A 57,671-nucleotide genomic window follows, 5' to 3' on the forward strand; every position below is an offset into this window, starting at 1 on the left:
TGGCGGAGTGGACGGGACTCGAACCCGCGACCCCCGGCGTGACAGGCCGGTATTCTAACCAACTGAACTACCACTCCACGAGTGTGTTACAGTTATTTCTTTTTCATATAAATGATTGGTGAAATTAACCAATAAGCTCTTAAATAATACTGTTGGCGGAGTGGACGGGACTCGAACCCGCGACCCCCGGCGTGACAGGCCGGTATTCTAACCAACTGAACTACCACTCCAGTAAAATCAACGTTACATAATATGCAACTCCGTTGAGGCGCAGATAATACGGAGTTGCAGGTACTGAGTCAATAACGAAAAACAAAAAAAACACAATATTTACAAGGTAAAAGGTCTAACTGCTCGTTTTATCGCCATAGCGTTTATTTTTTAGCTTCAGTTTCATCTATATCTAACGGTTTTAGTTGATCTAAAGAAAGAGTATTCAGTGCTAAGTCACCTTCTGAAAGTAGTTTCTTTTGTTTTCTTTTTAAAACAAAAAGTATTACCGCAATACTAATTGCGATTAAAAGTATCAGCGCTAATACAATTATCCATAAATATTGAAAATCGCTACTTGTTTCTTCTTCAATATTTTGTTCTACGAGTGTATCTGATGTTTGTTCTGTTGTCGGAGTTGCAACAGGTGTTGCAATCTCTTCAATAATCGGCTCGGGTTTCGCCAACTCAAAAGTATATTCTGGTAGGGTAAACTTAATTTCACGCCCGTCTGCAGTGTTAGCAAAAACAGTTCCTGAGAATTTATACGCAGTGTGTGGAAGCAGCACCTTTAAAGAAAGAGTATCGTGAGCGAGCGTTTCATCGGAAAAGTGTACTAACAGTTGAGTCTGTGTATTTAATTCCGTGTTATTAATATTACCTTCGACAATTACTGATTTCGGATCAATTTCTGATGAATCAACTTTAAAAACAAAATTAGCTTCATCGCTTTTTTGCTCATGTTGCTCAATCTGATAAGTCACCGGTTGTGGGAAAACCACTACATCAGCATTATAACCTCGTGTGAAAATGTTATTTTTAGTTTTGACGCTAAGTAAATAACGACCCGGTGCTAAATCCATAAAAATATGCGTCGTTAACTCTCCATCAAAGGGAAGCGAGTCATAATACTCCCCATTATCTTGATAAAGTGATAGTAAATCTTGCTCGTCATTTACTAAGGAAACGCTAAGTCGAGCACTGCGTAAAAAGTCTTTGTCAGTCATGACTTTATCTTCATTGACCAAAGAAGCATAGGTTGTTAGGTACTCTCTTTCGTAGACTTTTAACGGTAGTTTTTTAACTTTTAAGGTAACTGGACTTAATAATTGAATGCGGTTGTCACCATGCAGCGTGGCAATTGCTTGCCAAGGGCCCGGCATAGGGTTTTGGATTGTGATAATGTCCTGATTTCGATTATTTACCCAAGCAACTTGGCTTTCTGGGTTACGTTGTGCGTACCACTTACTTCCATCCGGTTTCACCAGTACTACCTTTTGAGGGTGAGCTGGATGATTCAAGATAATAGTTACTTGCTCTGTTTTGGGGTCTATTCTAAATCGGTTGTCTAATAACGATATATCATTAGGTGCATAAATGGTATGTGCTGAAGCATTGATTGATAACAATGCTAAAAAGATAAGTGCTATCCATTTACTATTGATTATCGCCATAAACAACTCCCTGATTTAGCTACTAAGTCTAATCTAGACTCATGTGCTGTTAATTCTTCTTGATTCGCATGAATGATAGGTAATGATGACTGCTGCTGACGCATGCGTCGTCCTGTATCATTACTACCTGATTCATTATTTGCTAAATTAAGATCCTTTTGACCACCTGACATTAGCAGGTAAACATCGGCTAAGATCTCTGCATCTAATAACGCGCCGTGTAATACTCGATGCTTATTATCGATACCATAACGATCACATAAAACGTCCAAGTTGTTTCGTTTTCCGGGAAACATTTTCTTAGCCATCTCTAAGGTATCGGTAATAGTTGATATTTCTGCAGTGGGTTGTGTTTTTTTATTTAAAAAACGAAACTCTTGGTCCATAAAGCCAACATCAAAGGGAGCATTGTGAATAACCAAATCAGCGCCTTTGATAAAGTCGATAAACTCATCTGCTATTTCTGCAAATCGTGGTTTGTCATATAAAAACTCATCGGTGATACCGTGTACGGCCATTGCCTCAGGGTCGATTAACATATCAGGTTGTATATACACATGATAATGGCGTCCTGTTAGGCGACGATTAATGACTTCAACACACCCGATTTCAATAATGCGATGACCTACATATATTTGTCCATCTTTGTTCATACCTGTGGTTTCTGTATCTAATACAACTTGTCGGGTGAGTTTACTTGTGTTCATGGTCATCTCTATTTATAGTTGTTGCGCAGTTTGCTCAGCTTAATTCGTAGAGCATTAATGTCCTAGTCTAACAAATTTATGTGATGGTAATAATGAAAAAAATCCAACTTTACACCGATGGCTCTTGTCTTGGTAATCCTGGTCCCGGTGGTTATGGTGCAATTTTAGTGTTTAATGAGCATCGTAAGGAGTTATCTGAAGGTTATGCAAAGACAACGAATAATAGAATGGAAATGTTGGCTTGTGTGAAAGGACTGGAGAGTTTAACTGAGGTATGTGAGGTAGATGTCACTACTGATAGTCAATATGTACGTCAAGGTATTACCCAATGGATTCATAATTGGAAAAAAAGAGGTTGGAAAACTGCAGCCAAAGCACCTGTTAAAAATGTAGATTTATGGAAAGCATTAGATGCTGCTCAAGAGAAGCATACAGTTCGCTGGCATTGGGTGAAAGGTCACTCAGGGCATCCTGAAAATGAGCGATGTGATGATTTAGCACGTGAAGCGGCAGAAGCAAATCCAACTCAAGTTGATTCTGGGTTTGATGGTTAGGGCAATAATTTAGAGTGGGTTTGTTTAGTCGCGACAGGGCGATTATTGATGATTGCTCTTTTAAACGTAATTCCTGTTTTTATACGCGTCATGGGCGTGCACTGTTTTTTCGCTACGATAAAGTAGATACTGCAAAATGTTGATAGGTATTGTCTGCCTATTTTCTCTATTAATGATGAAATAGCATTTTTAGGTTGTGGTGATATATAGTCAAAATGTTTTTTTTGCTTTATCTCAAAGCCGAGTAAATGTAACCAATCTATTACTCGATTAGGTGAAAACAAGCGTGCAGTATGTTCATTTTTTGAAGATAGCAGCGCCCGGCAGCCAAATAAACTATATGGATTAAAGCCACTAATAATTAATATACCATCTAACGTTAATACTCTATCTATCTCTCGTAACAACTGGTGTGGGTCGCTAGAAAAGTCGAGCTCATGAACTAAAATACACAGGTCTATAGTTGCGTCTTGAAAAGGTAAGTGATGTAGGTCACTTCTGAGGCCAATATCTTCTCCATCTTGAGCACAATTTATTTGATGACGAATAGGGCATTTATTGGTCTTCAATTGTGTGCTTAAATGACCTAGCTTTAAGAGATTATAACCAAAACAATGCGATATAGCCTCATCTACTAACTGTTGCGTTTGTGCATGTAAGTAACGTCCATTACTCAATTGTAACCAATCTGTTATGGGGGCTAAATTACGTGACGTTTTTGCTATTTTCATCTATTTTCACCTCCTAAACTGAAAAGTTGAGATAAATTATGTTTACCGTATTAACTATACCTGCTTTTAATGACAACTATATTTGGCTTATTAAAGATAGTCAAAGTCAACGCTGCGTTGTTGTTGATCCCGGTGATGCAGAGCCTGTATTAGCAACATTGGAAGCACAGCAACTGATTATTGAAGCTATTCTGATCACACATCACCACCACGATCATACTGGTGGTGTTGCTGCTTTAATAGCTGATAATCCTGAGATAAAAATATTTAGTAAAGCACCTCTTTTTGAGGGCGCGACATTAGTAGATGACAATGATCAGGTGTCATTACTGGATGGTCGTTTAAGTTTAAATGTATGGCAAGTCGCAGGTCATACATTAGATCATATCGCATTCTTTAATGAGCAAGTCTTGTTTTGTGGAGACACTTTATTTTCTGCTGGATGCGGACGCATTTTTGAAGGGACGCATCAACAGATGTATCAAGCTTTATTGCGATTAAAAACGTTAAATGAAAATACTAAAGTTTATTGTGCTCATGAATATACACAAAATAATTTAATCTTTGCATTGGCTGTTGATCCAACTAATCAAGATTTATTGGCATATACCAAACAAGTTAGTAAATTACGTCAACAGGGAGTACCAACGATCCCAACTACTATCGCTCAGGAAAAGCTAGTAAATCCTTTTTTACGATGTGAAGATCCTGGATTATTAGCTAATGTTCAGAATTTACTCGCACAACCAATAGTTGCTGGAGAGCCGTTATTCAAGGCTTTACGCACCCATAAAGATCATTTTTGATTCAATAGAGAAAAGCACATAGAATACACGGCCTACTTTTTTGAAAATGGCTCAACAATGAAATTGTTTTTCTCTATATTTTTTATCTTTCTTTTGAGTGCTTGTCAAAGCACTTCATTACAAACAACTGCTCCTGTTGAGTTATCTACCGAAAAAATTTCAGATATACCTCAAATAACTAGTAATAGTGGCGTTGTCAAACACGCTAGTATAACTAAAACTGTGGAAGTAGAAGTTCCTTTTGCCGAAAAACACTACGATAACTTGTGGTTAAAATTAGCAGAAGGTTTTCAATTTGAAGTACCGAATAACCCTCGCATAACTGCAGAGCGTGATTACTATTTGAAACATCCTGCCTACCTACAACGTGTTTCAAAACGTGCAGAGCCTTTCTTATGGTTGATTGTTGAGCAAATTGAAAATAATAAACTCCCTTTAGAACTTGCTTTATTACCAGTTGTAGAAAGTGCTTTTGATCCTTTTGCTTATTCACCAGCCGGGGCTTCAGGTTTATGGCAGTTTATGCCAACTTCTGGTCAACGCTTTGGTTTACAACAAGATTGGTGGTATGACGGTCGCAGGGACGTATATGCATCAACGCGTGGAGCATTAAATTATATGCAGGTGCTGCACAATTATTTAGGTAATGATTGGTTGTACGCCTTCGCAGCCTACAATTCTGGTGAAGGACGCGTAGAAAGAGCGATTAGAAAAAATAAGAAAGCGGGTAAGCCAACTGATTATTGGAGCTTATCTTTACCTAAAGAAACGCAAAAATATGTGCCTAAATTTTTAGCCTTAGTGGATATTTTACGTAACCATAAAGCTTACGGTATAGAGTTACCGCATATACCTAATACTCAAGCACTTACCTATGTTGATATTGGCTCTCAAATGGACTTAGCTTATGCTGCTGAATTAGCGGATTTGACGGTTTCTGAAATCCAATTATTGAATCCTGCATTTAACCATTGGGCGACTTCGCCTGAAGGGCCACATCGACTGTTATTGCCAACTGCAATAGCAGAGCAGTTCTCAAATAAACTCGCGAAGATAGATAAAAGCCAACGTATTCGTTGGGATCGTTATCTAGTAAAGTCAGGCGATAGCTTAAGCGTCATTGCTCAGAAAAAACAAACGACAACTCGTGTTTTAAAACAAATTAATGATTTAGATAGTTCATTTATTAAAGTCGGGCAGGCATTACTAATCCCTATTGCGAGTAAACAGCAGCAACAAAATTTATCTTCACAGGCGAAGGAATATGAAAAAATTGCTGCAGCAAGCGCAACAACCAATAAAAAGGTAATACATAAAGTGGTAGAGGGAGACACGCTTTGGGATATTAGTAAAGAATACAAAGTTACCTCTCAGCAAATTGCGAAGTGGAATGGTTTTAACGTTAAAAAAACGTTGCGTTTAGGTGAAAAATTAACGATTTGGAAGGCTGTACCGACTTTAGCTATTACACAAAATAAGAGTATTACCAGAAAAGTGACTTACCATGTACGATCTGGTGATTCCTTAGGTGGTATAGCGCAGAAGTTTAAAGTGAAAACTGCGGACTTAATTCGTTGGAATAAAATTAAAAATAGTAAGTTCATTAAGATAGGCCAAAAGCTGCAAGTATATGTTGATGTAACTAAATCTAACACTTAAAACTAGCTTTACTTTATTTCGTAACATGGTTAATTTAGCTAAGAGTTATGTGTTTATTTTACATATTCTTAGCTTTATTAATGCTGTTTTTTTCGTTAGAAAACCTTCGCGATAGGTAGAATGGCAATAGCGTAATTAAAGTTACTAGGCTTTATTTAGGCTATCAACAGTTTCAGATACATTATGAGCAGCAAGTTGAATGTCGCTCATTACCTGTTCTATATGGGTGATCTGTTCTCTGCCTTTTTCTGCAAATTCAGATACTGCATTGATACCTTGTTGCACATTTTGTGTAACTTCTTGGTTATTTGCGACTACATCTGATATCTCTTTAGTTGAATCAGTAGTACGTGAAGCTAATTGTCTAACTTCATCAGCTACTACAGCAAAACCTCTGCCTTGCTCACCCGCTCTGGCTGCCTCTATAGCTGCATTTAACGCTAACAAATTGGTTTGATCTGCTATGCTTTTAATCGTTGACACCATTGCTTGAATATTATTTGCTTGCTCACTTAATACGTCTATTTGCTCTGTTGTTTTAACCGTTCGACTAGAAATATCTGCTGAGGTTTGCACGGAAGAGGCCAGCATATCAGACGCTTTATTAATCATGCTGACTGTTTCTAATGAGGTTTCGTGTGCGATCAGTGATGCATTTTTCACTAAAGCTTCTCGTTCGACATTGTGTGTAATATTACTGGCAAATTTAATAACTTTAATAACCTTATTGTTTTGATCTACGATTGGGTTATAGGTAGCTTCAAGCCATAGGTCATTGCCATTTGCATCTTTTCTGAGGAACTGGCCAGTTTTAAATTGATGTCGTTGTAAGTCTTCCCAAAAAGTAGGATTCTTTTGATAAAAAGTATCATCACAAAATATTTTATGATGTTTACCTTGAATGCTGTGGAGTGGATACTGTACTGCATTTAAAAAATTTTCATTTGCAGTAATAATGTAGCCGTCAGGAGTAAATTCAATAATTGCTTGAGACTTATCTAATGCGTTAAATACCGCCTCCTTGGACATAGATGCTATTTTAGTTGAAGTAACATCTTTAGCTATTTTCATGATTTTAATTATTTGGCCGTCTTCGGTAATAGGGAAATAAGTTGCTTCTAGCCAGATGGTATCTCCATTTTTATGTTTACGCATAAAAGTACCTTTAATGGAGTCACCTTGCTTAAGTGAACGCCAAAACTGTTGGTAGTCATTACTTTTTACATAATCAGGGCAACACATATTTGAATGGTGTATACCAATAACTTCGGATTGATCATAGCCAGTAATCTTTAAGAAAAGGGAGTTTGCATCAAGGATTATACCGTCAGGTGTAAACTCTATTGTCGGTACGCTATTTTTAATAGAATTAACAATACAATCTGCTTCTTTAAGCATTGATTTATATTGTGTTAATTCATTCTTTAATTGTTTATTAAACATATTGGATCCAATATTGATGTTATTTATAGCATTGTTAGTACTATTTGTTTTTTAGTTACCCCTTATCACAGTTGATGCGTTATATCGACTTTTAGTATAAATACAAGTATGTCTAAAATAGCGTTATCAATGATAAATTTCCTTGTGTGCTGCATTCTTAAGCAGAGATGATTTATTGGTTTCAAATACACTTTTTTCAATAGGGAGAAGAACTCGTTAGTATAGTTTCTAAATTATTATTTTGTTCATTAAATAAACTATTTTATTCGTATATTTATATCACTTTAAAATATTTTTACAGCTGGTTTATTGATAGGCTTTTACTACTCCATATTAGATAATTCAAACTATATAGCGATAGTGTTTACTATCAAACATTGCATTTTTTTTATCTTGGAAGCTATAATTGATTTAGTTTAATAATCTCATACTTTTTTTTGATGTAATTGTTTGAATTTATTGTGAGTATGGATGGATAACAGAGAAGTGATAAATGGAATTTAGTTTCAATTTGATAGAAGGAAATTGGTTAAAAAGCTGTGTAGAAATAGCATTAGCAATGATTGTTCTTTTCAAAGTGCCTATTCTACGTATTAGAATCAGCTTATTTGCATGCGCTGTCATATCTGTTATTTGGCATAGTTCAGTGCCTGAATCTATTTCTGCTGCGTCTTTCTCATGGAGTTTTTTATTACTAGAATCACTCCGATATTTATCTTGGATCATCGCTTTACTTTATCTATTGATGCTCAGTAGGCAATCAAAACTACCTAATAGTTGGGCTTATAGTTTGTATGCCGCTATGACGGTTATATTAGTATTGTTCTTGTATAATATTGATAACGAAGCGTTATTCCCTTCACCCGTATTAGCATTGTATCTAAAAATTTTACTAGGGTTATTCGGCGTAGTTATTTGTGAGCAGTTGATTCGAGATGACCATTCAAGTCGTATGACCAAGTTAGTTGCGCTTGTTGCTTTTATTCTTTTTGCTTATGACATTATTGTTTTTTCTTTATTGTTATTAAGTAGTGATTTACATGTTTCTTTGTGGGAAGCTAGGACAGTTATAAGCTCTGTTACCTCATTAATATTGGCATTAAGTATCATATTTTATGCAGGGCAATTACAAGAACGTAGTCGTTTTAAATTATCTAATAGTGTCATTATTTTCAATACAAGTTTAACGGTCGTAGGCGGGTTTTTAATTGCAATAGCGCTACTAGCTTCTGCATTTGATTACTTTGAGATTAGTTGGTTAAGTGCATCAAAAGTGATTTTATATGTACTAGCTGTGTTTTTACTTATTGCTTTATCCTTGTCCGAAAAAATTAGAGATAGCTTTGTTGTCTGGACGAGTAAACATTTTTTTGCACATAAATATGATTATAAAAAGCAGTGGATTCAACTAGATGGCTTATTATCCAAACAGCATAAAAATCAAAATTGTTATGATATTTCACTTAATGCATTAAAGACTATCTTTCATTGTAATGCTGGTGGTATTTGGGTAAAAGGACAACAATTTTATACCTCTGTTGCAACACAGAATCTTAATTTTTCAGGTAGCGTTCCTATCGAGCCAAATCAAAGTGATTTAATAAAAAAGCTAGAAGAAGAGGAATGGATCTTTCAAGCACGCGAATACGCAAATAAATACGATGCGCAATATAACTCTTATTTACCAGAATGGGTCCCTAATATTGAGGGAATTTGGATAATACTACCTCTTAATAGTGCATCCGGTTTAATCGGTTTTGCTGTATTGTGTAAAAATAATCTGAATGAAAAAGAAAAGTTAACGTGGGAAGACTTGGATTTACTTAAATTAACAGGCCGTCAAATCGCTAGTTATATTAGTCAAGAGCAAGTATCTGAAAAACTAATTCAAAACCAACAATTTGATATGTTTAATAAAATATCAGCGTTTGCTATCCATGATATTAAAAACTTAATTGCGCAACAGGGGTTAGTGGTAAAAAACGCGGAAAAATATAAACATCATCCTGAGTTTATTGATGATGTTATTGCTACTATTGCAAACTCAGTAAATAAAATGGATCAGCTTCTTAAAAAAATAAAAGGGGAGGTTGAATCAAAAACCATTAATTTACATGAATTATTGAAACAAGCTGTGAAAATGAATGTAAATGGATTGCCAAGTCCTGTTTTTACTTCTGATTGTGATAGTGCTTTTATTAATGGTGACAGCGATAAGCTGTTAATGGCTATCAACCATTTAATCAAAAATGCTCAAGATGCAACTGCTGCTGATGGCTCGTTGACTTTACATCTTCGTAGTCATGATAATCAAATTTGGATAGATATTACAGATACTGGGATTGGGATGGATCAAGCATTTGTTAAAAATGAGCTATTTCAACCTTTTAATAGTACAAAAGAAAATGAAGGCATGGGTATTGGCGCATTTCAAATACGTGAAATCATCCATGGTTTAAATGGTGAATTAATCGTTGAAAGCACGCCTCGAAAAGGTAGTAAGTTTTCAATATATTTACCTATGTTAAGTTAGTTATTTTAAAACAGTTGTTATAGATGGAATGTTAAAGTGCGAAGGAGTAGCCATTACATTAATGTTTTACTCTAAATATGATGTTTATTAGTTAAATTTTAAAAGAGAGATGGATATGAAAAATTACCTTATAGCACTGTTTTGTGCCGTCATTATTTCTGGATGTGCAAAAACAGAAGTTTTGAACGAGGCTCCTTATGCTGACCGAGTGAAGTTTTCTGAATATAAAATAGGGAATAATGATCAGTTATTAGTTAGCGTATGGAAAAATACAGAGTTATCAATCAGCGTACCAGTTCGCCCTGATGGTAAAATTTCAATGCCTCTAGTAGGCGATGCGCAAGCACAAGGGTTAACACCTGAAGCATTAGCGGAAGAGCTAGCTGATAAGTTAAGTAAATATATTCGAGCGCCTAATGTTACTGTAGTTGTTCAAGCGGCTAACAGTGCGTCTTACTCAAGCCGAGTTCGTATTACAGGTGCAGTGAACGGGCCATTATCTATTCCTTATTACACGGATCTTAATGTATTAGATCTCGTGCTAGAAGCCGGTGGTTTAACTGAATTTGCTAATGCTGATGAATCAATCTTGTACAGAAAAACCCCTGATGGTATTAAACCTTACCATGTCAATGTTGAGGATATCTTGCATCGTGGCATTTTAGAAACCAACTACACATTACGTCCATCTGATATTTTAATTATTCCTGAGAGCGTGTTTTAACAATGGATATTACTGAGATCTTTAAATACGCTGCGGTTGTTTGGCGTGAAATATGTCAGCGAAAATTTAAGGTGGCTTTTGTTGTCACTTTGATTAGTTTTGCGATTATGTTTATCGGTATTTTACGCCCGCCAAGCTACTCTAGCTCTATTACTATTTTTGCAGATAATCAAAATATTATTAAACCTCTATTAGGGTCTAAAGCATCTGTTACGGAGCTTAAGCAAAACAGAAGTAACCAAGTGCGTGATATTATCTATTCTCCACGTATTTTGTCTCAAGTGGTTGATAGTGTTTATGGTAAAAATGCTTTTCCGACACCACTAGCGAAAGATATTAAAATTAGCCAAGTACGTAATAACCTTACCATTGAAGGACGATCTGGAAATTATATTCAAGTTTCTTATAAAGATGATAGTGCTGACAGAACCTTTGAAATATTAAACAAAGTCGTGTCTGTATTTATTGAAGACAGTGCAGATACCAAACGTGAAGAGAGTCGAAGTGCTTTTAACTTTATTGATCAGCAAGCTGCATCATATAAATCATTACTATTAAACGCAGAAGAAAAGCTTAAAAGTTTTCAATCGAATAACTTTGATGGTACTGAAGATGAAGTAAACAATCGTATTGCTAGCTTACGTGCTTCTATTGAAGAGATGAATATTCAAATTCAAGAAAGCAATACACGTGTTGGTAGTCTCAAAAGACAGCTTTCTAGAGAGAGCAAGTATGCTGATAATAATTATGAAAGTGCGGTCTACAACAGCCAGTTAAGAGAGTTAAAAAAACAAAAAGCAGCGCTACAGGTTAACTATGAAGACAGTTACCCTGCGATTGTCGATATTAACTATCAAATTAACGATTTAGAAAAAGTGATTTCTGAAATCGGGACTAAAAAAAGCACTGAAAGCTCAGTAAGTGCGGACTTTAACCCTTTATATGAAGAACTAAGAAGTTTATTGTCTGCAGCACAAGTCGAGAATCGTACGCTATTAAATCGCTTAAAAGCTTTTAATCGTTTATTGGACGAGTCATATGAGCGTCGTAAACGTATTGCAAACAATAAGGCTGAGTTGTCAGAGTTAACACGTGATTACAGTGTTTTCCAAGAGCAATATGAAGAGATGCTGACTAAAAAAGAGAAAGCTCGTATTTCAATGGTACTTGATATTCAAGGTCAGGGAGTAAACTACAAGCTTCAAGAAGCCGCTACTTATCCAAATACGCCAATTGGTGCTCGTTTCATTCATTTCTTTATTGCGGGCCCAATTGTAGCTTTATTGGTTATTATCGGTATTTTTGTTGCGAAAATTTTAGTGGATTCAAAAATTAGATTTTCTTCTGAAATAAAAAATATCGAAGGGACTGTGCTGTTAGCTAGTATCCCTCATGCTACTTGTCATTCGGAAAGTAAAACTCGTCGTCTACATAACACCTTTTTATTACTTTACTATATTGTCTGTATGTCTGGTTATGTTGCGATTGCGCTTGCCTTCAAATATGGCGCATCGTTAGACAACATCGTTAGATTAGGAGCATTTTAATATGTCTGTATCTGAAACTACTTCAACAAATACAACCGCATTGAAAAATAATGATGCTCTAATGCCTGATTCGGTTAATACCAATCAGATCAAAGAGATGGCTGAAGCGCCTTTGTTATCAGCAAAAGAACTCGATGAATTAAAAATTATTTATCCTGGTTTAGATGATTATAAAACCCTGAATGCTTATCGAGAGTTACGCACCAATTTATTCAATAAAATGCAGCACAATAACTTTATTTGTATGGTGACAGGTATATCTCAACAATCCGGGACGAGTCACGTCAGTATGAACTTGGCGACTAGTATTGCCTTAGATCAAGGTAAGACTGCCTTAGTGATTGATTGTAATATTTATAAGCCACGCATTGCTTCTTACCTTAAGGAGAAGCCAACTTTGGGCTTAACTAACTTCTTGGCAAGAGATACTGATGCTATTACGGATATCATTTATCCATCAGGTATTCCTAGGGTTCGAGTTATTCCTGTCGGTAATAATACGATTCATGCGGCAGAGCTTTTTTCATCGAATAAAATGCAAAATTTTATTAACTCAATTAAAAACCGTTATCCAGACCGGTTTATTATTATCGATACGCCACCTATTGGTTTATATGCAGAAACACAGATATTAGCGTCCATTTGTGATACTGCTTTATTGGTCGTTGGATATGGACAATCTAATTCATCACAAGTCGAGGCAGGGATTGATGCGTTAGGAAAAGATAAATTAGCAGGAGTCGTTCTTAACAATCAGTAATACTTATTTGAAATGTTTATGAAGCTTAAATAAATAAAGTAAAGCATGACATAGACGGCAGTAATACGTTTCTTTAAATATTAAATTATTAAGTGCAACGTGTTTATTTATCTGCATTACAAAAATAAGTCATTATCAGATTTAATATAGGCAGTGTGTGAATATGAAACTAAAAAAACGCTATCAGAGGTTACTCGAAATAGGATGTTTGGTGCTATTACCAAGTATCGCGTTAGCAAATGATTTACCTGGCTCTGTCAGTGAGAGTTATGTGTCATTTGGTTTATCACACACTCAAAGTGACAATATCACTCAATCCACCAATAATAAACAATCAGGATATGAGCAGCAAGCCGATCTTGGTGTTGGTTATTTTAATCAAACCGCAACTAACCGTACCGCATTAGATTATTCTGCATATTACACAACCTATAGTGAAGATAGCATAGACAATGAAGGTGATGTGTCTGGTAGCTTAAGTATAAGTCAGGAGCTTTTTAGTAAAAACCTAACCCTTAATTTAACGCACTTTAGACGCTCTTATTTGCTAGATGAAGCCGGACTTGATGTTCCTGAAAATACAGGGGATAGAGACGTATTTACTATTAACCCTGTTTGGGTTCTACCATACTCATCAAGAGCAGGTGTGGAGCTTGATTATGATTTTACTGCCACTCGCTACACCGATGATGATGACCAAGATACCAATCGCAATGGGGTAGGGGTAACTTGGTATAATGAATTATCATCTAAAGCTCGCCTAGAAGTTGCTACAGATATTAATAAAGTAGAGTACCTTTCTTCTAATTTTGATTACACACAAACTGACGTGAATGCCTCTGTTGAGGGCAAACTGCGTGAAGGATCTTACCTCGTGCAAGTTGGTTATAGTAATGTCACTTCAGATCAAGGCGATGAAGGAGGGGCTGTTTTTAAATTATCTTATAGCTACCAATTTAGTCGACAAAGTCTTTCACTAACTGCACAACGAGAATTAAGTGACTCATCACTGGGATCCGGTGATGATGTACTAGATAACAGTGATGAAAGTGTCAGTGATGATGCTGAAATTCAGTGGATAGATAGGGTTGACCTACAACACCAGTTTTTCATTACAAACCGCTTAAGTAATAGTAATACTCTGTACTATCAGAAAGATACTGAAATCATTGGCGATGATGTAGATCCTCGTTGGGGAGGAAGTACATATTTCAGCTTACAAGCGACTAAAAAAATAAATACGTTTTTATCATTTGGTTATAGTGAATCAACGATAAATACTGATTTTGATAAACAAGCGACTAACGCAACCCTTGGCAGCAGTTATGCCTTCCACCCTCATTTAAGTTTTTCTTTACAGGCTAATTATTATAAACAGTCTATAGAGGACGAATCCGATAGCTATGATGAGATGCAATACACCGCGAGTGTCGAGTTTAAATATTAAGGATTGAAGATTGAAAAATAATAAAGCAGATGCATTATTAATTGTTGAAGATGATTTGGGCCTGCAAACTCAGTTGAAGTGGCACTTTGCTGACTACAATGTCATTACTGCAGCTAATCAGAAAGAAGCCATTTCTGCAATACGGCTGCATGAGCCAAAAGTCATGATTCAAGACCTAGGATTGCCACCAGATGAGGATGGTGTAACGGAAGGGTTTGAGTTACTGCAACAAGCATTACATTTAAGCCCACACATGAAGATTATCGTGATGACAGGGAATGAAGGGAATGAACATGCAATGCAAGCAGTTAAGTTAGGTTCATATGACTTTTATGCTAAACCTGTTGACCCTGATACCTTGGATTTAATCGTTCAGCGTGCGTTTCATATCTATCATCTTGAAGAGAAAAATAGGCAACTAAACAATCAACAGGAATCAATGCTGAATGGTTTGATTGCTAGTGATACTAAGATGTTAAAAATCTGCAATATGGTGGAAAAAATAGCACCAACCGACGCGTCTTGCTTATTAATCGGTGAAAGTGGGACTGGTAAAGAGGTTATTGCTAATTCATTACATCAATTAAGTTTGCGCAAAGATAACAAGATGGTCGCGATTAACTGTGCCGCTATTCCTGAAAATCTTATTGAAAGTGAATTATTTGGTTATGAAAAAGGGGCATTTACTGGTGCAGTAAAAAGTACTGTCGGTAAAATAGAACTAGCCCATAAAGGCACACTATTTTTAGATGAAATTGGTGATATGCCACTTCATTTACAAGCTAAGTTATTGCGCTTTCTACAAGAGCGAGTGATTGAGCGAGTTGGTGGTAGAAAGCAAATAGATATCGATACTCGAATTATTTGTGCAACCCATAAAGACCTAGACAAGTTAGTCGAAACAGGTGAATTCAGGGAAGATCTTTATTATCGTATTGCTGAAATACAAATTGATATTCCGCCTTTAAGAGAGCGTGGTTCAGATAAATTATTATTAGCGAAATACCTATTAAATAAATATGTAAAAAAACAAAAACTGCAAATTATTGGATTTTCGGAAGACGCTGTTAATGGTATTGAAAACCATACTTGGCCGGGTAATGTACGCGAAATGGAAAATAAAATTAAGCGTGCTGCAATAATGTGTGACTTGAAATATATCAGCGCATTAGATCTAGGGCTCGTTAATGAAGAAGTCGCACCATTAAATCTGAAAGAGATTCGCCGCAACGCAGAAGTTAATGCACTGAAACAAGCATTAATTGCTTCTGATCATAATATCAGTGCTGCTGCTAAATCTTTAGGTATTACAAGGCCTACCTTGTATGACCTAATGAAAAAATACGATATGCAATAATTATTAACGCTATTTTAGTTACCTTGTATAAGGGAAGAAAATGAAAAAATCATCTACCGTCATGTTTAGCTCGTTAGTACTAGCCAGTAGTTTATTTATTACTGCATGTAATGATGACTCCAATGCTGAAAATGTTGCTGAGTTGGCTCAATATACTCAGCAAGGTAAAACTTACTTAGAGCAAAGCCAATTTAAAGCAGCAATTAATTCAGCAAGTAATGCAATTATTCTTTATCCTGATCAACAAGATGGTTATGTTATTTTAGCAAAAGTTTACAATAAACTTGGTCAATCCAATCAAGCACTTGATGTATTGAATCGTTATCAAGGACAAAAAGATGCTGATTTCTATTTATTATTACTAGAGTCTTACCAGCGTACTAAGAAAGTTATTTCAGCAAATAAACTGATTGAACAGCAATCTGATTTGTTGTCGTCAAAAGGAGATGACTTTAAGCTGTTAAAAGCTAAGTTATTACTATTAGAAAATAAACCTGAACAAGCACTTTCAATTTTTGCTGATCTGCAACAGCAAGCCGGTTTTGAAAGTGATGGATTTATCGGGGAAGCAAGAATTACTGCGAGTAATGATAAAGATGCTGCACTCGCTTTGTTAGATAAGGCCATGGTAAGTGAGCCTAAGAATACAGAAGCCTTAATGTTGAAAGGTTTTTTATTACTTGAAAAAGGCCAGATAGAGCAAGCTGAAAGTACACTTTCTTTTGCATTAAGTGAATTACCCTCATCGGATATATTTACCCCAGAGAGAATTAATATTCTTAAGGCGTTAACATCTATTTTAACTTCGCAAGGCCGCAGCTCTGAGGCGTTACTATATTCTCGTATCTTAAGTGATGAATTCCCTACCGCGACAACTGTCAATGAATATTATATCTCAGCTCAAGAGTATTACAAAAGAAAGCAGTTAGGTGAGGCAAAAGAAGCTTTACAAAAAATACTAGAAATAGATCCTAACAATAAAAAAGCATCCACTATGCTTGGCGTGATTTTATATACAGAAGGTGATATCAATGGTGCGGAAAAATACTTATCAGGCATGATTGATCCTGAGGTAAATACGCCTCAATTAACACAAATCTATGCAATGACCCAGCTTAAGCTGAATCAAAGTAATGATGTATTAGATATTTTGGATGACGTGATTGAATATGAAGAACGTTTAGATACATTAACGTTATATGCGATTGCGGCGATTGCTGAAAAGCAATTCGATAAAGCAGATATAGCGATTGACCGTATCAAAAAGCTATTTCCAGATTCGCCTAAATTGACTTTAATAGAAAGTAGTTATTTAAATGAGAAGTCTCCAGAAAAAGAACAAGAAGTCCTCGATTTATTAGCCGCTGGTTTAGCTAAAAATAGCGCCGATCTTTCGTTACAAACGGTTTATTTAAAAAAACTAATTGCCATGCAGCGTCTTGATGAAGCAGATCGTTTTATTGGTAACGAAGTAAATAAAGCTGGCGTGTCAGTAGGGACTCGTTTATTGATTGCTAATTATTATTTATACCGAAATCAATATGCTTTAGCGGAGCAATCTTTTAATCAAATCCTTAAGGTTTCTGATGATAATCTTCAGTCATACTATGGATTAGCGCAAAGTAAACAGTTACAACAAGACTGGTCGTCTGCATTTAGTTATTACAACCAAATTATAGACTTATATCCTGAGCAGATTAAGGCTTATTACGGTGCCGTTATCAGTACTCAAGAGCAAAGAAAAGAGCTACTTAATATTGAGGATAGCTTATCAAGTAAACATAATCCAAGCATATTAGCGCTTGTTTTAGCTGATTATCAGTATCAGAATAAACAATTCTCTGAGGCTGATAAAACGATTAAGAAAGCGATTAATCTCCCTGTGGACTTAGTCGATAAAAGCGATACATTACAACAGCAAATTAGTAACCAAAGAATTATTGCAGCGATTCGAGCTAAGGATTATACCAGCGCAAGAGAGTTAACTCTGGCACAGTTACAATTGACGCCTACTCAGTCAATTTTCTTAATGAGATTAGCTGCAATTGAAACCTTATCAGGGCAATATGCTGAAGCGGATAAAGTGCTGAAGCAAATAGAAGTAATTCTGCCTGAGAATCCTCAGGTTGCTGTATTAAAAGCTCAGTTAGCTATAGCTCAGAAAGATGATACCAAGGCAGCACAGATATTATCTGATGAGTGGAATAAAAATAATAACGACGAAATTGCCGTTGAGCTTTATAAGATTTATCAGCAATCCGATAAAAACAAAGCGGAAGCATTTTTAACTAAATGGTTAATTGCTGCGCCTTCTAGTTTATATGCGAACTTAAATAGTGGTATGTCGTTACAGCTTAAGGGAGAAAATGAAGCTGCGATTCAGGCTTATGAGAAGGTATTGAGTGTCTCACCTAATGAACTAACGAGCCTAAATAATGCTGCTTGGTTATATTCATTAGAGAAAGACCCCAAAGCAGAAGTGTTAGCAGCTAAAGCTTATGAGATTGCGCCAAATAACCCTGCTGTTCTTGATACCTATGGTTGGATATTACATCAGTCAGGAAAAACTGCTGAAGCTAAGCCATTAATTAAGAAAGCGTTAACGTTATTACCCGATAATGTTGAAATACAAAAGCATTGGCAGGAAGTGGCAGAGTAAGCGTTATCTAAGTAGGTTAATTGTAGTATTTAGACCAGTGTTTATTAGCTAAACACTGGTTTTTTAATTCTACTTTATCAATTCTGTATTGTATTTGGCATTAAGTGTCTAAAATTTTGAAAGGTTTTACATTGAAGTTGTGGGTTGTTATTCAGAAATTGATCTAGTTTAGTTAATGAGTAAGGGGCAAGACTCTTGGGGTGACCCATAATATTAAAAATGCCATTGGTATTTTTCTTATCGTGAGACTTTAATGCTTTTTCTAATTGTCCCGCCTTTGCACCATCTATCATTACTGGCCCATAGGTTGTTTTGGTGAGCCTTTCAATATAATACTGCTTGTTAGCTACCATCGCTTGGCCATTACCAAAGCTTTTAAACTTTTTACCTGAAATCTTCTTATGAAAAGCAAGTTTCCAAAAGAATAGAGGGGATGTTTTGAAAGCACTAATAGGTATTTCTACAAACTGCCCTTGGTTATCTACTTTTAATGGGTCTGTTGAGAAAGTCCAATAAGGTTGTTGCGGCATATCGGTGAAATTAAAGTAACGCGTAGGATCCGATGAGTAACCATGATTAAATAAGGTGCTGTCTAGCCAAATACCATTGTCTGATAAGGCTTTAGATAGTGTCTCAAAGGGTTGCAGACACCAGCCACCAGCGCGATATGCAAATATGGGTTGTAAAGTACAAGTGGTTAGCTCTGCTTTGTAACTACGCACAATCTCGTTAATTTCTGAATTAGAGAAGTCATGTAACCGATACCTGCTGGTATCGATATGCCAGCCATCTTGGTCGTAAGTAGTATCTACCCAATGGGGGTGGATATGAAGTTGTATATCATGCCCAGCTTTGGAGAGTGTTAGTAATTGTTGCTTAATATCACGGTATTGTTTTGCTAATTCAGGGAAACTATCCGCATATTCTTTTAATTTAACTAGAAAACCGGCATCTACAAAAAGACAAACTCGACTATTATATTTATTTAATATGGTAATTAGTTTATTTGTAGGAGTAATCATACAGTCTTCTACGGAGCCAGTATTTTTTCCAAAAAAAAGTTCATAATCTAAGCTTATTAAATAATCTGTTTTTGTCATTTACTCTGTCCTTGAAAGTGCTAAAAATACCTATTAAGGCTATGTTTTTACGGTTTTTTTTGAAAAAAATGAGTTAAAAATATTGGAATATTTACAATACAAAAAACTACTGTTATGTTTGTCCGATTAAGTCATTATATAAGCTAAGGAGTGGCTAAATGAATGCAGAAAAGTCACCTTTAAAAAAACCTACCGAACGTTATCAAGTTAAACAAGCAACCGTTACTATGTTTGGCATTAATATTCATCCAATGGGGATGTCTCAAACATTAGATGTTGTTCATGAATGTATCACTTCTAAACAATCATTACACGTTGGTATGCTTAATGCCGCCAAAGTAGTGAATATGAAAAGAAATCCTGCATTAGGTGAAGATGTTACTTCATCTAACTTAATTTTAGCCGATGGTTGTGCTGTTGTATTAGCTAGTAAAATACTTAAGAAAAAACTGCCTGAACGTGTAGCAGGTATTGATCTAATGCATGGCATTTTAGAACGTGGTAATACCAAAGGATATCGTGTGTATTGCCTTGGTGCTACAGAAGAGGTTTCCGAAGAAATCGAACGGCAGATAAATAAGCATTACCCAGGTGTGATCATTGCTGGACGTCAAAATGGCTACTTTTCAGAAGACCAGCAACAACAAGTAGCTGAAAATATTGTGAAAGCTAATGCCGATGTTCTCTTTGTTGCCATTACTTCTCCGAAAAAAGAGCAGTTTATGGCTAAATGGGGAGATGTAATGAGGGTGCCAGTAGTGCATGGTGTTGGTGGTTCATTCGATGTGTTTGCCGGAAAAGTAAAGCGTGCACCTTTAATTTGGCAGAAAATGGGAATGGAGTGGCTATACAGAGTACTGCAAGAGCCGGGACGCTTATGGAAGCGTTATTTAATTACCAATACTCTATTTATTGGCATGCTTATTAAAGAGTTAGTCAAACCAATTAAATCATCATAAAGAAATAATATGACTCATAAAAAACAAAAATTAGTTTACCTTGCCGCTGCCAGTCATTCGGGGTCAACCATGACTGCTATGTTGCTAGGCGCTCACCCAGATCTTTGCAGTGTCGGTGAATTAAAGGCCATTAACTTAGGTGATAAAAATAGTTATTTATGTTCATGTAAAAAATTAGTTGGTGAGTGTGAGTTTTGGGAAGGTGTCGCTGAAAAAATGGCTACTAAAGGTCATGACTTTTGTATTTCAGATGCAAAAACAGATATTCGAACCGGTGCGACACCTTATATGTTAAAGCTGTTGGGGCCGTTGGTTAGGTCTCCATTGATGGAATTCATTAGAGATAGTTTGTTAACGCTATCGCCAGTGTGGCGAAAGCAATTACCTTTCTTACAAAAGCGAAATGCAGATTATGCTCGTTCAATTGCAGAGCAAGCCAAGGTTGATACCGTTGTAGATTCTTCAAAAATAGGTATTCGTTTGAAATATCTATTAAAAAACCCTGAATTGGATATCAAAGTGATCTGGGTTGTTCGTGATGGGCGAGGTGTTTCCTTAGCCTATAAAAATCCATCAGAATTTGCCGATGCTAAAAACCCTAAGTTACGTGGTGGTGGTGCAGGAAAAACACAAGAGCAAGGCCGAGGAATTGAAATTGGCGCTCATGAATGGGTGCGTTGTAATCAAGAAACTGAAGCGGTGTTAGCGACCATGTCGAAAAATAATTGGATCAGAGTACATTACGAAGATATTTGTAATAACACTGAACAAACGTTGGATACTTTGTTTAATTTTATCGGTGTAGATCCAGCTAAAAAACGTTTAGATTTTAAAACCGTTGAGCATCATGTAGTCGGTAACGGCATGCGTTTGGATGACTCTGAAGTGATTCAGTTGGATGACCGCTGGAAAATTTTATTAAGTGAAGATGAGTTACAAACTTATTACCAAGTTACCGGTAATTACCATGGTCACCTTGGTTATGCGAAATAGAATTTCATGATAGATAAAAAGGAACAGAAAAAGCCTGATTTAACAGGTCAAGATCGCTTTGCTTGGAACCTAATGGTGAGTTGGGCTAGTCAGCTTGTGTTGATTTTTTCTGGTTTTATTATGCCACGTTTGGTGGATGATAAAGTAGGGCAAGCAGCTCTAGGTATATGGGATTTTGGCTGGTCTTTTGTTAGTTATTTAAGTTTGGTTGGCTTAGGTATGGGAGCTTGCTTTAATCGTTATGTAGCCAAACACCGAGGGGCTGGTGAACTGACTTTGCTTAATTATGTTGCCAATTCAGCATTATTTGTACAATTGATATTCGCTGCTGTAGCAATGTTGGGCACCGTTTTATTTTACCTATTACTACCGCCTTATTTTGGCGAAAACCTTGCAGAAAATACTCATACGGCCCAGTTAGTGATTCTTTTTTTAGGGGCTGGTGTTGCTTTTCAAATGGCTTCTGGTTCAGCAAGTGGCTTATTAACTGGTTATCATCGTTGGGATATACATAATGCATTACATGCTGGTGATAGCATATTATCGATAATTTTAATGGTGTTAGCTCTTTATTTTACTAACTTAAGTGTTGCTGGAATGGCAATTGGTTATTTGATTTCAACTATTATTTTCCAATCTCTTCGATTTGTATTTGTTAATAAAATCTGTACTGAGTTTAAATTTAATTTAAAGATGGCAAACTGGAAAACAACTAAAATGTTATTGAAGTTTGGCATTAAGAGTATGTTATCTAATATCCCTCCTATCATTTTGTTACAGACAATAAGTGTGATGTTAGTGAGCTCTATTGGCCCCGCTGCGCTTGCTATTTTTGCTCGTCCAATGGCGTTGACTAAGCAAATTAAAACATTCATGACTAAGTTTACTTTGATGTTAACTCCTACAACCGGTTCGATGCAGGGCGCTGGAGATATACAAGCAATTCAAGCATTATTCATTAACACCACGAAATTAAGCTTTGCTTTTGCGTTACCTACCTTAGGTTTGTTATTAATCTATGGGGATGTTGTTTTACATTATTGGATGGGACCCGAATATGCTCTTTGGTCATTGGTGATGATTTTAGCTATTGGTCAATTATTACCTATGGGGCAAGATACATCGCTTCGAATATTAATGGGTTTGAATCAACATGGCCGTATTTCTCTTTTTGCTTTTGTTGCAATTTTTGTATTATTTGGAATAGAGCTTTTGTTTACAGGCATTGAACAATGGGAGTTAACAACAGCAGCCCTATTATTTGTTATTCCAATGAATATTGTTTACGGAATTATTGTCCCGATTTATACCTGTCGACAACTTAAATTATCTTGGTTTAGTTATGTACTTAATAGCTTTATTAAACCTGTTTTTTATATCTGTCCTTTTTTAGTCTGCCTTGCTTTATCTCGTTATGAATATAATCAAGGTGAATGGTTAAGTGCTTCTGCACTTATTGGCATTGCAAGTATAATTACTTTGTTCATTTATTTTCGTTATCTAGTCCCATTCAAACTACAACAGAAGTGCCTATCTCGATTTAAGTTGCAATCATCATGAAGAAAAAAAATACGGTTAGCCTACGAAAATATCCATATCCTTATCAAGCAATGCTTGCTATCTGTAGTGATCTCGATGAAACGCCTAACAAAGAAATTTATTTTGAGACGGCAAAGTATTTAAATACAACAGAACAAACATCTTTAGGGAAAGGAGTTGGTTTAGAGGTTGGAAATACTGTCTATTTTGATATGCCTAGTCATAATTTTTCATATACAAATACAGATGACGAAGGAAGAGATAAAATTCATCGTTTGATTGAATCTGGTCATATTGATTGTTTACATTCATTTGGTGATTTTGTTAATGATAGAGCATCAATTGAAAAATATTGGAATACCATTCAATCAGGAAAACGTAAAATTGAAGTGTGGGTTGACCATGCGCAAGCGCCAACAAATTTAGACAATGACATTATGCAAGGAAGTGGTGCTGAACAAGGTACTACAGCTTATCATAGTGACCTTACTGTGAAGTCTGGTGGTTTGCCTTTTATTTGGAAAGGTAGGGTGACGAGTTGCGTTGCACAAAACGCAAAACGCAGTTATCAAAGTTTGTTTAACAAGCATAAAATTAAAGCATCGCTTAAAACTATTGCATTAGAATTTATTAAAGCCTGGCTTGCTCGCCTCGGAAATCAAAAATATGCGATGCATAAAGCCAACAAAGTCCTACGTAAAACAACCTTAATAGACGGTTCTGAAGTTATTGAGTTTATGCGTTGTAACCCTGCATGGGGTGGTGTCTCCTGCTTTGATCAAGCACGTGGTATTCATAATGTATTAACTAAAGCGATGTTAGATACCTTGGTGCAGAATGAAGGTTGTAGTGTTCTATATAGTCATTTAGGTAAAGTGCATTCCATCGAAGAACCGTTTACTGAGGAAACAAGGCAAGCCTTTGAGTTATTAGCTGAGTATCAAGATAATAAAAAAATATTAACAACCACGACTCGTCGTTTGCTAGGTTATAACCGCACGATTGAAGAATTGGATTTCTCTGTGAAGTACATGGGGGAGGAAACTCATATCTACCTCTCTACGGACTACAATGGAGATGACATTCAAGGCCTTACTTGGTATGTAGAAAATCCTAAACTAACCATTTTATATATTAATGGCGTAAAGTGTTCTTATATAGCCCTTAATGATAAGGATTATTCTGGAAGAGCTAGTATTTCAATTGGATGGGATAGATTAACCTTTCCTAAAATAGGTAATTAAAAATGATTGATAAGGAGATTAGTGTTTTTCAGCACTGTTATCGATGTTTGTTAAGGGGGATGCTTATTATTCATTATTTGTTATTAAAACTATTTAAGTTAATACCTCATCAACCTAAAAAAACGAAGCAACTCACTATATTAGCAACAGGTACCTTTTATTCGGATCACTGGTTAATCACTCATTTACGTCCTATGGCTAATGCCGATACCTGTAAGCATTTAACCATGGTAGCATCTACTTCTGTACCTAATATGAATAAGGTTTCTGGTGAATATGCACCTAAATGGCTAAGTAAAGTATTCGGACAGGTAGTTGCTCGCTTAATTTATTTCACATGGTTAGCAATCACTCAAAGACCAGATGTTTTAGTAGGGTTTCACCTTTTACTTAATGGTTTACTTGTAGTTGTCTTAGCGAAATTAATTGGAGCTAAATCTGTGTATATTTGTGGAGGTGGACCCAGAGAAGTTGATGGCGGAGGGTTCAATACAGAAAGTAGGATCTTTAATCGTATTGGTAAAGCAGATTCATTTATTGAAAAAATGTTGATTAAGTCGGTTAATGAAATGGATTTAGTTATTTCTATGGGCACATCAGCTATTCGTTATTTTAAAGATAAAGGTGTTAAGACAATCTTTGAAATTGTACCTGGCGGGTTCGATGATTCTGTATTTTGTCCAAGGCCTGAAGTAAAAAAACAATATGATTTAATTTTGGTAGGTCGTTTATCAGAAGTAAAAAGAGTTGACCGGTTTTTGAAGTCGATACAAATTTCGAAAAAACAACTTCCTCATTTAAATGCGGTAATTGTCGGTGATGGCCCAGATAAAGAAAAGTTACAAAAGCTAGCTATCGAGTTAGGTATTGCTGATGATGTATATTTTGCAGGATGGCAAAATAATGTCGAGTATTGGCTTCAGCAATCTCGCTGTTTTGTATTGACTTCAGATTCTGAAGGCTTATCACAAGCTCTTATTCAGGCAATGATGTGTGGAGCTCCAGCCATTACTTCTAAAGTCGGCGATCTAGGCGATTTGATCGAAGAAGGGGTAAATGGTTACCTCAGCGATTTTTTAACTGAACATGAGTTTGCAACTGGTTATATTAATATTTTTTCATGCAAAAATAAATTAGATACGTTCTCAGAGGCCGCGTATCAAAGTACAGAAAAGTTTTCTATTTCAGAGGTCTCGCAACATTGGCATAAAATATATGCAACATTTTCTAATTAAACTTTAAAGTTAATTACTTATGATTCGAATTACATTATTGACCTTACTCATCGCTTATTTAAGTGTTTACGCCTGGAAAGATTGGTTTCGAGGAGCTTGCTGGTTAGTACTTTTAATTTCTATCTTTCAGCATCCTGATATGCCTAAAGCTGTTGGTGGGGTACCTGGTTTAAATCATTGGAACTTTTTATTTTTAAATGTCGTTTTATCTTGGCTTTCTGATAGAAGAAAGCAGAAGTTACTCTGGGAAATGCCCCGTAAAATTAATTTTTTGCTATTTATATATGGTTTTTTCATTGTCCTTAGCGTCATCCGATATATGTCAGATCGAAGTGGTGTGTTTGAATGGTATGAAGTGGTCAATAGTTCTCCACCTGGAGCTATTTCTGCAATTAATGAATTCTTGATTAATTGTTTTAAGTGGGTATTTCCTAGCATGATTATTTTTGATGGTTGTCGTAATAGAAAACAATATAATTTTGCAATGGGCTCTTTAGCTCTGATGTTTATCTTATTAGCCTTCCAAGTCGTTAAAGCAATGAAATTAGGCTCATTAACACTAGGTGGTGATGTGTTACAACACAAAGCGCTAAAGATTATTTCTGCAAGTGTTGGGTTCCATCGAGTTAATATTTCGATGATGATGAGTGGCGCTTTTTGGCTAGTTTTTTGTTTAAAAGAATTAGTAAGTAAAAAGTATTATTGGTTGGTTATATTGCCCTGTTGCCTGATCATATTTATCGCTATGGCTTTAACTGGAGGGCGAACAGGTTATGGAACATGGGCTGTATTAGGTTTACTTTATTGTTTATTTAAGTGGAAGAAGTACATTTTATTAGCCCCATTAATATACATAGCTGTAATTATGTTTGCACCATCTTCAGTTGAGCGACTTAGCTTTGGTTTTAATTCAGATGAAAGTTCATACACCCAAGAGACTAACTTTGAAGAAGATGGAGTTGATTTGTATGAAGTTACTTCTGGTAGGAATTTAGCTTGGCCATTAGTGTGGGATTCCATCATTGAAGCTCCATTTTTTGGCTATGGTAGGGATGCTATGGTAAATATAGGGCTTACGCTGAAAATGAGGGAGTTATATGGTGAATTTGATAGTTTCCCTCATCCGCATAACTCTTATCTACAATGGATTCAAGACAATGGTTTTATAGGTGCCTTACCTGTTTTTTTATTGTATCTACTTCTTCTAAAGTACTCTTGGAGCCTTTTTCGTGACAGTTCTAACAATTTATATGTAGTTACTGGCGGTGCAGCCTTTGCATTAATAGGTGCCTTTTTAATTGCCTCTATAGGTAGTCAGACTTTCTATCCTAGAGAAGGAGCTGTTGGTATGTGGGTTGCGATTGGGTTGTTATTGCGTGTGCATATTGAACGAAAGAAAAAGCAGTCAGGTAAAAAAAGTACTCTCATTGATGACTAAAATCAGATTTTTTAATATTTCTTATGACATTAAAAACTGATCTCATTAACCACATCTTAATAAGTGCATTCTTTAATTTTGTATAGGAAAAATTAAAGAATGCACTCACATAGTAATAATATGATGGATATTTAGTGATTATATTAATAGGGTAAGAGCAATTACTGTAATAGTTTTTATAAACCTTAATTTGAAATCTGCATGTTTATTAAAAGAATAAATTTAGGTCGTTGTACTAGAGTTCGATTAATTAAAAGGAGCATTTGTGGAAGAGAAGAAATATACAGTTCAAAAATCACGCTTAATTGATTCACAGAAGAATACACTTTTCAAGCAACTTTTATCAAGGTTTTTAATCTACCAAATTATAAGAGTGTCGAGTTTAATTACGATTTTATTTTCATATAAAAGTAAGAAAGCTGATGAAAGTTTTAATAAAAAAAAGTTTGTTTTTATGGGGCGTTTTGAATCTAATAACTGGATCGCCGCACATATCAAACCGTTAGCTGAATCGAATGTTTGCGAACATATTTGGATTGTTGCAGATAAGAAAATGCTGGAAATAGAAAATGTAACTTATGTTACGCCTTCTCCAATCATTCAAAAAATATTTGGTAATACTTTTGCGAGAACTTATACGGCTTACAAAGTTACAAAAAAAAACAAGGTAGACTATGTTGGTGGCTTTCACTTGTTGTTAAACGGTATTTTTGCAAATGTTATTGCTAGGATGAATGCAACTAAATCTATTTATTTCTGTGTCGGTGGTTGGTCTGAAATTGTCGGTGGTGGAGTATATAGTGGCACTCCTATTTTCAAAGACTCCGGTAAGCATGATTGCGTTTTGGAAAAGCGGTTAATTAATTATATTAAAACAATAGATCTTGTCGTAACAATGGGCAATAAAGCCAAGTCATATTTAGAAAATAAGCAGGTTGAAAATGTAGTTGTTAACCCTGGAGGAATAGATAAGTCCGTATTCCAAAATTTTTCAAAGGAGAAAAATAATGATTTGATCCTTGTTGCTAGATTAGACCCTGTAAAAAGAGTTGATCGTTTTTTAACAATTGTAGAAAAATTAAAACTAAAATTACCCAATATTTCAGCCTTGGTTGTTGGTGGTGGTAATCGACTTAAAGAGTATGAGTTATTATCTCAGCAATTGGGGCTTAATAAAAATGTCACGTTTACTGGGGCAACTGTAGATGTAACATCATATTTGGTAGATTCGCGTGTTTTTGTGCTTACATCAGACTCCGAAGGTTTACCTTTATCATGTATGGAGGCAGCAACCCTAGGCTTACCAATTGTAGCATCAGACATAGGTGATTTATCTGACCTTGTTGAGTCAGGAAAAACAGGCTATTTAATTAATAAAGAAGATATCTCTGAATTTGTTGATAAGTTACATTTGTTAATAACAAATAAAAAACTAGCGGAACAAGTTTCATTAGATGCATTACATAAATCAGAGAAGTTTACACTTCAGGCTGCTTCAACAATCTGGGAAAAAGCCATAAATTAATCAAGGTTAGCATCATCATGAGTATCCTAAGTAGTAATTGGACGATAAAGTTAGCGGACTATGCTTCAAAATCACCTAAATCAAGAATGTTATTTTTAGGAGATATCGCTCTAGCGAGGGGAGTAGGAGGAAAAATAGATCAATATGGAAATGATTATAATTTTATGCATGTAAAGGAGATTTTTGAAGAGAAATCTGCTGTCATTTTTAATTTGGAATGTTGCCTAACAGAAAGAGGCGAACCTTGGGAGCCTAAACCTGTCCTTATGAATGGAATTGAAGGCTATTTGAATATTTTTCCTCAGAATGTCAATTATGTGGCAAATGTAGCAAATAATCACTTCTTAGACTTAGGTGTTTTCGGAGCTCAAGATACCATTGATGCTGTATACAAAAAAGGAATGGGATGTTTTGGAGCTACGGGTAGCTACTCTGAAAGTTTTGAGCATAAAGTTAATTTGCCAAGTGCAAATGTTTCATTAATTGCTTACTCACCTGCCGCGCATCCTTTTCCAGCTAATACTGAGATAAATGTTTCTTACAAGTCTGTCTGCGAAATGGTAACTGATGTTAAAAAATTGAGAATGACTACAGATTTATTACTTGTGTCTTTGCATCAAGGTGTTGAGTTTTGTCGTTATACTGATAAGGTTTCAAGAAAAAGAGCGCAGGCATTAATTGATGCCGGAGCTGATTGTGTTATTTGTCACCATACTCATGTAATACAAGGTATTGAAAGATATAAAGGCAAAGTTATATTTTATGGTATTGGTAATTTTTTAATTGATATTGATACTAAAGCAATGCCTAATACCAAATATAGTTTAAGCCTTGATTTCGTTATTCAGGACAAGGAAATAAAGGAAATTAAAGTTATTCCTTTTTTTATCAATAGCGAGCTACAAGTAGAGTATTTACAAGGTAAAGATAAGGATAGGCTTGAACAGGAAATCAATTGGTTGTCTTCATTTTTTTCTAGTGCTTTTTTTGTTCAAATAAATTATGTATTAGCACGGGCCCTTTGGGTAAAATTACACCTAAAATCAGTCGCGAATATGTGCCAAAGAAAAGGAGTAGTAGCAACGATCCGTTACTATTTTTCCCGAGTTTTTATAAAGTTGCTAAATAAATGATTATAGTTTTTAAGCTATTATCTATCCTTTCAACCACTCGAAAAGTATTCGTTTAATGCAAGCCCATCATCAAACACATTGATTTTAGTGGGTAAAAAATAGTGGGCGTTTTTATTTCGGAAAATTAATATGAAGAAAGCATTTTCAAAGAAAAATATATGGGAGGCAATGCCTCCTGCTTTTAAGAGATTGGTTGGCCTTACACTTTCAGTTGTTCCTTTAGAGTACTTAATTGGTAGAAAATTTCGAGAAACAACAAAGCTTATTTTATCTGCTGATAGATGGACAAAAGCTGAAATTGACGCTTACCACCTTAAACAATTAAAACAGCAAGTTAATATTGCTTATGAAAAATGCCCTGCTTATAGAAAGCTATATGATGAAGCTAATATCGATATTTTGGCTTTTAATACGCTAAATGATTTTAATAAGTTCCCCTTGATTGATAAAGATTTTATTAATAATAATACTGAAGATTTACTTTTAGTCGATAAAGATAACTCTGATGTTGATTATGTTACAACAGGTGGGACAAGTGGTATCCCTCTTTCTTTTTACATTAATGCAAGTCGGTCACAGATTGAGTATGCTTACTTAGTTGATGGCTGGAGAAAAGCTGGGTTTAAACTTGGAGATATAAAAGCCGTATTAAGAGGGCGCGTTACGGGTTCAAAAAAAGGGGAGAACCAAAGTTACGATCCTATTTTTAAGGAACATTATTATAGTAATTTTCACATGAATGACAAAGATATGAGTCACTATATTTCTCATATTAAAACACTTAAGGATTGCTTTCTTCATGTGTATCCATCATCAGTGTATCAATTAGCCCGATTCGCTAAAAAAGAGAATATAACATTTAACAATATTAAAGCGATTTTAGCTGAATCCGAAAATGTTTATCCTGAGCAACGTAGTTTTGTTGAATCAGTCTTTAACTGCCGGTATTACTCTTCTTATGGGCATAGTGAAAAGCTTGTCGCGGCAGGTGAATGTGAAAACTCAGACGATTATCATGTATGGCCGACTTATGGTTATTTTGAATTGTTGGATAAAAATGGCAATGTGATTACAGAAAAGGGTCAAGTTGGTGAAATAGTCGGAACTGGTTTTATAAATACAGTAATGCCATTTATACGTTATAAAACGGGTGACTTTGCTGAGTATGTTGGAAATTATTGTGATAAATGCAAACGCAATCATCTTATAGTAAGAAATATTATGGGGCATAATATCCAAGAACATTTAGTGGCAGTAGATAATAGCTTAATACCTTGGTCTGCTATAAATATGCATGATGATACTTTTGATGATGTACTGCAATATCAATTTTATCAGGATACCCCTGGTGTAGCAGTGATAAAAATAAAAACAAGACAAGATTTTTCCGAGGAAAGTAAACAACGTATACTTAATAATATCAATAATAAATTACAGAAGCGTATAGAGGTTTCTGTAATGCAAGTTGATCATATTCCATTAACGAAACGTGGTAAGTCAGTCTTTGTTGATCAACAGATCAATATTCAAAATTAGTTTAATATATTATTACATTAAAAACGTTTAATAGAAAACTTGAATAAATTATATATCTTTTTATTATGTTTTCTATTGTTCACAAACCCCTTGGGTAATAAAATTGAAAGTAAGTAGATGAACTTAATCAAATACGACATTTTATTTTTTAATAAAATGTCGTGCTCATCAGAACCTTTACGCAATGTTGTTTTAACCTTTTTCTAAAAACTATTTATCAATGATTAATTATTTTTATGAAAAAGGCTCAAGTATTTTTTAAGTCAATCTTCAGTTAGTATATTGTTGTCGTTACTTCGGTCTCGTTTGGTAGTTGAATTATTTTTAACTCTCCTGGTTTTGTAGGAATAGTGGGGATTTGTTTAGCACCATATTGTTCAAATGGGCCTATATCAATTGAATTCCCAAGACTGCGTTGCTCATCAAAAATGTCTAAATTTATCCCGCTGGTATCAGAGAATTGCGATTTAAACTGGGTTATTAAAATATTATTTACATTGGTACCCGCATCTTTAAGTGTTGTAAACCCCATGCCGTCAATACTTAAACCATCCATTATTTGACCAATATCGTTTTGTGTAATAATGTTTGTACCTTGAACATTTCCACTAGCGCCATTTTTAGAATTTAAAGATAATACTGTTTCATGTATTTTATTAGATACGCCTTCTTTTACCCGCACATACATGCCGTCTCCAAAATAATTATTTTCTATAAATGCTTGTTCATTAAGAGCTAAGTATTCAAGCATAATATGATATCCAGTGGGTTCATTAACGTGCGCTGCCGTTACATCTAGCAAAATATTATTTTTTATCCAAGTTGTAGTATCTCGATTAGATACATCAATCCCATTAGGAGCATCAAATATTAAGTTGTTGAAAATATATTGTTCATCTGAGCTTGCTATGTGAATAGCAGCTGATTGCCATGATGAAGTGGTTTCAATAGGGCCGATATTCGAGTTTTCTTGCACAGGTTCAATCCCATGAATAACATTACCAATAATGTAGATTTTTTTATCCCATGTGGTTGCAGATGTAGAAGCAATCCTTATTCCGTATTCAACACCACTGATACGATTGTTGATCATCCACAACTCATCGGGTTGATACTGTGCTCCAAGCCCTTTAGATGGAGACCAAGACGTACTAACTAAATCGTGGACATAATTACTTGAAAATACTACATTAGATCCTGCTTTAACCCATAGGCCAGCTTGTCTTACGTTATAAACTTCATTACGTCCTGCGTAGATATTATTTGTCGAACCTCTGTTATTAAGGTCTCCAAGAACTTGAAGCCCTGACCCAGATGCTGTGTGAAAAATATTATCTAATAACCATACATTGGAAACATATTTTCCAATCGATATTACGTGAAAATCATCATCCGTTGGAGAGTTTACATCGCCCAAATTATGTACTGTAGTATTGTATATTACGACATTTGAAACCGGAGCCGTTGAATCTGCTGATATAGATATACCGCCACCATTTAAATCTAAGTTTTTGGCCACTACATTTGTTGCTTGTCGCCCTTCACTAGGTGATCCAATTTTAAGGTTTGCTCCGTTAATAAAGTCCAAATCGGAGATGTATATGTTTGCTCCCATCACCAGAAACCCTACTTTACTAATTGCCCCATCAGTATCCTTTGCTTCAGTAACCCAAACTGGACCAGCTTCTCCTGCACTCCAATTCTCATCAGTACCATTGAGTACATATATTCGATCACCATAAGTTTTAAAACCTTGATCGTACTCACCTGCTATTTCAATATATGAACCAGCAGGTGCAGGGCTAGGGAACGATTTACGTGGTACGTCAGGTGTTCCGTAAGTTTGTTTATCGCTACCTGTTTGATAATTTATGTAATAGTAACCTGGTTTTTCAGTATTCCAGTCATTAGGCCTTGAGGGCATTTCTTGTTGAAAGTCTAAAGTAGTGTTAGGTATCCCTACAGGCATTGTATAAGCTGAAATGCTAGTACTTATGGATAATAACAATACAATAAATGAGTGTTTCATATACCTCATTGTTTTCATTAGCTGAACCATTTTTAGCTCCTTTTCAAATCTTTCTATAAAACATGCCTTGGAGTATAGTTTCTTTTAGTTTGTATGCCATTAATCTTTATTCAAAATTAATTTAAATCTGTTTTCCGACAACATAGGTTTAAAGAGAAAAGTAAAAAATAGAATTATTAACTATTTTTAACAAGACTTTACTTATTTAAGTCGCTTTTTTTAATCTATTTTGTACTTCTAAAAATTCAATTTCCCAGCTATTTCGGTACGTTAAACCTAAAGTAATTATTTGTTGATATGCGACATCAACATTTAGGGAATTATATGTATAATCTAGATGTGCAGAGAATATATTTTCTTTATTTAAATATTATTAAAGGCTACTGGAATTGAAAAAGGAAATAAATATAGTCCATTATTGGGGGGGGGTCCCTATTATAGCGACCTCAAAGTGGCTAAGTACTTTGAGGTTAGTTCAGAAATGTGCCGAAAATAATTGGAATAATTGGCTAGTTTTATCAAAGCAACCTGATGATCTTTCTTTAGTAACACCTTTTATAGAAATCGGTTGTAAAGTAATTTATCAACCTCGATCCAAAGGAAATTTTGATTTAAAAAGTATTACTCGTAATTATAAGCTTATGCGATTAACTAAGTGTGATATTTTACATTGCTATAATGACCATACAAGCCCGTTAATTGCAGCGATGCTCGCAAGGACCCCAGTTAAAGTTTGGTCCAAATTGTCTATGTCTTCATATTATGAAAAAGGGGTGAAACCTCAAGGTTTAAAAAAGTTAATGCCAAGTACACGTCTTACCTGTTTGCTTGCAAATCGTATTCTAGCAATCAGTGATGCAGCAAGAAAAGAAATATGCAACCAAGTCGGTTTTGATAATAAGATTCATATCATCGATGTACCAGTGCAACTTGAGCGCTTTACTTGTTCAGAAAAGGTAGATGAAATTAGAGAATCCTTTCATATACATAAATCAGATTTTCTTATTACTGCTGTGGGACATTTTATCGAAGTTAAAGGATGGGACATTGCAGTTCCTGCTTTTGCTAAAGTTTGTAAAAGTATTCCTAATGCAAGATTATTGTTAGTTGGGAAAAAAACGTCGGATTCTTTTTATCAAAAAATAGTAGAACAAATTAACTTTTTTAATTTAAAAGACAAAATTATTTTTGCTGGTAATCGTAGTGATATTCCTGAAATTCTTAAAGTAAGCGACTTATTTATATTACCATCTCGTTCAGAAGGTACTCCAGCTGCGTTAATCGAAGCAATGGCATCAGGGCTACCATGTATTGCTACAAATGCTGGAGGAATGCCAGAAGTCATTACAAATGGTGATAATGGTTACCTGTTTGAAAAAGAGAACATTGAAGAGTTGGCTGATAAAATTAAAAGTATAGCCTTAAGCCCTGAGCTAGAAGCACAGTTTATCATTAATGCTAAAAAAGGCTTACAAAGGTTTAGTATTGAAAGATACGTAGATACTACATTTAATCATTATGAAGATTTACTTGCTCATCGAAAGTAGCTTTACCGTCCCTTTGTTCATTAATGAGATAGATAACTATGGCCGTTAAAGCTTTTATTAAGAATATACTTTTAAAGATTTTGTTTCAAAGTGGGTTGTTAAAATTTCTCCACCATAAAAACCGTTATAAAATTTGTGTGCTAATGGTGCATGGTGTCATGGATATTGATACCAAAACTGTTTGGTCTCCACTTCGTAAGCAACTTCCTGTTAAAGAGTTCGACCGAACTCTAGGCATGCTTGCTCAATACTATCATTTTATTACTGTACAACAGTCTATCGACATCTTAAGCGGTAAAGTTCCTCCTATCGATAATGCTTTATTGATTACATTTGATGATGGCTATCGTAATAATATTGATTATGCGCTTCCTATTTGTGAGAAATATAATATAAAGCCGGTTTTATTTGTAGCTACTAACCATGTTGATTCAGGGCTTCCTTTTTGGTTTGACCGTCTTGATTATGCCTTGCAACAGAATATGGGAGAGATTCTTTCATTGCACTATAAAAACGAAGTTTATAGTTTTGATGCAACAAACTATATTGCTTTAGCTTCTAGCTATAAAAAATTTCGTGATATTTGTAAGAATAAATTTAACGATGATATTGAGCTAAATAATCTATTTAATTACTTGTGTGAAACTTTAGAAAATCGTTCGTCGGCTGCTTTAAAAGATATTTGTCATGAAGATGATTGGTCTGCGGTTGTTTCCTGGAATACTTTAAAGCAACTAATATCTGAAAACCGTATTGATGTTGCTAGTCATACACAAGATCACTTACGTCTAGACTGCCTTGAAGAAAGCAAAATATTGTCACAATTAAAACAATCAAAAGTCTGTATTGAAAAGGAATTAGCAGTCAAATGCGATTATTTTTGTTATCCTAATGGCAATTATAATAAGCTTTCTAAGCAACTGTTAAAAGAGGTTGGTTATAAAGCTGCTTTTTCAACGGATGTTGGATTATGTCAGTCAGAGGATGATTTAATGGCATTAAAGCGCTTTAATTTTCCCGCGCATAAAACAATTCCTGAACTGTTATTTCTGTTAAATACGAAATAGTAGCTATTTCTTTTTATCTTTTTATTGCTAGGGTTGTAAATTATCATGCTAAATATTTGTCTTGTTGCTCATTTTGCATATGGAGCTGTTACTGGTGGAAGTCACGGTTCAATTGGTGGTGTAGAAAGACAAACAAGTTTGATGGCAAAGTGGTTAGTTTCAAGAGGGCATAAAGTGTCTTTATTAACTTGGTCTGAAGGTGTTGAGAGCGACGAAGTTATTGATGGTATCAATGTTATTAAAATATGTCGTCAAGATGCAGGTTTAAAAGGAATTCGTTTCTTTCATCCTCGTTGGACTGGTTTAAATAGTGCAATGAAGCGTGCTGATGCTGATGTTTATTATCAAAACTGTGGGGAATACATTACAGGACAAGTTGCTATGTGGTGTAAACGACACAATAAGAAGTTTTTATATTCTTTGGCAAATGATTCTGACGCTGATTATAAATTGCCGGTAATGGACACCTATCGGGAAAGAATTTTATATCGTTATGGCCTTCTCAACGCAGATTATATTTTATCGCAAACTAAAAAACAAATGAACTCTTTGAAGTCTGGTTTTAAGCTTAACTCTGAAATAATGCCTATGCCATGCCCTGGACCTAGTCGTGAGGAGTATAAAAAAATAGTTTTAAATCAACAAACACCTTCTATTCTATGGGCGGCTAGAATTCATGAAAGCAAGCGTTTAGAGTTATTCTTAGACGTTGCCAAAAGTTTACCTGAATATCAATTTATTGTTGGTGGAAGCCCTCAACAAGAGGATTCGTATTTTAAAAGTGTATTAAACACTATGAATAATCTCAATAACGTTACCTATTTAGGTATGGTTGCTCGTGCAGATATGCCTGACTTGTACCGTAGCGCGAGTGTGTTTTGTTGTTCATCCGTTTACGAAGGTTTTCCTAATACTTTTTTAGAAGCATGGAGCCAAGGTTTACCCATTGTTTCTACTTTTGACCCAGATCACCTGATCAGGGATCGTCAATTAGGTTTTGATGCTGTCACAAAAGAGGATTTGATATCTGGCATTAAAAACCTATGTTCTAATCCAGAGTTATGGCAGCAATATTCAAATAATGCACGTGAATACTACGCAAATAATCATTCCGTAGACCAGGTGATGGAACGTTTTGAAGCCATTTTTACTGAACTTTCAGAATAAGGGGGGCAAATGCAAATTAAATTAGCGTTTGTTACTCAATTTCCCATTGAAATAGGAAGACCACATGGTGGAGTCGAGGCGGTTAGTGTTAACTTAGTACCCGCGTTAGCTACTTATTCTGAATTTGATCTACATATAATAACTTTGTGCCCTGATACTTCGGTCGAATCTATTGAAAAACTTGAAAATATAACTATTCACCGAATTCCTAAGCCTTCGGGAAGTGAGTTAATAAACGCATTAACGACAGGTAAAAGGTTAATCGAAAACAAGATTAAAGAAATATCTCCTGATTTAATTCATGCCCATGATACTTACGGGATCATGGTTAAAGATCTAACTATTCCTAAAGTATTTACCATTCATGGCTTTATTTACGGGGATACACTATTAGCAAATGGTAAATTTAAGAACATACGCTCTAAAATATGGGAGCTTATCGAAAAATCGAGTTGGCGCAAACAACCTAATATCATCTCCATTAGCCCTTATGTTAGAGAGCGTTTAACTGGCGTAAGTAATGCGCATATATTTGATATTGATAACCCCATTTCAGAACATTTTTTTGATTTAACAAGACAATCAAGTAAGAACATCATATTTACTTCAGCAGTTATCGCCCCTCGCAAAAATGTAATACAGCTAGTTAAAGCAGTAAAAATCCTTATTGATAAAGGCCTTGATGTCGAGTTAAGAGTTGCTGGTGGTATTGTTGATCAAGATTATGCAGCGCAATTAATGGAATTTATTGCGTTAAATAACTTAGAACAAAGAGTCATACTATTAGGGCGAATCTCAACACAAGAGGTGCAGACTGAACTATGTAATGCTTCTCTATATGCTTTAGTTTCTTTAGAAGAAAACTCCCCTATGGGAATTGAAGAGGCAATGGCTGTTGGTGTTCCTGTCGTAACTTCAAATCGTTGTGGTATGCCATATATGGTTAAACATGGTGAAACTGGATACTTGGTTAACCCTTTCGATGAATACAACATTGCTAATAAATGTGAGTTAATTTTAAATAATCCTGATCTTGCTAATAAAATGCAACTTAAAGCCAAACAATTATCAAGTGAGCTATATCATGTCGAAAAAGTCGCTGAGAGAACGATCGCTGTTTATTATGAGGTACTAGCATGATGCTTTCGGTTTGGTTATATCAAGCTTTCATAGGAGCTTATTTTGCTTAAAAAAATTTCAGTACATAGCTTGTTTATCGCCTCTTTACTTATATTGTTTGTGGTTAACGCGCCTGTTTTACTCACTATTTTCGACGAATGGAACAGTGATGGCCCCTATAGTCATGGTTTTTTGGGGATTATTGTTGTCGTCTACGTTTTTTATCTACAACGGCATCATTTGCAGGCTAACACTTTATCTAAAAGCCATTACGCGTTTGCTTTAGTTTGTTTGATTTCAAGTTTATCCGTTTCTTTAGTTGCTCTGTTATCTAGTATCCAACAACTACAGCAATTAGCATTTTTCAGCATCCTCGTTTCTTTGTTATTTTGTTTTTATGGTTGGCAAGCTCTTCGCTCTTTTTTCACTCCTTTATTGATGCTATTACTGATTTTACCTGTTTGGAATATGCTGCAGTTTCCTTTACGTGAGCTGTCAACTCAGGCTGGGGTATGGGGACCTGAGTTACTAGGTATTGCGGTAGATCGTGACCATTATCGACTCTCTACAGCGGGCGGTATGTTCGATGTTGATCCCGCTTGTTCTGGTTTAGGTTTCTTTATGGTGGCAGCTTTGCTTACATTTTGTGTGAGTTACTTTAATAAGCTTTCTACCAAAAGAACCTTAACATTTTTACTTATCAGTCTAGCGGTCGCTATTATTGCCAATTGGTTAAGGGTGATGATTATCATCATAGTGGGCACTTACACTGAGATGAACCATTTTATAGTGCATGACCATCTTGCTTTTGGTTGGATTGTGTTTGCTATATGTTTAATTCCACTTATTTATATTGCTCGTACCTATTTTGAAGAAAGGTCTGAAGATGAGACTGCTGAGACTGCTGAGACTGCTGAGACTGTTAAGCCAGTAGCTAGTGATGATTTCTCTTTAAATAAAACACAGATATGCGTGACTTTGATTGTTTTCGCTTCTTTTGTTGCAGCCTCTTATTGGATTCCTTCTCGCTATGATAAAAATTATACGTTCGTTGAACCAAGTTTAGAAAGCTATCAAATAGTTAGTCGTGACAAAGCTTACAGTCCAAGTTGGAAGCCTTACTCACAAGGGGCAACTAAAGAGCGGTTCTCTTATTACATTGAGAAGTCATTAGGCTTTCAGGTTTATTTGGCAGATTACTATAAACAAGAACAAGCCAAAGAGATGATTTTTGTAGAAAATTACTTATTTGATGAAGATTTTTGGATGGAAGTGGCAGATAAAAAGCTGTCTCTTTCGGAAGCAGCTGTATTGGATCAAGCTAATTTATTCGTATTAAAAAAATCTGCTCATCGGTATCGATTAATTGCTTCTTGGTATGTCATTAATGGGATTATGACTAGTGATAAAAAAATTGCCAAATTAGCTGAGGTCAAAGCTGCATTATTGGGTCGACCTGGGGCAACGTTAGTTGCAGTTAGTTTTGATTTTGATGGTGATGACCAAGCCAGCGCTGAACAACAATTAAGTAAGTTTATTACAGCTTATCTTAATCCAAATAAATCATAATTTAAGGGATTAAATCCGATGCAATCTATAACTTGGTACATTAAACGTATTCAGATGATGAGTTTAAGCGAAATAACTTGGCGAATTATCTCGCTTTCAGCTGCTTGGGTTGAGCGTATAAGAGTCCAGTTTAACTGGGTGCCTAAAGTACAGTTTGTAAAAGGTTATCAGGTTAGCTCAGATTTCACGCCTGGTTTTAGTGTTTTTAAAGGGCAATTAGGAGAGCATAAGCCTGAGTGGAAAATCCCTTTATTAGCAAAAGCCGATATGGTGATTGAACATAGATTAAGCTACTTTGATTTGCAGGATAAGCATCTAGAGACTCCGATTAATTGGCATAAAGATCATAGTGCGAATATCTATTCAAATACTGGTCATATCTTAGATGTTAACTATCGCGACTTTAAGGTTAATGGTGACTGTAAGCTTGTTTGGGAGCCAAATCGCCACCATCAAATGGTCGTACTAGCCAGAGCCTATCAAGTCACAGGAGACATTAAGTATGCACAAGCAGTTGTTGAGCAAATAACTGACTGGCTAGATCAAAATCCTTACGGTAAAGGTATGAATTGGCGTAGTCCTCTAGAGCTAGCAATTCGCCTAATCAATTGGGTTTGGACAATTGATCTGATTAAAGATAGTGGATTATTTGTAGGGGACTTTAAAGCGCGTCTATTAGAAAGTGTTTTTCTACATTGTCGTGATGTTAGTAGTAAATTCTCTCAAGGTACTTCTGCTAACAATCATTTGGTAGGAGAAGCGGCTGGTGTTTATATTGCGGCCAGTTATTTCTCAATGTTACAAGATGCTGCTATTTGGAAAAATAATAGTAAACGGGTACTGGAAAGAGAGATAGTAGCGCAAAGCTTTGCTGATGGTTGTACTAAAGAGCACGCCTTTAGCTATCAGTTTTTTGTACTGCAGTTTTATCTTTTCACAGGATTAGCTGGTAAGTGGGCCGGTGACGATTTTTCTGAGAGTTATTGGGAAACGTTAAAACGCTTATCGGAATTTGTTGTTCGTATTGCTGAAGGTGGCGAGTATTACCCTATGCTAGGCGACCAAGATGATGGCTATGTATTAGATCTTGGAGATCACGTACATGACATTAATGCGCTTACTGATGTAGTTGGCTATTTTTATGATGATTCGATTTTCGCATCTACTCAAGCTTGTGAGTCTAGTTTTTGGTTATTTAATAATAGACAAGAAAAAATTAATCAAGGCGTATTAGCTGACTCTGGTTTAAGTTCTGCAGCTTTTGAAGATTCAGGCTACTATTTACTACAAGGTGGTAAGGCCAGCGAGAACAACCAAGCTAGTATTTTAATGGATGTCGCAGAGTTAGGTTATACGGCGATTGCAGCTCATGGTCATGCTGATGCTTTAAGCTGTGTTGTACGTATTAATCAGCATGATTTATTCGTTGATACAGGTACCTATGATTATTTCAGTTTTCCTGAATGGCGTAATCATTTCCGCAAAACACAGGCACATAACACATTAGAAATTGATGGATTAGATCAATCAGTCATGACAGGGCCTTTTATGTGGGAATCGCATGCACAGGCATCTTGTATTGAATGGTCCCCAACAGATAGTGGGGGAACAATTGTTGCTGCTCATGATGGTTATCAACGTTTAGCATCACCTGTTACTCATCAACGTGATGTTGAACTAGATATCACACAACAACAGATAATCATTACTGACCATGTTAAAGCACAAGCACATCATCAAGTTGCCATCTATTTTCACTTCTCTGAATGTTGTCAGGATATACGTATTGAAGAGGGGATTTGTTATTTAACACTAGGTGATAATGAGATAGTGATTACATTACCTGAACAAGTTAAAGCAACTCTAGTACAAGGCGTGCCTAATGATGATGCTCAAATTCCTTCAATAGGTTGGTTGAGTCGTGGCTACCACCAAAAAGTACCTATTACGACTTTAGTACTTAATGCTGGTATTAATCGAGATAGTGAATTTGTCACCAGTATTGTCTGGAAATAAATTGTTAACGAGTTGGTTTTAAATATTTCCCCGTTGGCCAAATAGTTAAAAAGTTAAAGAGTGTATTTTTTATCTTATTTGGCCAAATAAGTAGGTGTTGGCCATTACGCTGCTTAGCTAGCCAGCGTCTTTTATGATTCGTATATTGCCCTAGAAAATCATAATCCGTTAACCCCTCTTCAATACACTTTTTCATAACATGGTAACGTAATACTTGGCCTGTGCCTTTTTGAAAATCTGGGTTAAATCCTTCTTGTAGAGCAAAAAATTGCCCTTGATATACATAGCCAATCTGTACTGCTTGGGTTTCATTATCACAAGTTAACTCCGCTAATCTTAACCAACCTTTTTGCAGAGCTTTTTGTGCAAAGTCTTGATAAAAACTAGCCATTTCTGGTCGTCGCTGAAACGAGCCTTTTAGCCCTGCTTGTTGCCAACGTAAATTGTGTAATTCAAATAATCTTGTTAAAGATTTATCAAGCGATTTAGCGTCTTCACAATAGCTGACTTGCCAACTACCTTGTTTTGTTAAATAACGTTGTGTTTGTTTGATATTAGTACGTAAGCTTTTTGATAGAGAAGGTAGAAGGTTGTCTGGTAGATCGCATAAATTGGTATTTGCAAAATCAACACTGCGCGCCGCTACATGTAATTTGGGAGATTGTTCAAGTGATTTTAATAAGCTTTCACCGCCTGTTGTCCAAGTTGCAACATTGGTGTACCAAATAAGATCCCAGTTAATGTTAGTAGAGGCTGAAAGTAGAGTCTTCCAAAGCTGTTGTTTTAATTGAAGCGTATCTTTTTTTCTGACGATAAAGTTAGAGTATTCTGACCCAATACCTTGATCACCTGCAAAACGTAATACTTGATAAGTTAATGTATTTAGAAGGCGGTAAGGCTGAATATAAAAAGGAGCAATAGCAATAAGCTCATTATCTTCTTTAAGTATAATAAAAAATAACCGAGTGTGAGGTTGGCAAGTTTTCTTCCAACTTTCCATCCATTCCCACGTAAGAAAAATATTATTGGCGTCTGACTGGCTTAATAACGTATTCCAATCTGATTGTAACGTTTCAATTTCAGACCATGAGGTCATCATATGGGAAGTAATTACTGGCATATTGTCATAAAGACCTTATCTAAATAAGTGGAGTAAAACCTAACAATTAAGAAAGATTATGTTTTATTGTAAAAGAAAATAGATAAATACGTGTATTAATTTAATTTAATCCGTATTTATTTCACGTCTGTAGCTTAATCGCATGATCTATTATTTTGCTATGCTATTATATTTTCACTATTAATTGTCTATGAGAGCAAAATGACTACGCAAAAAAATGAAAATATCCACATTGAATCAGAAACTGTTTTAATTACACCTGCAGAGCTTAAAGCGTCTTTGCCCGCTTCTGATAGTGTGTATCAATTCATTAATGAATCTCGTCAAACTATTTCTAATATCGTTCATAAAACTGACCCGCGCTTTTTAGTTATTTGTGGTCCATGTTCGATTCATAATATTGAAGCTGCAAAAGACTATGCAGCCCGTTTGAAAGAGTTACATGAACAATATAAAGACACTTTATATATTGTGATGCGCGTTTATTTTGAAAAGCCACGTACAACAGTTGGTTGGAAAGGTCTTATTAACGACCCTCATATGGATGACTCATTTGATATTGAAACCGGTCTGAAAAAAGCACGTGAGTTGTTATTATGGATTTCTGAGTTAGGTTTACCGATTGCAACAGAAGCATTGGATCCAATTAGCCCACAATACATCGGCGATCTATTTAGTTGGGCAGCTATTGGTGCGCGTACTACAGAATCTCAAACGCATCGTGAAATGGCGAGTGGCTTATCGATGCCTGTTGGTTTTAAAAACGGAACTGATGGCAGCCTTTCTACTGCTGTTAATGCAATGCAATCAGCTTCTTCTCCGCATCGTTTTATGGGAATTAACCAAGCTGGACAAAGCGCTTTGTTACAAACAGCAGGTAATAAAGACGGTCATGTGATTTTACGTGGTGGCGGTGGTAAACCAAACTACGATTCAATTAATGTAGCACTAGCTGAGCAAGCGTTGACTAAAGCCAATATGGAAGAAATTCTTATCGTGGATTGTAGCCATGAAAATTCTAGCAAGAATCATGAATTACAACCACTAGTTGCTAAAGATGTATTCCAACAAGTTGTTGCTGGGAATACTTCAATCATTGGTATTATGTTGGAAAGTAATATTAATGCCGGTAATCAACCGACTAAATTACCAGTTGAAGATCTTAAATACGGTGTATCGGTAACAGATGCTTGTATTGACTGGGCAACTACCTGTGAGTTATTAGAACAAGCGGCTGTGTCATTAAAAGATACTGTCCTGAACAAATAAGAAGTCAATTATGCCTTTAACAAAATTAAGAGATCAAATAGATGCTGTTGACCAGCAAATAATTGATCTATTGGCTGAGCGCTTGCGCCTGGTTGGTGAAGTTGGTGAAGTGAAAACTAAGCACGGCTTACCTATCTATGTTCCTGAGCGTGAGGCTGCAATGCTAGCTAAACGTCGTGAAGAAGCTGAAAAAAAAGGGGTTCCAGCTAACCTTATCGAAGATATTTTACGTCGTACTATGCGTGAATCTTATGCTAGTGAGAATGAAACAGGTTTTAAAACGGTTAACCCTGAAATGAAACGTATTGTTATCATTGGCGGTAATGGGTTGTTAGGTCAGCGTTTTGTAGAGATGTTTACGCTCTCTGGTTACGATGTTGACGTACTAGGTCGTTCTAACTGGGATCAAGCTGAAGAAATCTGCAGTAAAGCTGGTCTAGTGATTGTTGGTTCGCCGATTGATGTAACAACTGATGTAATTAAACAATTAGATTTCTTACCTGAAGATTGCATTTTAGCAGATATTACTAGTGTTAAAGATGAACCATTAACTGAAATGTTAGCGGTTCATAAAGGTCCTGTAGTTGGCTTGCACCCGATGTTTGGTCCAGATATTTCTAGTTTTGCAAAACAAGTGATTGTTTACTGCGATGGCCGTGATTCTGATAAGTATCAATGGTTAATTGAGCAGATGAAAATATGGGGTGCACACCTATACCCAGTAGCTGCACCTACGCACGATGAGTCTATGACATTAATTCAAGCATTACGCCATTTTACTAGTTTTGTATATGGGGTACATCTGCAAGAAGTAGATGCAGATCTTGAACAGTTACTTGATTTAAGCTCACCTATCTATCGTCTAGAATTAGCGATGGTAGGGCGTTTATTTGCACAAGAGCCGGCTTTATACGCTGATATTATCCTGTCGCAAAAAAATAATTTAACTATGATCAAGCGTTATCATAAGCACTTTTCTGACGCTATTGAGTTATTAGAAAATAATAACCGTGAAGAGTTTATTGAGCGTTTTAAATCTGTTACTCATTGGATGGGAGATTACTCCTCGTTATTCTTAGATGAAAGTCGTGTAATGCTGCAGCAGGCGCATGATAATCGTCATTATGAGAATAAATAATTATAAGCAGTAACCGTTATACTTAAGGAGGCATTAGCCTCCTTTTTTATTAGCTGCTATTTCTAAATAAAACATTTCATCAATGATATGAAAACCCATTATGCGTTTAATAAAAAGGCATAAAGAAGTAATACCAATTGCATTAAATAAGTGATCTAAGTTTTGCGCAGGAAAAATGACTTAGTTTAAGGCGTAACTTAAGCCTTTCGACGATTAACTTCGTTAATAGTCTATCGGAGAATTAACCAAAAGATGTTAATTCTTTAATAGTTGTTCTATTTACGAAAGTTACAACGAAGAAATAAGTTATTTTAACAAGTAAAATAGATCAGTTACTTAGTGTGATTGGTATAAATCATAAGATCAAAAAAGGAGGCTATGTGCCTCCTTAATATTTTTATAATGACTTATTATTTAAAAAGTCTTTATGCAGCAAATTCTTTATTCATTTTGATTTCAGCATCTGATTCAATTTCAACCTCTGGCTCTTCTATCGGCTCGCCTGAAATTTCACCGTTACGACATAACTCTTTACCGTTATTTTTCGCTCGGTTTGCTTCGTCTTTATGAATATGTTTGTTTAACTGACGCTCAATTTTTTGGAATAATTGCGTAATCGCAACATATAAGTCGTCATGCTCTGCATGAGCAAATATTTTACCGTTTGGAACTCCAATGGTGCCTTCAATTTTGACGCCTTTAGGTTCTTTGGTAATGATGAAGTGTGGTTTAATTAGTGAAACTTGTAGTTTCTGTAACTTTTCGAAGCGTTCCTCTACTTTTGCGCGCATTGTGTCTGTGATAGTCATTTGTTTGCTAGTAATTTCAATTCTCATATAGGACACCTTTTAGTTATACACTTATTGTGTTCAGTAATAGATTAGGCTTTTCAATTTAATTTAAATGTGATTTTAGTCACATAAAATAAGCCTTCTCGATAAACCAATTTAATCTTTGATCTAAGCGTATTTTTTAAAAAAAACTGCAATTTTTACTTGCTGAATCGCGATACTTAGTTTGAACAAATCATAAATGAGTTTTATTTGTTTATTTCAGTTTTAAACTCCTCTTTTTGTGGTTAAAAATCTTTCATTAACTTAATCATTTGATATCTTAAAGACTCTTGTGCAATCACTTTATTAGAGTCATTCTGTTTTATGAATAAGATTAAGCATATACACAGTTACATATTTTGCACCCTTTTTACAATGAGTTTTTTTACTCATGGTGCATCTTGGAATAACACTATTAGTATGTATGGGGACATAAAATACGATTTCAAGTTTCAATATTTTGATTATGTAAACCCTGATGCGCCCAAGGGAGGTACTTTTAAGCAGGCGTCGATAGGTAGCTTCGATTCACTTAACCCATATATTGTAAAAGGGAATGCTGCGGCTGGTATTTCTTATATCTACGATACGCTATTACAACAGTCTAGTGATGAACCTTTTAGTTTATATCCGTTAGTAGCAGAAAAAGTGAAGGTGGCAGATGATTTTAGCTCAGTAAGCTTTTTAATTAATTCTCACGCCAAATTTCAGGATGGAAAATCAATTACCGCACAGGATGTTAAATTTAGTTTTGATACTTTAACAACAAAAGGAGCGCCACATTATAGCGCTTATTATGCGGGGGTTGATAAGGTCATTGTGGATGATAAGTTACAAGTTACTTTTCAATTCAAAGAGTCAGGAAACCGTGAGTTACCTTTAATCATTGGGCAGATACCTATTTTACCTGCGCATTTTTGGCAAGGTAAAGAATTCGCGAAAAGCGGCCTTATAATTCCTGTTGGTTCGGGGCCTTATCGTATTGCGCGTTTTGATGCAGGAAAGCAAGTTGTGTATCAGCGTAATAAGGATTACTGGGCAAAAGATTTACCGGTCAATAAAGGGCGTTATAATTTTGATCAACTCATTTTTGATTATTATCGTGATGATGCAGTCGCTTTTGAAGCATTTAAGTCTGGGGCTTTCGATTATCGTTTGGAAAGTTCCTCAAAGCGTTGGGCAACTGGTTACGTTGGCGAACAATTCGATAGTGGAAAAATTAAACGGGAACAGATCCCTGATAAAAATCCTCAGGGAATGCAGGGTTTTTGGTTTAACTTACGTCAAGATAAATTTAAAGATCCTAACGTGCGTAAAGCCATTTCATTATTATTCGACTTCGAGTGGGCTAATAAAACCCTCTTCTATAATGCTTATACGCGTATAGACAGTTTTTATTCAGGATCTGAACTTGCGACACAAGCAATCATTAGCGATGCTGAGAAAGCCATTTTAACCCCTTACCAAGATCAACTACCTAGTTCTGTTTTTGATCCTTTAATAAAAAAACAAACGCAAGGTGATGGCAATGTAAGAAAGCAAATGCGTGAGGCCGTTGCTTTACTTGCAGAAGCCGGATACATCTTAAAAGATAGCAAAATGCAAAATCAGCAAGGTGAGCAGCTGAGTTTTGAGTTCTTACTGTATAGCAAAGACTTTGAACGTATTATTCATCCTTTCCGCCGTAACCTTCAAAGAATAGGCATTAAAACCAATATTCGTTTGGTGGATATTTCTCAATTTATTAATCGTTTAAACAACTTTCAGTTTGATCTTGTTTCGTTACGTAAGGGGCAATCTATTTCGCCGGGTAATGAACAAGTAAGCTTCTGGGGATGTGAGAGTGCGAACCAAGTAGGTACATCAAATTGGGCTGGTATATGTTCACCTGTGATTGATGCCCTAACAAAGCAACTGATTACCGCTACTACTCGAAAAGAATTAGTCGATACGACTAAGGCATTAGATCGCGTCTTACTTTCACAGGATATGGTTATTCCTCAATGGTATTTACCAGCTTCACGCATTGCTTATTGGGATAAGTTTGAGCACCCTAATGTGGCACCTGATTATGAGCTTGGTTTAGATACTTGGTGGTCAAAACAAGTGGCGCCACCTGAGAATGAGAAGGGGCAGTAGATGCAGCAGTATATTTTAAAAAGGTTACTGTTAATTATCCCTACTTTATTAGGCATCATGACATTAAATTTTTTTATTGTACAAGTCGCTCCTGGAGGACCAGTAGAGCAGGCTATTGCTAAGTATCAAGGTATCGATTCGAATGCCAGTTCTCGCCTTACTGCAAGTACTGAAAGTGAGATAAAACAGGGAGCAAATCAACAAAGCCAGTATCGAGGTGCACAGGGAGTTGATCCTGAGTATATCGCTGCCTTAGAAAAGTTATATGGCTTTGATAAGCCCTTACATGAACGTTATTTTTCAATGTTATGGCGTTATATTAACTTTGATTTTGGAGATAGTTTTTACCGCGATAAAAGCGTTATTGATTTAATTTATGAAAAGATGCCGGTATCCATTTCACTTGGATTATGGACCACTTTATTAGCTTACTTTATCTCGATTCCTTTAGGGATTAAAAAGGCAACTAGTCATGGTAGTCGTTTTGATGTGTGGACCAGTACTGCTGTTACTGTTGGCTATGCTATCCCTGCCTTTATTTTTGCAATTATTTTAGTAGTGCTTTTTGCTGGTGGATCTTATTTTAGCTGGTTTCCATTGCGTGGTTTAACTTCTGATAACTTTGATCAACTCTCTTGGTTTGGCCAAATTAAAGATTATTTCTGGCATCTAGCCTTACCCATTTTAGCTAGCGTCTTAGCCAGTTTTGCCACTTTAACTATGCTCACTAAAAACTCTTTCTTAGATGAGGTTAATAAACAATATGTAATCACTGCTAGGGCGAAGGGCTGCTCTCAAAATAGAGTGTTATATGGGCACATTTTTAGAAATGCCATGTTGTTAGTATTAGCCGGATTACCAGCTGCGTTAATTGGTATTTTCTTTACAGGTTCAATGTTAATTGAAGTGATTTTTTCTTTAGACGGATTAGGTTTATTAAGCTTTGAATCAGTTATTTCTCGAGATTACCCGATTATTTTTGGTTCTTTATATATTTTTACGTTGGTGGGGTTAGTTTTGAAATTGATTAGCGACATTACTTATACCTTGATTGACCCTCGTATTACCTTTGAGGGGCAATAATGTCATTATTATTAACCTGGCAGCGCATGCGGAAAAACCCAAGTAATCATCAACGTTGGGCACAATTTAAGGCTAATAAGCGTGGTTATTATTCATTATGGATATTTAGTGTCTTGTTCTTTTTCAGCTTGATTGCCGAAGTGTGGGTAAATGATAAACCTATTATGGTTTCCTATCAGTCTAACTGGTATTTTCCTGTGATAGAAGATGTTCCTGAATACGTTTTGGGAGGTGATTTTGATATTACCACCGATTATCGTGACCCTTATATGGCGAATAAAATTAACCAAGAGGGTTGGATGGTTTGGCCATTAATCCCTTTTTATTATGATTCTATTAATTACGAGCTAACTTCTGCAGCGCCTTCTTCCCCTGATGCTGTGAATTGGTTAGGTACTGATGATCAAGGGCGAGATGTAGTGGCTCGTTTAATTTATGGTTTCCGTATTTCAGTGGTATTTGCATTAACGTTAACTGTAGCCAGTTCTGTAATCGGTGTGATTGTTGGAGCAATACAAGGTTATTACGGCGGCAAAATAGATTTGATTGGGCAGCGTTTTCTGGAGATTTGGGAGGGGTTGCCAATGTTATTCATGCTAATTATTTTAGCCAGCTTCGTTGAGCCAACATTTACGTGGTTATTAGGATTAATGATTATATTCAGTTGGCCAAGTTTAGTCAGTGTGGTACGAGCTGAGTTTTTGCGTGGACGCCATTTAGACTATGTAAAAGCAGCCAAAGCATTAGGAGTTAAAGACAGTAAAATTATGTTTAAACATATTTTACCGAATGCGATGATTGCGACACTCACCTTTATGCCTTATCTATTTACAGGTGCATTAACTACCTTAACGTCATTAGATTTTCTTGGTTTTGGCTTACCGTTAGGCTCTGCTTCTCTCGGGGAAATGATCTCACAAGGTAAAGATAATATGCATGCTCCTTGGTTAGCGATTACCGCTTTTGTTTCACTCTCTAGTATTTTAGTACTATTGGTCTTTATTGGTGAAGCGGCACGTGATGCTTTTGATCCAAGGAAAAAATTATGATTAAGCAAGCACCATTATTAGCTGTTGAAAATCTCGCTGTTAGCTTTGCTGAACAACCTATTTTATCGGGTGTTAATTTTACTTTAGAGCAAGGAAAAACATTAGCGATAGTGGGAGAGAGTGGTTCAGGAAAATCTCTCACTGCATTGTCTATTCTACAACTATTGCCGTACCCACATGCACATCACCCTGCAGGTAGTATCTATTTTCAGGGACAACCATTAATGGGAAAAGCTGAAAAGGTTTTAGAAGCAATTCGTGGTAATCAAATAAGCATGATTTTTCAAGAGCCAATGACCTCTTTAAATCCTTTGCATAGTATTGAGAAGCAAATCGCGGAAACGCTTTTATTACATAAAGGGTTAACCGGAAGGGCGGCTCAGTTACGGACAATAGAACTATTAGAATTAGTGGGAATTGAGCGTCCCAAAGAACGTTTAAAAGCTTATCCACATGAGTTGTCAGGCGGGCAAAGGCAACGGGTGATGATAGCAATGGCGTTGGCAAATGAACCTAATCTATTAATTGCTGACGAACCTACAACAGCATTAGATGCAACGATTCAAAAACAAATATTAACTTTATTAAAATCGTTGCAACAGAAACTGAATATGGGCATTTTACTCATTACCCATGATTTAAATATTGTTCGGCAGTTTGCAGATGATGTATTGGTCATGTGTAAAGGGCAACAGGTTGAGTATCAAGCTACACAACGCGTGTTTACTCGACCTCAGCATGAATATACTAAAACGTTATTAAACGCAGTACCTACTGGAACAATGCCGGCACTGGTTGATCCTAAGGTGATTTTAACTGCGTACAAGATGAGTGTTAGCTTCCCTATTAAAAAGAATTTTTGGGGGAAAGTGGTTAAATCATCGCATGTAGTGAAAGCCGTTTCTTTAACCATTCATAAAGGTGAAACATTAGCCATTGTTGGTGAAAGTGGCTCAGGAAAGAGCACATTAGCACAGGCAATATTACAGTTAAATAAACATACTGGAGAGGTGGTTTATTTAGGAGAGACGCTTGATAAGTTGGACAAAAATAACTTACAGCGAATGCGTCAACAATTACAAATTGTGTTTCAAGATCCTTACGCAAGTTTGAGTCCAAGAATGTCTGTAAGAGATATTGTAGCGGAAGGGTTACAAGTGTTTAAAGTACATAATCATCTTAGTGAACGAGCTATAGATGAGCAGGTCAAGGAAGTTTTATTAAAAGTTGGTTTGGATAGTGGTGCTGAAAATCGTTACCCTCACCAATTTTCTGGAGGGCAGCGGCAACGTATTGCTATTGCAAGGGCATTGATTTTAAAGCCTAAACTAATCGTATTAGATGAGCCTACATCTGCGTTAGATAGAAGTATTCAGAAGCAAATAATTGAATTATTAAAGTCTTTACAGCAAGAGTTTGAGTTAAGTTATTTGTTTATTAGTCATGATTTATCTGTAGTAAGAGCAATTAGTCACCGAGTATTGGTACTCAAATCTGGAAAAGTAGTAGAGCAAGGCTCGACTTCTGAAATATTTGAAAATGCTATGCATAGTTATACTCAAAAGTTGCTATCATCTGTCGTTTTGTGAAATGATGTTTTAATTAGTTATTATTTATGTTGGGGTATTATGAAAAGATTAATTTTAGGATGTTTGTTATTTTCAACAACAAGCTTCGCGAGTGCATTAAGTTTAGATGCACAACGAGAGGTTTTTGCTGAAACCTTAGCATTACAAGAAAAGGAAGAGTGGCAACAGGCCAATCAAAATATTCAAAAAATTTCTGAATACCCAATCACTTACCTTGCTGAGTATTATTATTTAAAAGCTAATATGGACACGGCAAGTGACCAAGCAATTTTAGACTTTATTGCAAAAAATAAAGGCAAGGTTGCAGCTGATGATCTGCAGCGTAGTTATCTATTCCATTTATCAAAAGAAAAGGATTGGGCACAATTTATGACTGCCTATCCAAGAATGCCTAATAATCGAATCTTAAAATGTCATTATTTAGAAGCTGCAATTGCGACAGGCAATAGTAAAAAAGCTTGGCCTGATGCTCAAAAATATTGGTTATCTAGTACCTCTTTGCCAAACGCATGTGACGATGTATATGTTTTTTATCAAGATGCTAAGCAGTTAACTCAAGATGATGTATGGCAACGTTTTGAGTTAGGCTTTGTTAATAATAAACGCGGTTTAATGCGTTTTTTAATGGCTCGAATGGATAAAGATAGATTAGCACTAGCTAAGCAGCTATATGACTTGCATGAAAAGCCTGCGACATTGTTAAATAGCGATCTATTTACATCCCGCTCTGCAGCGAGTTTTAATTTTTTAATTCCCACTATTAACCGTTTAGCTAATCAAGATTTAGCAAAAGCAATGGAGTTTTATAACTTCTATACGAAAAAAATTGCTTTTACAGACAGTGAAGAAAAACAAGTTAAAAAACAATTTGCACGCATTATTGTACAGAGAAATAAAAGTCAATACTTTACCTGGTTAGATAAAGAGTTGGGTGAACTAGGTAATGTGTCACTGATTGAGCAACGTATTCGTTACGCCATTAAACGTAATGACTGGAAAAATATTGAGTTTTGGATATCAAAACTTCCAAAAGCTAAACGTAATTCATCAGATTGGTTATATTGGCAAGCTCGTGTATTAGAGAATGCGGGTAAGTCTGAGAAGGCCAATGCGATTTATCAAAAAGTAGCAAAAAATAGAAATTTCCATGGCTTTATGGCTGCTCAAAAGTTAGGTGTCGACTTTTCATTAAACTCACAAGAAATTGTTGAGAAGAAAGGCAGTTTAACAGGCTTAGAAGGGCAATTGTCTGTCATTGAGGAGTTGCTTTACCATGAGCTAAACGTGCCAGCAAAACGTCAGTGGCAACGATTATTAAGCAACCAAAGCAAAACTAAACAACAACAGTTAGGACTTTATGCTTACAATCATGATTGGCCGTATTTGTCAGTACTAGCGAGTATTAATTCTAAGAGTTGGAATGCGTTAAACATCCGTTTCCCTAATGCTAAATCTGAGTTATTCGTTGAAGCAGCTAAACAATATGATGTTGAACCAACTTATATTTATGCAATTACTCGTCGTGAAAGTAGTTTTGATCAGCATGCTAAATCGCCTGTTGGTGCAAGTGGTTATATGCAATTAATGCCTAAAACCGCAGAAGAAACGGCTAAAAAAATTGGTTTGACTGAATACTCTGATGTAGAGCAACTAAACCAAGGCGAAATAAATGTGCAATTAGGTACCGCTTATTTCAATGGTTTACTGACACGATATGACGGTAACCGAGTCTTGGCGACTGCTGCTTACAATGCTGGCCCTCATCGCGTGGAACGATGGACCAGTGCAGAAAAGAAAAAAGGAAATAAAGGTATTGAGATTGATAGTTGGATAGATACCATTCCGTTTTATGAGACGCGCGCTTATGTGCAAAATGTTCTCGCTTACAATGTTATTTATCAACATGTATTTGGTAAGCCATTGAAGTTCTTAAAAAGTGAAGAGCTAACGAGTAGCTATTAAGCTGTAAAACTTGATTAGCCACCGTATTAAGTCGTGGTGGTCGAACATAACGCTTTTTGTTGGTTACTCTACCAGCAAGAGGCGTTTTCATTTTCACCATCACTTGTTTTCACATTGTTTTGGTTAATATAAAGGGTTTGGCAACTTTGCAGGTCACTGACTTGTGGGCTGTTGTCTTTTACTTTAGCTCTTAAAAGGTATGTGTGAGCTGATGCAGAAACAATGCTAAAAGTATAAAAATCATGTGCTACTGGTAAGCCTATTTGATTGTTATCTAAGCTGTAGCTAGGCTCTGTGATACGGAAACTACTCTGTTCAACTTGTGCTTTAATAAGCTCTGTTTGAGCATCTACGCGACGAGTTTTTAATATAAACCCTTGATATGAGGGATAAGCAATACTAACAATGATACCGAGAATAACGATAGCAATGAGCAGTTCAATTAAAGTAAAGCCACGATTCCATTCCATTTTCTTCTCCTGTGATACTAATCCCAATAATCAATAACCAATAAATAGTTTATCTATTTTACTTATTAAAACTATTTGTAAACTTATTTTATAGAATAGAGGTTTACGTTAATTTTCACCTTGAATTTAGCTGCTTTCAGTACAAAGTTTAGATCGCATATTTAATGTGAACGGTATGGCTAGTTTATTTTTGTAAGCAGGAACAGCACTTTTGAGTATAGGAAAGTTTTATAATTTAGCTTGAAAGTGAAGGGATTTAGTATTTCATGATGAATGGTTAGTCATATTGCCTAATTGTAAGGAAAGAGAATTACAGGTGTGTTACGCAAGTATTTAAGTTAATGCTCGTTAAGGCATTAACTTCTAAAACTGTACACGTTAATCAAATAGTTTATGAACAACCACTAACGTTTCTTCGATTTTTGCTGTGTTACTAGGGGCAATATAAATAGTATCGTCGCCAGCAATAGTACCTAAAATTCCTTCTGCTTTACCCATTGAGTCCAATAAACGAGCTATTAATTGAGCTGCGCCTGGGCTGGTTCTAATGACGATTAAACTATCATTGTGGTCGATATCTACAACTAAGTTCTTTAATGGGCTGGTGGTTGTCGGGATACCTAACTCAACGGGTAAACAGTACACCATATCACCGGTTGCGTTGCGTGTTCGAACTGCTCCGGTCTTGCTTAACATTCGAGACACTTTAGATTGGTTAATGTGGGTAAAACCAGCCTCGATTAAAGCGTCTACAATTTCACTTTGTGAGCTTAAATGCTCTTTTTTAAGTAAGCATTTAAAAAAGTCCATCAATTCAGAAGCTTTGCGCATTGCTGTTCCCATCTATCTCTAATAATAAAAGCGCTATTTTAATCTAAATTAGTACTTAGTTAATAGATTAAATGTCACTTTTTTTGCATATTTATTCGTTTTTTATAAAATAAATGCATTTATTAAAGGATGGCTACTTTCTTAACTAGAGTTCTGCTAACATTTGCTGGAATTAAATCTTATCAGGACGATATCTTATGGCTTTTGTAACGCGTAAATTTGTGTTTATTAGTATTTTATTATCCACTTCTTTTTTTGCCCAAGCCTTAGAAAATATTCAAGTTAGATTTGCTACTGATGCCAACTATTATCCTTTTGAATTCTTAACCAAAGATAAAAAAATAGCTGGTTTTGATATCGATATTGCTTCTGCTATTTGTGCTGAAATGAAGATGACTTGTAGTTTTGAGCATCATCGTTTTGATGGATTATTGTTAACACTTCCTTTTGGTCGATATGACGCAGTGATCGCTGCATTAGATATTACTAGTGAGCGACTAGATAAAGTCGACTTCAGTGATAGTTATTATAAAGTACCACCTGTTTTTGTCAGTAAAGAGCAATTGCAAACACCATTCTCTTTAAGTGGAAAATTGATCGGGGTACAAGCAAATACTTCTAATCAAAATTATTTAATTAAATCTGCCCCCGAAAATAGCTATATAGTCCCTTATTTTTCATCTAAAGCAGCTTTGCAGGATTTGCAACGTCAAAAAATTGATGTTGTTTTTGCGGACTTTGAAGTTGTAAACAATTTTTTGAGCAAACAAATTGAGCAAGAACAACCTCTAGTGATTAGCAGAACCGAATCTGTGTTTGTTGAACAGTTTTCGAAAGGTTATGGGATTGCAGTAAAAAAAGGTAATGATGATTTACGTTTACGTTTAAATGAAGGTTTGAAGTTAATTGTTGAAAATGGTACTTATAAACAAATTTATGATCAATATTTTCCTCAAAATTAGCATTGAATAGAGGAATATAGTAGTACCCATTCATTTATAAATAAGCTAATCTTTAACATTAGTCACAATTATTTAACATATTTCACACATGCGTATTTATTCATTTTAGAATAGATACGATTACTCTTAAATACTTAAACATTTTATTTCATTGGAGAAAAATATGAAAGTTGCTGTTCTTGGTGCTGCAGGTGGTATCGGTCAAGCCCTCGCTTTATTACTTAAATTAGACTTACCAGCAGGCTCTACGTTATCACTATACGACGTTGCTCCAGTTACACCGGGTGTTGCAAAAGATTTAAGCCACATCCCTTCAAGCGTTACTGTCGATGGTGTTGGTGGTGATGATCCAACAGCTGTTTTAGAAGGTGCTGACGTAGTATTAATTTCTGCTGGTGTTGCACGTAAACCAGGTATGGATCGTTCAGACTTATTCAATATCAATGCGGGTATTATTAAAACATTAATCGGTAAGGTTGCCGATGTTGCACCTACTGCATGTATCGGTGTTATTACAAACCCTGTAAATACAACAGTCGCTATTGCAGCTGAAGTCTTGAAAGCAAAAGGCGTTTACAATAAAAACAAACTTTTTGGTATTTCTACATTAGATGTTATCCGTGCAGAAGAGTTTGTTGGTGAATTAAAAGGTATCCCATCTGAAGACGTATTTGTAAACGTTATCGGTGGCCACAGTGGTACAACTATCCTTCCTTTATTATCTCAAGTTCAAAACGTTGAATTTACAGATCAAGAAGTGATCGATTTAACTGATCGTATTCAAAATGCTGGTACTGAAGTTGTTAATGCAAAAGCGGGCGGTGGTTCTGCTACATTATCGATGGCACGCGCAGCTGCAGTATTTGGTGTTAACCTTGTTAAAGCGTTATCTGGTAAGCAAGGTATTATCCAAAATGCTTATGTAGATGGTGGTAACCCAGATTCACCTTTCTTTGCTCAACCTTTATTATTAGGTAAAAACGGTATTGATCGTGTTCTACCTTGTGGTGAATTAAGTGCATTCGAAGAAGCGAAAAAACAAGAAATGTTATCAGTATTACATGCTGATATTAAGCTAGGCGTTGACTTCGTTAACAACTAATCTGCTTTTTTGTTAGTAAGCGTTTATAATAGGGCCAGTTGTACTGGCCTTTTTTGTATTTAAATGAAAGGTTTTGTGGAAAAGTTATATCAATTATATTAAATAAGTGCTCTAAATTTTACGTAGGAAAAATGACTGATTTCAAGGCGTAATTTAAGCCTTTCGTCGATTAATTGCGTTAATAGTCTACCGGAGAATTACCGATAAGATGTTAATTCTTTAATAGTTGTTCTATTTGCGAAAATTACAATGAAGAAATAAGTTATTGTAACAAGTAAAATAGGTCAGTTAATTAGTGTGATTGGTATTAAGTACGA

Annotated in this window: 44 protein-coding genes, 2 tRNA genes and 1 pseudogene; 34 read left to right on the forward strand and 13 right to left on the reverse strand. The window is 35.7% G+C overall.

Going from position 1 to position 57,671, the window contains the following annotated elements; all coding sequences use genetic code 11:
* From V5290_RS08210 to dnaQ, 4 genes are all read right to left on the reverse strand, one after another.
* Positions 1 to 77 (reverse strand) — tRNA-Asp (locus V5290_RS08210).
* A 76-nt stretch (positions 78 to 153) separates the two neighbouring features.
* Positions 154 to 230 (reverse strand) — tRNA-Asp (locus V5290_RS08215).
* 144 nt (positions 231 to 374) lie between these two features.
* Positions 375 to 1,664 carry a hypothetical protein gene (locus V5290_RS08220; RefSeq protein ID WP_333383895.1) on the reverse strand — a complete coding sequence of 430 codons (1,290 nt, stop codon included), beginning with the start codon at positions 1,662 to 1,664 and terminating at the stop codon, positions 375 to 377.
* Complete coding sequence (dnaQ, locus tag V5290_RS08225) at positions 1,655 to 2,371, reverse strand: DNA polymerase III subunit epsilon (RefSeq protein WP_333383898.1); 717 nt, start codon at positions 2,369 to 2,371, stop codon at positions 1,655 to 1,657. The genes V5290_RS08220 and dnaQ overlap by 10 nt, the downstream gene beginning before the upstream one ends.
* Before the next feature lie 92 nt (positions 2,372 to 2,463).
* Here dnaQ and rnhA point away from each other — a divergent pair, with 92 nt between their 5' ends.
* Positions 2,464 to 2,925: a ribonuclease HI gene (gene rnhA, locus V5290_RS08230; protein ID WP_333383901.1), complete on the forward strand. Its 462-nt coding sequence runs from the start codon at positions 2,464 to 2,466 to the stop codon at positions 2,923 to 2,925.
* Here the strand turns inward: rnhA and V5290_RS08235 are convergent.
* Positions 2,922 to 3,656 (reverse strand): class I SAM-dependent methyltransferase, encoded by a 735-nt coding sequence (locus tag V5290_RS08235; protein ID WP_333383903.1) that lies wholly within the window; start codon positions 3,654 to 3,656, stop codon positions 2,922 to 2,924. The genes rnhA and V5290_RS08235 overlap by 4 nt on opposite strands.
* Positions 3,657 to 3,694: 38 nt before the next feature.
* On the opposite strand from V5290_RS08235, the gene gloB reads away from it, so the two are divergent.
* Positions 3,695 to 4,462: a hydroxyacylglutathione hydrolase gene (gloB, locus tag V5290_RS08240; RefSeq protein WP_333383907.1), complete on the forward strand. Its 768-nt coding sequence runs from the start codon at positions 3,695 to 3,697 to the stop codon at positions 4,460 to 4,462.
* 57 nt (positions 4,463 to 4,519) lie between these two features.
* Positions 4,520 to 6,121 (forward strand): LysM peptidoglycan-binding domain-containing protein, encoded by a 1,602-nt coding sequence (locus V5290_RS08245; protein WP_333383910.1) that lies wholly within the window; start codon positions 4,520 to 4,522, stop codon positions 6,119 to 6,121.
* 144 nt (positions 6,122 to 6,265) lie between these two features.
* Here the strand turns inward: V5290_RS08245 and V5290_RS17535 are convergent, their stop codons facing one another.
* Both V5290_RS17535 and V5290_RS17540 read right to left on the reverse strand, forming a co-directional pair.
* Positions 6,266 to 6,733 (reverse strand): methyl-accepting chemotaxis protein, encoded by a 468-nt coding sequence (locus V5290_RS17535; RefSeq protein ID WP_416351609.1) that lies wholly within the window; start codon positions 6,731 to 6,733, stop codon positions 6,266 to 6,268.
* Between the two features lie 69 nt (positions 6,734 to 6,802).
* A pseudogene (locus V5290_RS17540) lies at positions 6,803 to 7,564 on the reverse strand (PAS domain-containing protein); the annotation flags it as partial.
* A gap of 493 nt (positions 7,565 to 8,057) precedes the next feature.
* Here V5290_RS17540 and prsK point away from each other — a divergent pair.
* The 7 genes from prsK (at position 8,058) to V5290_RS08285 (ending at position 18,591) form a co-directional block, all read left to right on the forward strand.
* Positions 8,058 to 10,097, forward strand: a complete 2,040-nt coding sequence (prsK, locus tag V5290_RS08255) for an XrtA/PEP-CTERM system histidine kinase PrsK (protein ID WP_333383915.1) — start codon at positions 8,058 to 8,060, stop codon at positions 10,095 to 10,097.
* A gap of 115 nt (positions 10,098 to 10,212) precedes the next feature.
* Positions 10,213 to 10,821, forward strand: a complete 609-nt coding sequence (locus tag V5290_RS08260; protein WP_333383918.1) for an XrtA/PEP-CTERM system exopolysaccharide export protein — start codon at positions 10,213 to 10,215, stop codon at positions 10,819 to 10,821.
* A 2-nt stretch (positions 10,822 to 10,823) separates the two neighbouring features.
* On the forward strand, positions 10,824 to 12,368 hold the full coding sequence (locus V5290_RS08265) for an XrtA system polysaccharide chain length determinant (protein ID WP_333383920.1): 1,545 nt from the start codon (positions 10,824 to 10,826) through the stop codon (positions 12,366 to 12,368).
* Position 12,369: 1 nt separating this feature from the next.
* Entirely contained in the window at positions 12,370 to 13,128 is a 759-nt protein-coding gene (locus tag V5290_RS08270; RefSeq protein ID WP_333383923.1) for an AAA family ATPase, read from the forward strand.
* A gap of 163 nt (positions 13,129 to 13,291) precedes the next feature.
* On the forward strand, positions 13,292 to 14,575 hold the full coding sequence (locus V5290_RS08275) for a hypothetical protein (RefSeq protein ID WP_333383926.1): 1,284 nt from the start codon (positions 13,292 to 13,294) through the stop codon (positions 14,573 to 14,575).
* Positions 14,576 to 14,585: 10 nt separating this feature from the next.
* The gene (prsR, locus tag V5290_RS08280) at positions 14,586 to 15,932 is read left to right on the forward strand and encodes a PEP-CTERM-box response regulator transcription factor (RefSeq protein WP_333383929.1); all 1,347 of its coding nucleotides are present in this window, start codon (positions 14,586 to 14,588) and stop codon (positions 15,930 to 15,932) included.
* Positions 15,933 to 15,972: 40 nt separating this feature from the next.
* On the forward strand, positions 15,973 to 18,591 hold the full coding sequence (locus V5290_RS08285) for a tetratricopeptide repeat protein (RefSeq protein WP_333383932.1): 2,619 nt from the start codon (positions 15,973 to 15,975) through the stop codon (positions 18,589 to 18,591).
* A gap of 77 nt (positions 18,592 to 18,668) precedes the next feature.
* On the opposite strand, the gene V5290_RS08290 is transcribed toward V5290_RS08285, so the two are convergent.
* A complete protein-coding gene (locus V5290_RS08290; protein ID WP_333383934.1) occupies positions 18,669 to 19,691 on the reverse strand; it encodes a hypothetical protein in 1,023 nt (340 codons plus the stop codon).
* Positions 19,692 to 19,849: 158 nt separating this feature from the next.
* Between V5290_RS08290 and V5290_RS08295 the strand changes: the two genes are divergently transcribed.
* The 9 genes from V5290_RS08295 to V5290_RS08335 all read left to right on the forward strand — a co-directional run bounded on the left by V5290_RS08295 (position 19,850) and on the right by V5290_RS08335 (position 31,293).
* Positions 19,850 to 20,650, forward strand: coding sequence for a WecB/TagA/CpsF family glycosyltransferase (locus tag V5290_RS08295; RefSeq protein WP_333383937.1), 801 nt, complete (start codon positions 19,850 to 19,852; stop codon positions 20,648 to 20,650).
* A gap of 9 nt (positions 20,651 to 20,659) precedes the next feature.
* Positions 20,660 to 21,643, forward strand: a complete 984-nt coding sequence (locus V5290_RS08300; protein ID WP_333383940.1) for a hypothetical protein — start codon at positions 20,660 to 20,662, stop codon at positions 21,641 to 21,643.
* Between the two features lie 6 nt (positions 21,644 to 21,649).
* Positions 21,650 to 23,203, forward strand: a complete 1,554-nt coding sequence (locus V5290_RS08305; RefSeq protein ID WP_333383943.1) for a lipopolysaccharide biosynthesis protein — start codon at positions 21,650 to 21,652, stop codon at positions 23,201 to 23,203.
* The gene (locus V5290_RS08310) at positions 23,200 to 24,426 is read left to right on the forward strand and encodes a hypothetical protein (RefSeq protein ID WP_333383946.1); all 1,227 of its coding nucleotides are present in this window, start codon (positions 23,200 to 23,202) and stop codon (positions 24,424 to 24,426) included. Before V5290_RS08305 ends, V5290_RS08310 begins: the two co-directional genes overlap by 4 nt.
* Positions 24,427 to 24,428: 2 nt before the next feature.
* Positions 24,429 to 25,661, forward strand: a complete 1,233-nt coding sequence (locus V5290_RS08315; protein ID WP_333383949.1) for a glycosyltransferase — start codon at positions 24,429 to 24,431, stop codon at positions 25,659 to 25,661.
* 19 nt (positions 25,662 to 25,680) lie between these two features.
* Positions 25,681 to 27,099 carry an O-antigen ligase family protein gene (locus V5290_RS08320; protein ID WP_333383952.1) on the forward strand — a complete coding sequence of 473 codons (1,419 nt, stop codon included), beginning with the start codon at positions 25,681 to 25,683 and terminating at the stop codon, positions 27,097 to 27,099.
* 265 nt (positions 27,100 to 27,364) lie between these two features.
* Entirely contained in the window at positions 27,365 to 28,624 is a 1,260-nt protein-coding gene (locus V5290_RS08325; RefSeq protein WP_333383956.1) for a glycosyltransferase family 4 protein, read from the forward strand.
* Between the two features lie 17 nt (positions 28,625 to 28,641).
* Positions 28,642 to 29,757, forward strand: a complete 1,116-nt coding sequence (locus V5290_RS08330; RefSeq protein ID WP_333383965.1) for a CapA family protein — start codon at positions 28,642 to 28,644, stop codon at positions 29,755 to 29,757.
* 129 nt (positions 29,758 to 29,886) lie between these two features.
* Positions 29,887 to 31,293, forward strand: coding sequence for a phenylacetate--CoA ligase family protein (locus V5290_RS08335; protein ID WP_333383969.1), 1,407 nt, complete (start codon positions 29,887 to 29,889; stop codon positions 31,291 to 31,293).
* Positions 31,294 to 31,567: 274 nt separating this feature from the next.
* Here V5290_RS08335 and V5290_RS08340 read toward each other — a convergent pair whose 3' ends face one another.
* Positions 31,568 to 33,331 carry a hypothetical protein gene (locus V5290_RS08340; RefSeq protein ID WP_333383971.1) on the reverse strand — a complete coding sequence of 588 codons (1,764 nt, stop codon included), beginning with the start codon at positions 33,329 to 33,331 and terminating at the stop codon, positions 31,568 to 31,570.
* A gap of 380 nt (positions 33,332 to 33,711) precedes the next feature.
* Here V5290_RS08340 and V5290_RS08345 point away from each other — a divergent pair, with 380 nt between their 5' ends.
* From V5290_RS08345 to V5290_RS08370, 6 genes are read left to right on the forward strand one after another with little or no spacing between them, the layout of a single operon-like run.
* Entirely contained in the window at positions 33,712 to 34,869 is a 1,158-nt protein-coding gene (locus tag V5290_RS08345) for a glycosyltransferase family 4 protein (protein WP_333383974.1), read from the forward strand.
* A 38-nt stretch (positions 34,870 to 34,907) separates the two neighbouring features.
* Positions 34,908 to 35,936 carry a polysaccharide deacetylase family protein gene (locus tag V5290_RS08350; protein ID WP_333383977.1) on the forward strand — a complete coding sequence of 343 codons (1,029 nt, stop codon included), beginning with the start codon at positions 34,908 to 34,910 and terminating at the stop codon, positions 35,934 to 35,936.
* A 45-nt stretch (positions 35,937 to 35,981) separates the two neighbouring features.
* A complete protein-coding gene (locus V5290_RS08355; RefSeq protein WP_333383980.1) occupies positions 35,982 to 37,103 on the forward strand; it encodes a glycosyltransferase family 4 protein in 1,122 nt (373 codons plus the stop codon).
* Positions 37,104 to 37,112: 9 nt separating this feature from the next.
* A complete protein-coding gene (locus tag V5290_RS08360) occupies positions 37,113 to 38,243 on the forward strand; it encodes a glycosyltransferase family 4 protein (protein WP_333383981.1) in 1,131 nt (376 codons plus the stop codon).
* 42 nt (positions 38,244 to 38,285) lie between these two features.
* A complete protein-coding gene (locus V5290_RS08365) occupies positions 38,286 to 39,791 on the forward strand; it encodes an exosortase C-terminal domain/associated protein EpsI (protein WP_333383984.1) in 1,506 nt (501 codons plus the stop codon).
* A gap of 18 nt (positions 39,792 to 39,809) precedes the next feature.
* Positions 39,810 to 41,807: an alginate lyase family protein gene (locus V5290_RS08370; protein ID WP_333383987.1), complete on the forward strand. Its 1,998-nt coding sequence runs from the start codon at positions 39,810 to 39,812 to the stop codon at positions 41,805 to 41,807.
* A gap of 4 nt (positions 41,808 to 41,811) precedes the next feature.
* Here V5290_RS08370 and V5290_RS08375 read toward each other — a convergent pair whose 3' ends face one another.
* Positions 41,812 to 42,927, reverse strand: a complete 1,116-nt coding sequence (locus tag V5290_RS08375) for a GNAT family N-acetyltransferase (protein ID WP_333383990.1) — start codon at positions 42,925 to 42,927, stop codon at positions 41,812 to 41,814.
* 201 nt (positions 42,928 to 43,128) lie between these two features.
* Between V5290_RS08375 and V5290_RS08380 the strand changes: the two genes are divergently transcribed.
* Together V5290_RS08380 and tyrA are read left to right on the forward strand one after the other, a co-directional pair.
* Positions 43,129 to 44,196 carry a 3-deoxy-7-phosphoheptulonate synthase gene (locus V5290_RS08380; protein ID WP_333383992.1) on the forward strand — a complete coding sequence of 356 codons (1,068 nt, stop codon included), beginning with the start codon at positions 43,129 to 43,131 and terminating at the stop codon, positions 44,194 to 44,196.
* Between the two features lie 10 nt (positions 44,197 to 44,206).
* A complete protein-coding gene (gene tyrA, locus V5290_RS08385; protein ID WP_333383995.1) occupies positions 44,207 to 45,334 on the forward strand; it encodes a bifunctional chorismate mutase/prephenate dehydrogenase in 1,128 nt (375 codons plus the stop codon).
* 425 nt (positions 45,335 to 45,759) lie between these two features.
* Here tyrA and hpf read toward each other — a convergent pair whose 3' ends face one another.
* The gene (gene hpf, locus V5290_RS08390) at positions 45,760 to 46,170 is read right to left on the reverse strand and encodes a ribosome hibernation-promoting factor, HPF/YfiA family (protein ID WP_113817583.1); all 411 of its coding nucleotides are present in this window, start codon (positions 46,168 to 46,170) and stop codon (positions 45,760 to 45,762) included.
* Between the two features lie 372 nt (positions 46,171 to 46,542).
* On the opposite strand from hpf, the gene V5290_RS08395 reads away from it, so the two are divergent.
* Genes V5290_RS08395 through V5290_RS08415 form a run of 5 tightly spaced genes read left to right on the forward strand, consistent with a single transcriptional unit; the run spans position 46,543 to position 53,989 of the window.
* Entirely contained in the window at positions 46,543 to 48,306 is a 1,764-nt protein-coding gene (locus V5290_RS08395) for an extracellular solute-binding protein (RefSeq protein ID WP_333384000.1), read from the forward strand.
* A complete protein-coding gene (locus V5290_RS08400; protein WP_333384003.1) occupies positions 48,307 to 49,389 on the forward strand; it encodes a microcin C ABC transporter permease YejB in 1,083 nt (360 codons plus the stop codon). It abuts the gene before it with no gap.
* A 26-nt stretch (positions 49,390 to 49,415) separates the two neighbouring features.
* Positions 49,416 to 50,438, forward strand: coding sequence for an ABC transporter permease (locus V5290_RS08405; protein WP_333384562.1), 1,023 nt, complete (start codon positions 49,416 to 49,418; stop codon positions 50,436 to 50,438).
* The gene (locus V5290_RS08410) at positions 50,435 to 52,027 is read left to right on the forward strand and encodes an ABC transporter ATP-binding protein (protein WP_333384005.1); all 1,593 of its coding nucleotides are present in this window, start codon (positions 50,435 to 50,437) and stop codon (positions 52,025 to 52,027) included. Before V5290_RS08405 ends, V5290_RS08410 begins: the two co-directional genes overlap by 4 nt.
* 39 nt (positions 52,028 to 52,066) lie before the next feature.
* Positions 52,067 to 53,989, forward strand: a complete 1,923-nt coding sequence (locus V5290_RS08415; protein WP_333384008.1) for a transglycosylase SLT domain-containing protein — start codon at positions 52,067 to 52,069, stop codon at positions 53,987 to 53,989.
* Between the two features lie 68 nt (positions 53,990 to 54,057).
* Here the strand turns inward: V5290_RS08415 and V5290_RS08420 are convergent, their stop codons facing one another.
* Both V5290_RS08420 and argR read right to left on the reverse strand, forming a co-directional pair.
* The gene (locus V5290_RS08420) at positions 54,058 to 54,459 is read right to left on the reverse strand and encodes a type IV pilin protein (RefSeq protein WP_333384010.1); all 402 of its coding nucleotides are present in this window, start codon (positions 54,457 to 54,459) and stop codon (positions 54,058 to 54,060) included.
* Positions 54,460 to 54,837: 378 nt separating this feature from the next.
* Complete coding sequence (argR, locus tag V5290_RS08425; protein ID WP_409440045.1) at positions 54,838 to 55,302, reverse strand: transcriptional regulator ArgR; 465 nt, start codon at positions 55,300 to 55,302, stop codon at positions 54,838 to 54,840.
* 185 nt (positions 55,303 to 55,487) lie between these two features.
* On the opposite strand from argR, the gene V5290_RS08430 reads away from it, so the two are divergent.
* Both V5290_RS08430 and mdh read left to right on the forward strand, forming a co-directional pair.
* On the forward strand, positions 55,488 to 56,252 hold the full coding sequence (locus V5290_RS08430; RefSeq protein ID WP_333384018.1) for a transporter substrate-binding domain-containing protein: 765 nt from the start codon (positions 55,488 to 55,490) through the stop codon (positions 56,250 to 56,252).
* 163 nt (positions 56,253 to 56,415) lie between these two features.
* A complete protein-coding gene (gene mdh, locus V5290_RS08435; protein ID WP_290038921.1) occupies positions 56,416 to 57,354 on the forward strand; it encodes a malate dehydrogenase in 939 nt (312 codons plus the stop codon).
* Positions 57,355 to 57,671: the final 317 nt, after the last annotated feature.

This window comes from Psychromonas arctica (genome assembly GCF_036697365.1).
GTDB lineage: Bacteria > Pseudomonadota > Gammaproteobacteria > Enterobacterales > Psychromonadaceae > Psychromonas > Psychromonas arctica_A.

Excerpts from the sequence above, each read along its gene's own strand:
- V5290_RS08220 (WP_333383895.1), bottom strand. The coding sequence starts at position 1,664 with ATGGCGATAATCAATAGTAAATGGATAGCACTTATCTTTTTAGCATTG.
- dnaQ (WP_333383898.1), bottom strand. The coding sequence starts at position 2,371 with ATGAACACAAGTAAACTCACCCGACAAGTTGTATTAGATACAGAAACC.
- rnhA (WP_333383901.1), top strand. The coding sequence starts at position 2,464 with ATGAAAAAAATCCAACTTTACACCGATGGCTCTTGTCTTGGTAATCCT.
- V5290_RS08235 (WP_333383903.1), bottom strand. The coding sequence starts at position 3,656 with ATGAAAATAGCAAAAACGTCACGTAATTTAGCCCCCATAACAGATTGG.
- gloB (WP_333383907.1), top strand. The coding sequence starts at position 3,695 with ATGTTTACCGTATTAACTATACCTGCTTTTAATGACAACTATATTTGG.
- V5290_RS08245 (WP_333383910.1), top strand. The coding sequence starts at position 4,520 with ATGAAATTGTTTTTCTCTATATTTTTTATCTTTCTTTTGAGTGCTTGT.
- V5290_RS17535 (WP_416351609.1), bottom strand. The coding sequence starts at position 6,733 with ATGATTAATAAAGCGTCTGATATGCTGGCCTCTTCCGTGCAAACCTCA.
- prsK (WP_333383915.1), top strand. The coding sequence starts at position 8,058 with ATGGAATTTAGTTTCAATTTGATAGAAGGAAATTGGTTAAAAAGCTGT.
- V5290_RS08260 (WP_333383918.1), top strand. The coding sequence starts at position 10,213 with ATGAAAAATTACCTTATAGCACTGTTTTGTGCCGTCATTATTTCTGGA.
- V5290_RS08265 (WP_333383920.1), top strand. The coding sequence starts at position 10,824 with ATGGATATTACTGAGATCTTTAAATACGCTGCGGTTGTTTGGCGTGAA.
- V5290_RS08270 (WP_333383923.1), top strand. The coding sequence starts at position 12,370 with ATGTCTGTATCTGAAACTACTTCAACAAATACAACCGCATTGAAAAAT.
- V5290_RS08275 (WP_333383926.1), top strand. The coding sequence starts at position 13,292 with ATGAAACTAAAAAAACGCTATCAGAGGTTACTCGAAATAGGATGTTTG.
- V5290_RS08285 (WP_333383932.1), top strand. The coding sequence starts at position 15,973 with ATGAAAAAATCATCTACCGTCATGTTTAGCTCGTTAGTACTAGCCAGT.
- V5290_RS08290 (WP_333383934.1), bottom strand. The coding sequence starts at position 19,691 with ATGACAAAAACAGATTATTTAATAAGCTTAGATTATGAACTTTTTTTT.
- V5290_RS08295 (WP_333383937.1), top strand. The coding sequence starts at position 19,850 with ATGAATGCAGAAAAGTCACCTTTAAAAAAACCTACCGAACGTTATCAA.
- V5290_RS08300 (WP_333383940.1), top strand. The coding sequence starts at position 20,660 with ATGACTCATAAAAAACAAAAATTAGTTTACCTTGCCGCTGCCAGTCAT.
- V5290_RS08305 (WP_333383943.1), top strand. The coding sequence starts at position 21,650 with ATGATAGATAAAAAGGAACAGAAAAAGCCTGATTTAACAGGTCAAGAT.
- V5290_RS08310 (WP_333383946.1), top strand. The coding sequence starts at position 23,200 with ATGAAGAAAAAAAATACGGTTAGCCTACGAAAATATCCATATCCTTAT.
- V5290_RS08315 (WP_333383949.1), top strand. The coding sequence starts at position 24,429 with ATGATTGATAAGGAGATTAGTGTTTTTCAGCACTGTTATCGATGTTTG.
- V5290_RS08320 (WP_333383952.1), top strand. The coding sequence starts at position 25,681 with ATGATTCGAATTACATTATTGACCTTACTCATCGCTTATTTAAGTGTT.
- V5290_RS08330 (WP_333383965.1), top strand. The coding sequence starts at position 28,642 with ATGAGTATCCTAAGTAGTAATTGGACGATAAAGTTAGCGGACTATGCT.
- V5290_RS08335 (WP_333383969.1), top strand. The coding sequence starts at position 29,887 with ATGAAGAAAGCATTTTCAAAGAAAAATATATGGGAGGCAATGCCTCCT.
- V5290_RS08340 (WP_333383971.1), bottom strand. The coding sequence starts at position 33,331 with ATGAGGTATATGAAACACTCATTTATTGTATTGTTATTATCCATAAGT.
- V5290_RS08350 (WP_333383977.1), top strand. The coding sequence starts at position 34,908 with ATGGCCGTTAAAGCTTTTATTAAGAATATACTTTTAAAGATTTTGTTT.
- V5290_RS08355 (WP_333383980.1), top strand. The coding sequence starts at position 35,982 with ATGCTAAATATTTGTCTTGTTGCTCATTTTGCATATGGAGCTGTTACT.
- V5290_RS08360 (WP_333383981.1), top strand. The coding sequence starts at position 37,113 with ATGCAAATTAAATTAGCGTTTGTTACTCAATTTCCCATTGAAATAGGA.
- V5290_RS08370 (WP_333383987.1), top strand. The coding sequence starts at position 39,810 with ATGCAATCTATAACTTGGTACATTAAACGTATTCAGATGATGAGTTTA.
- V5290_RS08375 (WP_333383990.1), bottom strand. The coding sequence starts at position 42,927 with ATGCCAGTAATTACTTCCCATATGATGACCTCATGGTCTGAAATTGAA.
- V5290_RS08380 (WP_333383992.1), top strand. The coding sequence starts at position 43,129 with ATGACTACGCAAAAAAATGAAAATATCCACATTGAATCAGAAACTGTT.
- tyrA (WP_333383995.1), top strand. The coding sequence starts at position 44,207 with ATGCCTTTAACAAAATTAAGAGATCAAATAGATGCTGTTGACCAGCAA.
- hpf (WP_113817583.1), bottom strand. The coding sequence starts at position 46,170 with ATGAGAATTGAAATTACTAGCAAACAAATGACTATCACAGACACAATG.
- V5290_RS08395 (WP_333384000.1), top strand. The coding sequence starts at position 46,543 with ATGAGTTTTTTTACTCATGGTGCATCTTGGAATAACACTATTAGTATG.
- V5290_RS08400 (WP_333384003.1), top strand. The coding sequence starts at position 48,307 with ATGCAGCAGTATATTTTAAAAAGGTTACTGTTAATTATCCCTACTTTA.
- V5290_RS08405 (WP_333384562.1), top strand. The coding sequence starts at position 49,416 with ATGCGGAAAAACCCAAGTAATCATCAACGTTGGGCACAATTTAAGGCT.
- V5290_RS08410 (WP_333384005.1), top strand. The coding sequence starts at position 50,435 with ATGATTAAGCAAGCACCATTATTAGCTGTTGAAAATCTCGCTGTTAGC.
- V5290_RS08415 (WP_333384008.1), top strand. The coding sequence starts at position 52,067 with ATGAAAAGATTAATTTTAGGATGTTTGTTATTTTCAACAACAAGCTTC.
- V5290_RS08420 (WP_333384010.1), bottom strand. The coding sequence starts at position 54,459 with ATGGAATGGAATCGTGGCTTTACTTTAATTGAACTGCTCATTGCTATC.
- argR (WP_409440045.1), bottom strand. The coding sequence starts at position 55,302 with ATGGGAACAGCAATGCGCAAAGCTTCTGAATTGATGGACTTTTTTAAA.
- V5290_RS08430 (WP_333384018.1), top strand. The coding sequence starts at position 55,488 with ATGGCTTTTGTAACGCGTAAATTTGTGTTTATTAGTATTTTATTATCC.
- mdh (WP_290038921.1), top strand. The coding sequence starts at position 56,416 with ATGAAAGTTGCTGTTCTTGGTGCTGCAGGTGGTATCGGTCAAGCCCTC.